The sequence below is a fragment of the Antarcticirhabdus aurantiaca genome (assembly GCF_009765365.1).
GTDB classification, from domain to species: Bacteria; Pseudomonadota; Alphaproteobacteria; order Rhizobiales; family Rhizobiaceae; genus Antarcticirhabdus; species Antarcticirhabdus aurantiaca.
Genome location: NZ_VTOM01000003.1, coordinates 1 through 55,176 on the forward strand (window position 1 = coordinate 1; position 55,176 = coordinate 55,176).

The window sequence follows — 55,176 nt, forward strand, 5'->3', positions numbered from 1 at the left end:
GGAGGTCGGCGAGGATGCCGATGGGGCGCCCGACGGCGGCCTCGACCGAGCGGATGCGGCGGACCAATTCGCGCATCAGGTCGTGGTCGGCATGGCTCATGTTGATGCGGAAGACGTCCGCGCCCGCCTCGTGCAGCTTGCGGATCATCGCCTCGTCGGAGGACGCCGGCCCGAGCGTCGCTAGAATCTTGACCCGTCGATTGCGTTTCATTGCGTGCCCGTGCCCCCGCGCGGCGCATCGGTGAGCTGGACCATCCAGCTCGCCTGCTCGCCCGTGTCGTATTGCCGGAACCCCATCTTCTGGTAGCCCCGCTTGAAGCAGTCCTGGACGCCGACGATCTTGAACTCGTCCTCCGCGATGCAGAGGTCGACGTCCCCGGCCCAGCGGCTGCGCCCCTCCGCGTCCTCCGCGTAGAGGTAGTAGTAGCGCGACTCCAGCTTGCCCTCCTTGATCGACTTACAGGTCGTCGCCGGGATGCGCCACCAGCCTTCCGTGGTCCAGCCGTCGGCGGCGCGATAGCCGATCGCCACGCCGACGAGTGACTGCGTCCCGTTGCAGACGCGGAAGTCGGCCGCGGCGGGTGCGGCGGTCAGCGGCGCTGCGGCGACGAAGCCGCAGATTCCGAGAGCCGCAACGCCGAGCCCGCGCGCGAAGTTGCGAAGGCAATCCATCGATATCGTCTCCTCCGGAGCCAAGCCGCGTCGTGGTTCCTATGCCGGTTGTCCCATAGCAGGCCAAGCTGTCAACGCCATGGCATTCCGGATGCGAATCGATTTGACGGCAAGCCCCGCAAGAGCTTCCGGCGACGGGTCTTGCATGGCCGGCGTCCCTCTTCGATATGGATGCCTCGAATCGAAACGACCGGAGGCAGCCCCATGAGCACCAGCGACGATCAGGAGCGGATCGCCTTCGAGGCAGCGGTCTACCGTCGGCTTCGCGACCATCTGCGCGAGCGCGGCGACGTCCAGAACATCGACCTGATGAACCTCGCCGGCTTCTGCCGGAACTGCCTGTCCAACTGGTACCGCGACGCCGCCGAGGCGTCCGGCCGGCCGATGACGAAGGACGAGGCGCGCGAGATCGTCTACGGCATGCCCTATGCCGAATGGCAGGCGAAGAACCAGCGCGACGCCTCGCCCGACGCGCTGGCCGCCTTCTCGGCGAACAAGCCGCATTCCTAGGCGGACAGCTTCGGGCAAGCCGGAACGGGCCTTTCAGGGCTTCGAGCTTTCACGCGGCGGCAGGCATGCCGCCCGCGCCTTCACCAAACCTGCATCCAGCGTCGAGGTTACCCCCATGTCCCAGGTCGAAGACGTCGCACAGGACCAGCTGCGATCCTTCGTCGAGCGCATCGAGCGCTTGGAGGAGGAAAAGAAGACCATCGGCGACGACATCAAGGACGTCTATGCCGAGGCCAAGGGTAACGGCTTCGACACGAAGGTGCTCCGAAAGGTCATCTCGCTGCGCAAGCAGGACGCCAACGAGCGGGCCGAGCAGGACGCCATCCTGGAACTCTACCTCCAGGCCCTCGGCATGGTCGTGGATCTTCCGAAGAATTGAACGGGCCTTCCGGCGGCCCGGCTCGATCCGGGTTCGCCGCCGGGCCGGCTGCCGGGCAGCGACGAACAGCTTCGTCGCCTTAAGTTGACTTTTCTTATCATGATTCCGTAAGGGTCGGCCGAAAGGCGCCGCCCCGCGGCGCCGCTTCGGCATCGCGCGGCGCCCGGACCGGTCAGGCGGCACGCGCACGAGTTCTTCGGAGACGCGTGTGACCCTGCCTCTCTCGCCCTGCCGGCGTCATCGGGCCGTGCAAGCCCTTCTTCTCGCGACACTGTCAGTGGCGCCCCTCGCGCCCAGCCTCGCTCAGACGCCAGCACAGCCGAGCCCGCCCGCCACGACGGACACGCTGGCAGTGCCCCCGGCGGTCGCTCCTGCAGCGCCGCCCGCGCAGCCGCAGGCGTCCACCGCCCCGCAGCAACCGCCCGCTCCGCCGACGACGCCTCCCAACGCGACGCCTGATGCCGCTCCCGCGCCTTCGGCGACCGCCGCGCCGACTGCGCCGCCGCCGAGTGCGGACGCACCCGCATCGGCGGACGGTCCGGCATCGACCGGCGCTCCGCTCTCGAACGAAGCAACCGCGCCCGCCCCGCTCGACAGCACGGCCGGCAACGCTGCGAACGACGTCGTCGTCGGCCCGGCAGCCGTTCCGGGCGAGGCGCTGCCGCACGACCTGTCCCCCTGGGGCATGTTCATGGCGGCCGACATCGTGGTGAAGGCGGTGATGGGCGGGCTCGCCTTCGCGTCCGTCGTGACCTTCACGATCCTCCTCGCGAAGGGCGTCGAGATCGCCTTCGCCAAGCGACGGGCGCGCCGCGGGATCCGCCGCCTCGTCGAGGCGGAAACGCTGGCCGAGGCGATCGGCGACGGCAAGCGCGCGAACCGCTGGGGCGGCCCGGTCGCGCTTCTCGCCCGCTCGGCGGAGGACGAGCGACGCCGCTCGGCGGGCCTCTCCGCCGACGGCATCAAGGAGCGCGTCGCCATCGCGCTGCAGCGCGTCGAGGCGGGCGCGGGACGCTCCATCACCCGGGGCACCGGCCTTCTCGCGACGATCGGATCCACCGCGCCCTTCGTCGGGCTGTTCGGCACGGTCTGGGGCATCATGAACTCGTTCATCGGCATCAGCCAGGCGAACACCACCAACCTCGCCGTGGTGGCGCCCGGCATCGCCGAAGCGCTGCTCGCGACGGCCATCGGCCTCGTCGCGGCGATCCCCGCCGTCGTCATCTACAACGTCTTCGCGCGCTCGATCTCCGGCTACCGCGCCCTCCTCTCCGACGGCTCGGCCCTCGTGATGCAGCACCTGTCGCGGCAGCTCGACCGCGCACGGACGGAAGTCGTGGCATCGCCGAGGCCGGCCGGCCACGTGGCGCAGCAGGCGGCGGAGTAGACCGATGGGCGTCAACCTCAAGCAGGGCGACGACGACGGGATGGGCGAGGTCTCCGAGATCAACGTCACGCCCTTCATCGACGTGTGCCTCGTTCTCCTCATCATCTTCATGGTCGCCGCGCCGCTCTCGACGGTGGACGTGCCCGTCGACCTGCCCGTTTCCAACGCGATGCCCGAGCCTCGGCCGGAGGAGCCGACCTACCTTACCGTGAAGTCGGACCTGTCCCTGATCCTCGGGGAGGAAGCGGTCGCGCCCGAGGCCTTGGCCGCGGCGCTCGAGGCGAAGACCGGCGGCAACCGCGACGAGCGCATCTTCCTGCGCGCCGACGGCGCCGTCGCCTACGGCTCGCTGATGGACGTCATGAACGACCTCCGCGACGCGGGCTACCTGAAGATCGCGCTGGTCGGGCTGGAGGATACGGGCCAAGGCGGGTCCGTGCCGCGGCCCGTCGCCGGGACGCCGGGATGAGCGCCGTCGTCTGGGTCGAGCGGGCGGAATCGAGCCGCCGGCTGGAAAGCCTTCGCTGGGGGACCTCGCTGGCGGTGGTGCTCGGCGGCTTCGCGGCCGGGGCGGTCGCTTTCGCGCAGAACCCGCCCGAGGCCGCGCCGCAGGGGGCGCCCGAAGCGACGATCGTGATCGACCTCGCGCCGCCGGCCGCCGCGCCCGACAGCGCCGGCGCCGAAGCGCCGCTCGAGGAGGCCGTGGAGCCGACGCCCGAACCCGTCGCCGAGGAAGCGCCTCCGGAGCCGGAGCCCCCGCCCCCCGAGCCTGCGCCCGAGCCGCAGCCTCCGCCGCCTCCGCCCGCGCCGCCTGAACCGGAACCCGAGCCGCCGCCGCCGCCGGAGGTTCCGGACGTTGTGGAGCCGCAACCGGAGCCACCGCTGCCGGAGGTGCCGGAACCCGAGCCCGAGCCGAATCCGCCGCCGGAGCCGGAGACGCAGCCGGAGCCGCTGCCACCCGAACCGACGACCCCGCCTCCGCCGAACGCGGAAGCCGTGATCGACGTGCCGATTCCGACCAGCCGTCCCGAGCCGCCGCCGCGCCGGGAACCGCCACCCCTCCGAGAGCGCCGGGTCGAGGAAGAGCCCCCGCGCCGCGACCGCGCGGCGGAGCGACGCGAGCGACAGGACCGGCAGGAGCGCGCCGAGCGGCAGGAACGAGCCGAGCGGCGCGAGCGTCAGGCCGCGGAGCAGCGCCGCGCGGCCTCGCAAGCGTCCGCCGCCTCCGAGGGGCGCGAGCGCCGGCAGGCCTCGCAGGGCGCCAACGTGTCGCGCGCGGCGCAGACGCGCTGGCAGAGCCAGGTGCAGGCGCGACTGGCGCGGGCGGCACGGGCGCAGCGCGCCGGCGGGCGCGGCGTGGTGCGCGTGTCGTTCCGCATCACCGCAGGCGGCGCCGCCACCTCGGTCCGGCTCGCCGGCTCATCGGGAAACGGCGCGCTCGACCGCGCCGCCGTCAGCCTCGTCGCCGGAACGAGCTTTCCGCCCCCGCCGGGCGGAGAGGCGGTGCAGCTGACCGTTCCGGTCCAGTTCGGCCGCTGAGGATCAGCAGTGGGATAAGAAAAGGCCCGGCGCGTCCACGACGCGCCGGGCCTTGATCATCATTCGTCGCCGGCCGGGAGGCTCGGCCTCAAGCGGAAACGGTCAGCGCGCGCCGCGGCGGCGCTTGTGGCCGAGACCCATCTGCTTGGCGAGACGCGAGCGGGCAGCGGCATAGTTCGGTGCCACCATGGGATAATCCGCCGGCAGATCCCACTTCTCGCGGTACTCTTCCGGCGAGAGATTGTAGTGCGTCATCAGATGGCGCTTCAGCGATTTGAACTTCTTGCCGTCCTCGAGGCAGACGATGAAGTCGTCGTGCACCGACTTCTTCACCGGGACGGCCGGCTTCGGCTTTTCAGCGGGCGCGGCCTGCTGAACCGCGTTGCTCCGGCCGAGCGCGCCGTAGACCTCGGAGATCAGCCCGGGGAGGTCGGATACGGGCAGCGAATTGTTGGCGACGTAGGCGGCCACGACTTCCGCGGTGAGCTCCATCAGGATCTCGTTGTTGTCGATGCTCTCAGCCTGGTCCATTCTGGATCCTTTCTTTCCGCTCGCCGTCTGCGAATGATGCGCGCCACCGGCGGCAGGGAGACCGCGGCGACACGTCGACGGAACTGGGGTTCTTCTTATACCTGGTGAGCCGACAATAGGCCTGCAAGCTCACGATCCCTCGATATTTCCGGAAATGTACTTCCTGTCAACATCCGATGGACGATCTCAAGATTTTCTTTGCCGCTGGAGGTCACTTCTCCGGGTAGTATCGCCGCAACTTCGCCGCATGTGTCAGTCTAGCGGATCGTGTCTTCTGCCCGCCGTTCGCACGTTGAACGGGACCATCTCGATGCGGATCATCGGGCTCTCATGGCAGTTCATACGCTCCTATTCGAGGCGTCCGCAGTCATAATAAGTTCGACAGACGAATTATCTGTCAGCGCCCGTCGAAGCTGCCTGTATCTCTCATGTAAAGCCCGCGCTTTGGCGTTGAGCGGCAGGTCGTTTGCTCCTCGCGGCCGAGCGCTGCCCCCGCGCATGCTAAGGTCGACGATACTATGCGGATGAAGAAAGGCCCGGGCGTTCATCTCGAACGCCCGGGCCTCCAACTGGGATCGATGCTGGATTGGATGCGGGATGCCGCCTCAGTCGAGCGCGGAAGCGCTGAACCGGCTGGAGCGGCCCGAACCGGCGGTCTCGTTCGAGAAGCCGGCGGCCGCGGGCGCGGCGTCCGGGCGCTGGGAGATCAGGCGGCCCATCTTGGCGATGAGCGCCGTCGAGGCCGCGTCGTCCGGGCTGGCGAAAGCCGAGGCGACGTCGATGCGCGAGGCGATCGCGTCCTGCGAGGAGCCCGGCGTCGGAATGGCGGCGCGCACAACGCGGCCGGTCTTGCCGCCCGTTGCCGTGGCAGGCACGGCCTTGGCGTGCGCGGCGGCCGGAGCGGGCGCGGACTGACCGCGAACCGGCGCCGGCACCGCGGCAGCGGCCGGCAGCGCCGTGCGGGCAGCCGTCTCGGCGCGCGCCGTCGGCCGGATCTCCGGACGCGGGGTGGGTGTCAGCGTGGCGACGCGCACCTCGGCAGCGGAGGCAGGGGCGACGGCGGCCGGCGCCGCGGCCGGAGCCGAGGCCTGCGCGGGCGCCGGAGCCGGTACGGCGGCGCGGGCGAGAACGTCCTCGATGCTCGCGCCGGGCGCCGGAGCCTCGGCGACAGCGACGGACGGGCGGCCCTTCAGCACCTCTTCGAAGATCGGGCGATCCTTCGGCGTCGGCACGGCGTAGGCGAGCTGAGCCGCGGCGGCCGGATCCGCGGCCGCGCGAGCCGCCTGGTCCTCGAGTGCCGCGACCATCGTGCTGGTGATCGGCTCGCCGGCTTCGGGCCGGACCGGCGCGAAGGTCGGCACGGGAATGTTCTGGAGCGCGGCAACGGCCGTCGACGCCTCGGCGGGCGCCGGCGCGGCGGCGGCGGGCGCGCTGGTGTCGAAGTCGCTCGCCATGCCGACGGCGACGCCACCCGGCAGGGCCGGCCGGTTCGATGGCGTGACGGCGGCGACGGCCGTTCCGCCCCGCGGCGCGGCGGGCTCGGCAGCGGCGGGCGCGGTCCGGCCGCGGGCGGCCGGCGCGGCGCGAACCGCCGGTGCGACGTCCGCATCCGCCATGTCCTCGGCCTCGTCGGAGCCGCCGCCGAAGATCGTGGCGAGCAGGGAGCGACCGCCGGAGCGGGTTTCCTGCGCGTTGGCGACGAGGCTCGCCTGGCCGGCGCGGCGCGCCTTGTAGGAGGCCAGCGCCTGCTGGTAGCCCGGCAGCGGCTTGCCGTCGGACGGCACGTGGATCGTGTTGCCGTTCGGGAAGACGGCCGCGAGCTCCTTGCGGCTCATGCGCGGCCAGTGGCGCGCATTGCCGACGTCGAAGTGGACGAAGGGCGAGCCCGAGCGGGGGTAATAGCCGACGCCGCCGACCTGCATCTTCAGGCCGATGTCGCGCAGCTTGCGGAGCGGCACGTCGGGCAGGAACCAGTCGAGCGCCTTGCCGCGGGTGTGCTGGCTTTCCTTGGCGACGCCCGACGAGCGCGAGCGCAGCATGTTGTTCGTGGCCGGCGCGCGGAAGCCGCAGATCACGTTGATGTAGTCGCGCGAGCCGGACTGGCGGTAGGCTTCCCAGACGAGGTCGAGGAGCTGCGGGTCCATCTTGGTCGGCTGGTTGCGCCGCCAGTCGCGCAGGAAGACGTTGATGCGCTGCAGCCCGTCCGGGATGTACCGGCCGTTGCGCTTGTAGGCGATCTCGGCCCGCTCGCGAGTGTGCAGATTGTAGAACTTCAGCGTCCGCGTTTCGGCGGCCGCGACGGACAGCGTCGCGCCCGTCAGCAAGAGGCCGATCGCCGTCGTGGCGCTTACGCGACGAAGCCAACGGATGGCGCGGTCGGTCGATCCGGACATGCGGAGCTATCCCCCTCCAGGCGAGGTTGCGGCAGGCGTCCCCAAGATTGCTGCCCGCCGCCTCAAGCCTTCTCTGATCCAGGCAGAGTCAACAGAACTGCGGCACGAAGATGACGACGCCAATGGTACGCATCATATGCCAAGAAAAGCCTTAAGCAGTTGTTAAGCTAAACGAATCGCGAAGACTGCCCGAAGACCTGCCAGACACGCCGAAGAACCCGGTCGCCGCACAGCCTCCCCCTTCCGTTTCCCACAGGGAACTCGAAGACGGAGCCGACGCGGCGACGCGGTTCGGCGAGCCCGAAGGCCTCGGCGCTGAACTCAGGTCTCGATGCCATACTCGCGAAGTTTGCGATACAGCGTCGAGCGTCCGATCCCCAAACGCCGGGCGATCTCGCTCATCCGCCCGCCATATTGCTCGACGGCCATGCGGATCAAGTCGGCTTCAACATCTTCGAGGCGGCGAATCTCCCCGGCGGCGTTGCGCCAGCCTGCGGTCGGGCGCTCGCCCTCGCCGGCCTCTTCCGCGGCCCGGACCACCGGCCGGGCCGCGGCAGCGCCGCGATCCGCCGCCTCGGGCACCTCGCCGTTCGGAATCAAGGCATCGGCGATCTGGGGAAAGTCGTCCGGCGTCAACGCTTCACCGTCCGCCAGCACCACGGCGCGCCGCACGGCGTTTTCCAGCTGGCGGATGTTGCCGGGCCAGGGATAGGCCCGCAGCAGCGCCAGCGCGTCGCTCGTGAAGCGCCTCGCCGGAGAGCCGGGCTCGCTCCGGCGGAAGCGGCCGAGGAAGCTCCGGGCGAGGTCGTCGATCTCCGCGGTTCGCTGGCGCAGCGGCGGCACGCGCACCGACAGGACGTTCAGCCGGTAATAGAGGTCCTCGCGAAAGCGCCCCTCGCGAACGGCGGCGGCGAGATCGCGATTGGTGGCGGATACGAGGCGCACGTTGGTTCGCACCGGCGCCCGCCCCCCGACCGGATCGACCTCGCCGTCCTGGAGGACGCGGAGAAGCTTGACCTGGACGTCCAGCGGCACCTCGCCGATCTCGTCGAGAAACAGGGTCCCGCCATCCGCTTCGAGGAACTTGCCGGGATGTCGGTCGCCGGCATCGGTGAAGGCGCCCTTGGCGTGGCCGAACAGGATGCTCTCCACGAGCTGGCCGGGCAGCGCCGCGCAGTTGACCGCGACGAAGGGGGCCCGCGCCCGTTTCGAGGCCGCGTGGACGGCGCGTGCAAGCCATTCCTTGCCGACGCCCGTCTCGCCCTCGACGAGAAGCGGAATCGCCGAATCGGCCGCCTTGAGCGCCTGCGCCAGGACGGGGCGCAGCGCTTCGCTCGCGCCGTAGGTTCCTGCCGCTGGCGGCTCGGCAGCGGAAACGCGGCGGCTCTCCTCGCGTTCGGCCTCGCTCGCCTGCGCCACCCGGATCGCTCCGGTCAGGGCCTTCTGCAGCTTCTCCGGGCTTGCCGGCTTCACCACGAAGTCGAAGGCGCCCGCGCGCATCGCCTCGACCACCGCGTCAATCGAGCCTCGCGCCGTCTGGACCACGATCGGCCGCGCGAAGCCTGCGCGCCGCAGCTCGGTCATGACCTCGATGCCGTTCTTGTCGGGCATGGCGAGGTCGAGCACCACGGCGTCGACCTCCCGCCCCGCGCGGCCCGTCAGCGCTTCGATCGCCGCCTGACCGCCATCGCAATTGAGCGTGCGAAATCCCATCTTCGACACTTGGGCATCCAAGAGCCGACGCTGTATAGGATCGTCGTCGACGATCATCACGAGCTGGGTCATTTCGAGTCTCCCGTCCCGACTTGCTACGGGACTGGCTCAATATGGCACCGACGGTTGAAGCCCGACTGAAGAAGAACAGATAACGCCCGGCCTATCCGGCCGTCCGAATTTGAATCGAATTTGTCGCCGTGGCATCATCGAAGAGTAGTCCATGATCAACCAGAACGCCTCGCCCTCGGCGGCCGCCGCTTCGAAGTTCGGCGCCGTCGATGAGCTTCCGACCTGGAACCTCGACGATCTTTATCCTTCGATGGACAGCCCCCGGATCGAGGAGGACCTCGCCGCAGCCGCCGCGGAGGCCGAGGCGTTCCAGTCGCGCTGGCGCGGCGCCCTGGCGCAGGCCGCCTCGCCGGACGCGCCGGCCGGCCTGCGCCTTGCCGAAGCGGTGCAGGCCTACGAGGCGATCGACGAGCGGCTCGGGCGCCTCGTATCCTTCGCCGGCCTCATTTACGCCAGCGACACAGCCGATCCGATCCGGGCGAAGTTCTTCGGCGACATCCAGTCCCGCGTCACGGACATCGCTTCGCGCCTCATCTTCTTTACGCTGGAGCTGAACCGAATCGACGACGCGGCGATGGATGCGGCACTCGCCGCCGACCCGGCGCTGGCGCATTACGGGCCGTGGCTCGTCGACCTGCGCAAGGACAAGCCCTATCAGCTCGAAGACCGGGTCGAGGAGCTGTTCCACGAGAAGTCGGTGACCGGGCACGGGGCCTGGAACCGCCTCTTCGACGAGACGATGACCTCGCTGCGCTTCCGCGTCGACACCGACGAGCTGACGCTCGAGGAAACGCTGAACCTCCTTCAGGACCCCGACCGGACCCGCCGCCGCACCGCCGCCGAGGCGCTCGCCAAGGTCTTCGCCGAGAACCTGCGCATCTTCACCCTGGTCACCAACACCCTGGCCAAGGACAAGGAGATTTCCGACCGCTGGCGCGGCTTCGCGGACGTCGCGGATTCGCGCCACCTCGCCAACCGCGTCGAGCGCGAGGTCGTCGACGCGCTCGCCCAGGCGGTGTCCGAGGCCTATCCGAAGCTGTCCCACCGCTACTACGCGATGAAGGCGCGCTGGCTCGGGCTCGACGTTCTCGACCATTGGGACCGCAACGCGCCCCTGCCCCAGGCCGACAACCGCGACATCCCCTGGGCGGAGGCGCGCCAGACCGTGCTGTCGGCCTATTCCGGCTTCGCGCCGGAGATGAGCGAGATCGCGGCTCGCTTCTTCGACAAGCGCTGGATCGACGCGGGCGTTCGCCCCGGCAAGTCGCCGGGCGCCTTCGCGCACCCGACCGTGCCGAGCGTTCACCCCTACGTGCTCCTCAACTACATGGGCAAGCCGAGGGACGTCATGACGCTCGCCCACGAGCTCGGGCACGGCGTCCACCAGGTGCTCGCCGCCCATCAGGGCGCGCTGATGGCCTCGACGCCGCTGACGCTCGCCGAGACGGCCTCCGTGTTCGGCGAGATGCTGACCTTCCGCTCGCTGCTCGACGCGGCGGCGACGCCCGCCCAGCGCCGTTCGCTTCTCGCCTCAAAGGTCGAGGACATGCTGAACACGGTGGTGCGCCAGATCGCCTTCTACCAGTTCGAGCGCGAGATCCACACGGAGCGGCGCAACGGCGAGCTGACGGCGAACCGCATCGGCGAGATCTGGATGGACGTGCAGGCCAAGGCTCTCGGTCCGGCGATCCGGCTCGGGCCGGGCTACGAGACCTTCTGGACCTACATTCCGCACTTCATCCACTCGCCCTTCTACGTTTACGCCTACGCCTTCGGCGACTGCCTGGTGAACTCGCTCTACGCCGTCTACCAGAACGGCGATCCGGGCTTTCAGGCCAAGTACTTCGAGATGCTGAAAGCCGGCGGCACCAAGCACCATTCCGAGCTTCTGGCCCCCTTCGGCCTCGACGCCTCCGACCCCGCCTTCTGGCAGAAGGGTCTGTCCGTCATCGCCGGCTTCATCGACGAGCTGGAGGCGATGGAGGGTTGAGGGAGCGCCATCCGGCGCGGGGCTGCCCCGCGCCGCCGCCCCTTTCAAATGACAGCGAAACCGTCTAGCCCGCTGCGCAGACGGCCCGACCGCGGGCGACGAGACAAGGAAGAGAACCGATGGCAAAAGAAGCGAAGCATCCGGTCCACGCCAAGATCACCGGTCCGATCGTGATGATCGGCTTCGGCTCGATCGGCAAGGGCACGCTGCCGCTGATCGAACGCCATTTCCAGTACGACAAGTCGCGCTTCACGGTGATCGACCCGAACCCGCGCGACAAGGCGCTGCTCGACGAGCGCGGCATCAAGTTCGTGCAGGAAGCCGTGACGCGCAAGAACTACGTCGACCTCCTGAAGCCGCTCCTCACGGAAGGCGAAGGCCAGGGCTTCTGCGTCAACCTCTCGGTCGACACCGGCTCGCTCGACCTCATGAAGCTCTGCCGCGAGCTCGGCGTCCTCTACATCGACACCGTCGTCGAGCCCTGGCTCGGCTTCTACTTCGACGAGTCGCTGTCCAACGCCGACCGCACGAACTACGCGCTACGCGAGACCGTGCGCAAGGAGAAGCGCAAGAACCCCGGCGGCACGACGGCCGTGTCCTGCTGCGGCGCCAATCCCGGCATGGTGTCCTGGTTCGTCAAGCAGGCGCTCGTCAACGTCGCCCGCGACACGGGCCTGGAGTTCGAGGAGCCGACCCAGGACGACCGCGAGGGCTGGGCGAAGCTCATGAAGAAGGTCGGCGTCAAGGGCATCCACATCGCCGAGCGCGATACCCAGCGCGCCAAGAACCCCAAGCCCCTCAACGTGTTCTGGAACACCTGGTCTGTCGAGGGCTTCCTGTCGGAGGGCATGCAGCCGGCCGAGCTCGGCTGGGGCACGCACGAGACCTGGCGCCCGAAGAACGCCAAGGACCACGAGAAGGGCCATCAGGCCGCCATCTACCTGGAGCAGCCCGGCGCCAACACGCGCGTCCGCACCTGGTGCCCGACGCCGGGCCCGCAATACGGCTTCCTGGTGACGCACAACGAGTCGATCTCGATCGCCGACTACTTCACCCATCGCAACAAGCATGACGAGGTCACCTTCCGGCCGACCTGCCACTACGCCTACCATCCCTGCAACGACGCCGTCCTGTCGCTGCACGAGCTATTCGGCGCGGCGGGCAAGTTCCAGCCGGAGCACCACGTTCTCGACGAGAACGAGCTCATCGACGGCATCGACGAGCTCGGCGTCCTCCTCTACGGCCACGACAAGAACGCCTACTGGTACGGCTCGCAGCTCTCGCTCGAGGAGACGCGCCGCATCGCGCCCTACCAGAACGCCACGGGCCTCCAGGTGACCTCGGCCGTTCTCGCCGGCATGGTCTGGGCGCTGGAGAACCCGGAAGCCGGCATCGTCGAGGCCGACGAGATGGACTACAAGCGCTGCCTCGAAGTGCAGTCGCCCTATCTCGGCCCGGTCAAGGGCTACTACACCGACTGGACGCCGCTCACCGACCGTCCCGGCCTCTTCCCGGAGGACCTCGACGAGAAGGATCCCTGGCAGTTCCGCAACATCCTGGTGCGTTGACAGGAAAAGCTCGACGAACCGGTCACTTGTTGGGGGCGGTGCCGCGCGGCACCGCCCTTTTTCGTTCGCCGGCGTAAGGACGCACGCTTCGCGACAGCTTCGCCTCGCAATGTTCGATCCGTGTTCCATATCAAGTGCATGGACAAGATTTCCGGATCGGCCCTTGAGCTGATGGCCGTAACTGCGACGAGACACCTTCGAGACCGCCCTGACGGAGGGAGAACGGAGGCGAGGATGATGTTCGAAACGGTCAGCGACGCAGACCGGATGAGAGAGGTGGTGTCCGAAGTGATGGACGCCGTGATGTCGGGAAAGGGCACGGCCATCGCCGCGCACCTCGCCCCCGGCGCGCTCTTCACCAACCGGAGCAACGCCGGAGCGTTCGACGCGCCCTGGTTCGACCGGCTGGAGGGCGAGTATCGCCTTGCCGGGCCGGAGGAGGTGAAGTCCTTCATGGCCGAGCTCATGCAGAAGGCGACCTACCTGTCCTACGAGCAGCGCGGCATCCTCGTCGAGGACGGCGAGGCCGCGAGCCGCTGCGACTGGACCCGGCTCTACGAGAAGGACGGAACGGTGGTGACCGGCACGACCATGTACTGGTTCGCCTTCACCAGCGACTTCCGCATCCGCTCGATCGAGTCGATCGGCTCGATCCACTCGGTCATTCCGTCCCGGCGGGGTGCCGAAACCTCGGCCTGATCGTTTCTCGCCTCCGCTCGATTGATGCCGCGCGGCGCCTCTGCTCTACTTTCCCTCAAGTTCTAACGTTCCCGTGATTCCGGAGAGTTCACCGATGCGCCGCGTTCTGGCCAGCCTGCTGCTTCCCGTCCTCTTCGCCGGTCTCTCCGGCTGCCAGACGGCGCCCCAGGAGGAGGTGGCGGTGGTTCAGCCGAGGCCGCAAGGGATCGACGGCCGCTGGACCTCGATCGGCGGGCCGGTTCCCTACACCGCCACGTTCCAGGGCGGACGCTTCACCACCACGGAGAACGCGACCAGCGCGCTTCTGGCCGAGGGAAGCTATACGAGCCTGGGTCCCGGCCAAGTGACGATCACCTATACGTCGCGCCGGACGAACCAGCGCGTGGCCGCCAACTGCAACCAGACGGGACCCAACACCCTGGCCTGCGCGACCTCGGCGAACAGCCGCTTCGAGCTGTCGCGGGCCTGAGGCCGATTGCCGGCGTGCCGGCCGGCACGCCGTCGTCTATATGTCGGTCGATCCCGACCGTTTTGCGCGGGTCCGCGGCGCCGAGGCGCTCCGGGCCCGCAACCTTGACCGGATGAAGACATGAACGCCCACACCCGCACGGTCGCCGAGCGCGCGATCGGCCCCCTGCCCGCCGGCCATCCGCCCGTGGCCCGCCCGAAGGTCGGCGTGCTCCTCGTCAATCTCGGCACGCCGGACGGCACGGACTACTGGTCGATGCGCCGGTACCTGCGCGAGTTCCTGTCGGACAAGCGCGTCATCGAGTGGCCGCGCGCCGTCTGGTATCCGATCCTCCACGGCATCGTTCTGTCCAAGCGCCCGCAGAAGTCGGGCGCGGCCTATGCCGAGATCTGGAACACCGAGCGCAACGAATCGCCGCTGCGCACCTTCACCCGCGCGCAGGGCGAGAAGCTCGCCGCCCGCCTCGCCGGCCAAGCCGAGATCGCCGTCGACTGGGCGATGCGCTACGGCAATCCGTCGATCGCCAGCCGAATGGACGCGCTCCAGGCGCAGGGCTGCGACCGGATTCTCGTCTACCCGCTTTATCCGCAGTACTCGGCCTCGACCACGGCGACCGTGAACGACAAGGCCTTCGAGCACCTGATGGGCAAGCGCTGGATGCCGGCGTTGCGCACGGTCCCGGCCTATCACGACGAGCCCGTCTACATCGACGCTCTCGCCCGCTCGATCGAGACGCACCTGGCGACCCTCGACTTCGAGCCCGAGCGCGTCATCGCTTCGTATCACGGCATTCCGCAGAGCTATTTCCGCAAGGGCGACCCCTACCACTGCCACTGCCAGAAGACCTCGCGCCTCCTCGAGGAGCGGCTCGGCTGGCCGAAGGGCCGCTTCATGACGACCTTCCAGTCCCGCTTCGGACCGGAAGAATGGCTGCAGCCCTATACCGACAAGACGGTGGAGGCGCTGGCCAAGGAGGGCGTGAAGCGCATCGCCGTCCTTAATCCCGGCTTCGTCTCGGACTGCCTGGAAACCCTGGAGGAGATCGCGGGCGAAGCCGGCGAGATCTTCCTGCACAATGGCGGCGAGAAGTTCAGCCACATCCCCTGCCTCAACGACTCCGAGCCGGGAATGGACGTGATCGAGCACATGGTGCGGCGCGAGCTGCGCGGCTGGGTCGACTGAGGTCCTGGGCGCCGGCGTGCACGCCGTCGCAAGCTTCCCGCCACCTCGCGTGTTTACCTCTCGGCAACGCAGGCGCGACGGCGCGGTGACGAGGCGGAAACCGCATGGCAGGGGCGAACATCGACGGGACGGGCTGGCGCCGCCGACTTGGCGCCTGCCTTCTCGCTGCGGGCATCGCGCCGGCGGCACTGGCGCAGGAGCCCCCACCGGGTCCGGTCCAGCAGGCCCCCTCTTCCCTCGCCAACGACCTTCGACCGGCCGACGGCGACTTCCAGCTGCCGCGGGCGCGCAACGCGCCGCGATTGACCCAGAGCAATGGCAGCCTGCAGGACGAAGTCGACCCGATGGACGCGCTCGAAGCGGAAGCGCGTCGAACGGGCGAGGCCGACGACGAGAGCGAAGGCGGCGCTGGGGCCGCGCCTCCGACGCGCCCGACACCGAGCTTCGACCTCTTCGCCGAACCGGAGCGTCCGGCCTCGGCCCTCGATCGGCCGAGCGCGCAGGCCGCGCCCGTCAATCCCGAACCGTTCGGCGCCGCGCCGGCCGATGCCCGAGCAGCGGTCGGTCCGGGAGACGCCACCGATCTCGCCGGGGCGCTTCGGCGCGGGGCGATCGGGCCGGGCGACACCGCAACCGCCACGACCGCCCGCGCCGCTGCGGTACGGCCGAGCGTGCGCGTCGACGACGCGCGTCCAGACCTGTTCGGCGGCACGCCGCCGCGCCCGACATCCCTGCGCAACCCATTGCCCGCGACCGACCCGGACGATCCCTTCGCGGCGATCGGCATCCGGGCCGGCTCGTTCGTGCTGTATCCGACGCTTCTCCAGACGCTCGGCGCCTCGACCAACCTCGAGGCCGAGCCGGACGGGCGATCGGGCATCTTCAGCGAGACGACCCTCTCGGCACGTCTCCTGTCGGACTGGTCGCGCCACGAGGCCGAAGCCAATGCGAGCGCCACCTATCGCCGCAACTTCCAGGGCGAGCTGCGCGACGATCCCCGCGTCGAGGCGGACGCGCGCCTGCGCTTCGATCTCGGCGCTCGGATGGGCGCGACGATCCGCGGCGCATTCAGCTACCGCCGGGACGACGCGGCGGACGCCGACGATCCCGGCGCGTCCGGCGAGCGCCCGGACGCGTTCGACGGCACGCTGGCCGCCGAGCTCGAGCGCAGCTTCGGCCGCATCCTCCTGCGGGGCACGGGCTCGCTGTCGCGGAGCGTCGAGGAGAGCGCCGTGGCAGGCATTCCCGACGAGCGCTACACGACCGCGACCGCGGCGCTGCGCGCGGGCTACGAACTCTCGCCGGCGCTCCAGCCCTTCGCCGAGGCGAGCCTCGGCCGGCGCCTCTTCGACTCCTCGCCCGTTCTCGGCGGCGACGGCCCCGACGCGACCATCTCCGCGCTTCGGACCGGAACGACCTTCCGCCTCAGCGAGAAGCTCTTCGGCGAGGCGGCGGTCGGCTACGCCTGGAGCGACCCCGACGAGGGTTTCCGCGCGACCCGCTCGCCGACCTTCGACGCGCTCCTCACGTGGTCGCCCCGGCGCGGCACGGACGTGACGCTGACGGCCGCGACGCGCTTCGAGCCGGGCTCAGACGGCCTCTCGTCGGAAACGGTCTACGACGCCGCGCTGGGCGTTTCCCACCGGCTGCGGGCGCGCATCGATCTCGACGGACGCCTGGCCGGGCGCGTCACCGATTCGTCGATCACCGGCGGCGACGAGACGCTTCTCTCGTTCGAGGCCGGCGTGACCTACTGGCTGAGCCGAGCAGCCGCCCTGACGACGCTCTACCGCCACGAGGACCTGTTCAGCGACCGGGCCAGGGCGGACTGGCGCGCCGACACGATCCAGCTCGGCATTCGCCTGCAGCGCTGAAGCGCGTGGCAACGAAAAGCCCCGCAGCGCCGGTCGGGCGCCGCGGGGCTTGCTCGGCTCGCGATCACGAGGATCAGCCGGCGAGACGCGCCGGCTCGATCGTGTTCATCAGGTCGTGCAGGTCGTCGTAGACCTTGCCGCGGATGTCGTGGCGCCAGAGCGCGAAGGCGACGTTGGCCTGAATGAAGCCTTCCTTCGAGCCGCAGTCGAAGGTGCGGCCGTGGAAGGGATAGGCGTAGAAGTCCTGCCGGCCGGCGAGCTTCAGCATGCCGTCGGTCAGCTGGATCTCGTTGCCCGCGCCGCGCTCCTGGGTTTCCAGGATCGAGAAGATCTCCGGCTGGAGGATGTAGCGGCCCGAGATGAAGAAGTTGGAGGGTGCCTCGGCGGGCTTCGGCTTCTCCACCATGCCCTGGACGCGGAAGCCGGTGCCGACGCCCTCGCCCTTGCCGACGATGCCGTACTTGTGGGTCTGGCTCGGATCGCACTCCTCGACGGAGATCACGTTGCCGCCGGTCTGCTCGTAGAGCTTGACCATCTCGGCGAGGCAGCCCTTTTCCGACTGCATGATCATGTCGGGCAGCAGCAGCGCGAAGGGCTCGTCGCCGACGATGTCGCGCGCGCACCAGACGGCGTGGCCGAGGCCGAGCGGCGCCTGCTGGCGGGTGAAGGAGGTCGTGCCCGCCCTCGGCTGCAGCGACTCGAGAAGCCCGAGTTCAGCCGACTTGCCGCGCTCGGTCAGCGTGTCGACCAGTTCGACCTGGATGTCGAAATAATCCTCGATCACGCCCTTGTTGCGGCCCGTGACGAAGATCAGGTGCTCGATGCCCGCCTCTCGCGCCTCGTCGACCACGTACTGGATCACCGGACGGTCGACGACGGTCAGCATCTCCTTCGGAATCGCTTTCGTGGCCGGCAGAAACCGCGTCCCGAGACCGGCGACCGGAAACACCGCCTTGCGTACCTTCTTCATCAATCACCCCCTTGCGGAAGGCGCGCGGATGTCGCGTGCCTTCGCCTACAATCGCGCTGAATATGACTTTGCCGTGATCGCCCGCACCGGGCTGCGCCGCCTTTTTGCCTCGAAAATCGGAAAAAAGGCAAAGGTTCAGTCGCTTGGCGCGGGCGGAAACGCGGCATGACCTTAATCGGGGTGGTAAACGAAGTCTTCACGACCGCCTCGTTAAGGTTCCGCCCGACCTGCCAAATCTTCGCATGGAGTGTTCGAATGCCGTTCCGAACCAGGATGCTCGCCGCGGCGCTCAGCCTTTCGCTCGTGTCGGGCGTCGTCATGCCGGCGGCCGCCGCCGATCCCGGTTTCGTGCAGTGGATCAACAACTTCGAAAGCGTCGCGGCGAAGAACGGCATCAGCCGGCAGATCTACCGCGCCGCCTTCGCCGGCATCGACGAACCCGATCCCGAGGTGATCCGCAAGGCCCGCTTCCAGCCCGAGTTCCAAGACAAGGTGTGGGACTACATCGACAACCGCGTTAACGAGGACAGCGTTGCGGAAGGCCAGATGATGCGCCAGAAGTGGGCGCCCTGGCTCGACCGCATCGAGAAGCGCTTCGGCGTGCCGCGCGACGTTCTCCTCGCCATCTGGTCGATGGAAACGAACTACGGCGCTGCGCTCACCCGCGACGGCGTGATGATGAGCCTGCCGCGCTCGCTCGCCACCCTCGCCTATGCCGACAAGAAGCGCGCCAAGTTCGCCCGCGAGCAGCTTCTCGCCGCCCTGAAGATCGCCCAGCAGGGCCACGTCGCGCCGCAGAACCTCACCAGCTCCTGGGCCGGAGCGATGGGCCACACCCAGTTCATCCCGACGAGCTACCTCGCCTACGCCACCGACATGGACGGCGACGGCCACGACAATATCTGGGGCTCGGTTCCGGACGCCCTCGCCACCGCCGCCAACCTCCTCAAGCGCAACGGTTGGCAGCCCGGCCGCAGCTGGGGCTACGAGGTCGAGGTTCCCGCGAAATATCGCGGCGGCAAGCTGGAGCGCGAGGCCATGACGGTCGGCCGCTGGGCCGAGCTCGGCTTCCGCCGCGCCAACGGCCGCCCCTTCCCGTCGGGCGGCGAGCGCGCCAATCTGATCCGGCCCGCCGGCGACAACGGGCCGGCCTTCCTGATGACGAAGAACTTCTTCGTTCTCAAGAACTACAACAATGCCGACAAGTACGCCCTCGGAGTCGGCTTGCTCGCCGATCGCATCGGCGGCTATCAAGGGCTCGTCAACGACTGGCCCCGCGGCTATATTCCGTTGTCCAGCGCCGAGCGGCAGGAGCTGCAGCAGCGTCTGGCCGGTCACGGGCTCTACGACGGCAAGATCGACGGAAAGATCGGGTCGGGCTCGAAGACCGCGATCATGGCCCTCCAGGCGCGGTTCGGCATGCCACAGGACGGCAACGCTTCGAAGGCCCTCCTCGACGCCCTGCGGAGGAACTGAAGACGAAAGGAACGGCATGAGCGACACGCGACGGATCCGCGCCCGCCTCGGACTCCTCAAGGGCTCGCTCGCCCTGCCCTTGTCCGTCCTGATGGCCTTCACGGCCGTTCTGCCGCCGGGCGGCGCCGCCGCGCAGGAGCGGCCGCGCACGGTCATGGAGATGCTGTTCGGCAATTCCTCGCGCCAGGCCGCCCCGCCGCAGCGCGTGGAGCGCCGCCAACGCGGCACCGCGGCGCAGCAGCAGCGCCGCGGCACCCGCAACCGCGAGGCCGCCCGCGAGCGGCGCTCCAACGGCCGCCAGCAGCAGACGTCCCGCCGCGGCGGCCGGTCGGCGCCCCGTGCCGCCGCAGCCGCAGCGGCGGCGGCAACCGCTGCCCCCGCGGCGCCGGCCGTCGTCGAGAAGGCGCCGGACGCGCGCAAGGTGCTCGTGGTCGGCGACTTTCTCGCCGCTTCCCTCGCCAAGGGCCTGACGCGATCCTTCGCGACGGACGCGAGCGTCGTCATCGAGGAGCGCTCCAACGGCTCCTCGGGCCTCGTGCGGACCGACCACTACGACTGGCTCGGCGAACTGAAGCCGATGCTGGAGTCGACCGATCCGGCCGCGCTCGTCGTCATGCTCGGTGCCAACGACCGCCAGCCGATCTCGCTCGGCTCCGCCTCCTACGCCCTTCGCACGGACGAATGGTCGACGGCCTACGACCAGCGCGTGGCGACCCTGGCCGGCGCGGCCAAGCAGGCGGGCATTCCGGTCATCTGGGTGGGCATGCCCTCCTTCAAGTTCGACCGGATGAGCGAGGACATGGTCTTCCTCAACGACATCTACCGGAAGAACAGCGCCACGGTTTCCGGCGAGTTCGTCGACGTCTGGGACGGTTTCGTCGACGCGAACGGCGCCTTCACCTATTCGGGTCCCGACGTCGCGGGCCAGCCGGCGCAGCTGCGCAATTCCGACGGCATCACCATGACGCCGGCGGGAGAAGACAAGCTCGCCTTCTTCGCGCGCCGGCCGCTGGAGAAGATCCTCGGCAAGTCGCTCGTCGCGTCCGCCTCGCCGGACGGGATGCAAGGCCCGGGCATGCCGGGCGACATGGTTCCGCCGGCCGCGCCCATCGATCTCGGTGCTCCCGTCCCGGAGGGTCCCGACGACCTGCTCGGGGCAACGCCTCCGGCCGCGACCCGCACCGCCTCTGCCGAGACCGGACCGCAGACGCCTGGCACGCCGCCGCCCGAATCGCCGCGGGATCTCCTCGTCGTTGCCGGCACCCCCACGCCCGGCGCCGAAGGGCGCGCCGACAACTTTCAATGGGACGAGAAGGGCCCCGCCGTGGCCCCGCCGGGCAGCTCCGGACCGGCTCCGATCACGGCCAGCGGCTCGCTCGATCTCGCGCCGCTCCGCTCCACCGCCGGTCCGACGCCGCCGCCCGAAATGCCGTCCCTGGAGGACGCGATCATCAACGAGTGGCAGCGCGAAAGCGAAGCCGCGCGCCAGCCGGGCTCTCCGACACCGGGGCAGTAATAGGGCAGATCTCTCAAGCGCATACAACAAAAAGCTCGCCTGAGACCTCAGGCGAGCTTTTTCGTTCAAGCTGCTGCTCGGCCTGCCGTTACCGAGGCAGGGTGGTCGAGCCCGTGAGGTCGATGTCGATGGCGCGGGCGGCCTGCCGCCCCTCTCGGATCGCCCAGACCACGAGCGACTGGCCGCGGCGCACGTCGCCGGCAGCGTAGAGCTTGTCCATCGAGGTGCGATAGGCCTTGTCGTCCGCCTGGACCGACACGTTCCCGCGGCGGTCGGCGACGGTCTTGAGCCCTTCGCCGGCCTCCCGCAGGAGACCGTCCTCGAACGGACCGGCGAAGCCGATGGCGATGAAGGCGAGATCCGCCTTGATCACGAACTCGGTGCCGGGGATCGGCTTGCGCTTCTCGTCCACCTCGGCGCACTTCACGCCTGTGAGGTGTCCGTCCTCGCCGATGAAGGCGAGCGTCGCCACCTGGAACTCGCGCACCGCGCCTTCGGCCTGCGACGAGGATGTCCGCATCTTGGTTGCCCAGTAGGGCCAGACCTCGAGCTTGTTCTCCATGGCCGGCGGCTGCGGGCGGATATCCAGCTGGGTGACCTTCACGGCGCCCTGACGGAAGGCCGTGCCGACGCAGTCGGAGGCCGTGTCGCCGCCACCGACCACGACGACGTGCTTGCCGCCGGCCCAGATCTCCTCGGACTTCCAGCCCTTCGGCATGACCGCCTCGCCGCCGACGCGGCGGTTCTGCTGTACGAGGTAGGGCATCGCGTCGAAGATGCCCTGGAGCCCTTCGCGCGGGATGCCCGCTTCGCGCGGCTTCTCGGCCCCGCCGCAATACAGCACCGCGTCGTACTCAGCCGTCAGCTCGGCCAGCGGCTTGTCCGCGCCGATCTCGACGCCGCAATGGAAGGTGACGCCCTCGCCCTGCATCTGCTCGACGCGCTTGTCGATCCAGTGCTTCTCCATCTTGAAGTCCGGAATGCCGTAGCGCAGCAAACCGCCCGGGCGGCTCTCGCGCTCGTAGACATGGACGTCGTGACCCGCGCGCCCGAGCTGCTGGGCGGCGGCCATGCCCGCCGGGCCCGAGCCGATCACGGCCACGCGCTTGCCGGTCTTGTGCTTGGGCGTCTGCGGCACGATGAGGCCGAGCTTATAGGCCTTGTCGGCGATGGCCTGCTCGATCGTCTTGATCGTGACCGGCACGTCCTCGAGGTTCAGCGTGCAGGCTTCCTCGCACGGGGCGGGGCAGATGCGGCCGGTGAATTCGGGAAAGTTGTTGGTGGAGTGGAGGTTGCGGATCGCGCCTTCCCAGTCCCCGCCATAGACGAGGTCGTTCCAATCCGGGATCTGGTTGTGGACGGGACAGCCCGTCGGCCCATGGCAATAGGGCACGCCGCAATCCATGCAGCGCGCCGCCTGCTTGCCGACCTCCTCGTCGGACATGGGCAGGGTGAACTCGCGGAAATGCCGGATGCGGTCCGAGGCCGGCTGGTATTTCTGCGTCTGCCGGTCGATTTCGAGGAAACCCGTGACCTTGCCCATTCGACCCTCCATGCCCGCGAGTTCGCGGCCATTGCCGCGCGTCCGCGTTCGCAAGAACAAGCCCGACGCGGGCATCGCGCCGGGCTCACACCCTCTACACCATGCGTTCCCAGATTCGAACGCGTCTAAACGATCGTTCCGCGGCAGCCTCCCGACTGGCAGGCGGCGCCTCGATCCTGCCGCCCGCAAGCGGCAAAATACGACAGCGTTACTGCCCTATTTCGGCGGTCACCGCAAGCCGCACGGCACCTCAGCCGTAGGGCGTCGCGCGGAATGCTTCGAGATCCTGCACCCGCGCCCACCAGTCGGACACGCCGGCGACCCCGAGGAGCTCGTCCTTGTCGGGCGTCATGGCGACGTAGGCGAGGATCGGCGCGAGGAAGAAGTCGGCGACGCTCGGCGCCTCGCCGGCGATCCAGGGCGAATCGTTCTTGATGCGCATGATCGTCTCGAGAACCGTGCGGCCGGTCTCCACGCCTTTCGCCCGTCCTTCCTCGTTCTTGCCGCCGACGAAGTCGGGAAAGAGGTGGTAGGCCGCGACGCCGCCGATCAGTGCGCCGTAGCCGTAGGAGTCGAGGATGCAGACGGCCATGTCCATCCGCGCCCGGTCCTTCGGGTCGGAGGGGATCACGGACGGTCCAGACAGGACCGTATCGAGATACTGCGCAATCGCCGCCGTCTCGATGATCCGGAAATCGCCGTGGTCCAGCACCGGCACCTTGCCGAAGGGGTGGCGCTGGCGATGCTCCGCCGACTGCGGCTCGCCCTTCATGACGTTCAGCGGCACCTGCTCGTAGTCGGTGACGCCCTTCTCGTGCAGCACCATGCGCACGGTGCGCACGTAGGTCGAGTTGTTGAAGCCCCAGAGCTTGATGTCGGCCATGACCCTCACCTCCCAAGAAAGAGGGGCCGCGGCTGGTGCCGCGGCCCCGTGGAGGATCGAGATAGGCGCGCTCGCCTCGTCGGCGAACTACTCGGCCGCGACGCCCATGCGCATGCGCTCCATCTCCTGGAGCGCCCGGCGGTACTCCACCGGCATGACCTTCACGAACTTCGGCCGGTAGGTTTCCCAGGACTCCAGCATCCGCTTGGCGAGCTCCGAGCCGCTGTAGTGGGCGTGGCTCGTGATCAGCTTGTAGAGCCGCTCGTCGTCGTGCCCCGTCATGTTCGAGGACACGTCGACGCGGCCCTTGTGCTGAAGGTCGCCGCCGTGATGGTGCAGCTTCTCCAGGAGGTCGTCCTCCTCCGGCACCGGCTCGAGATCGACCATCGCCATGTTGCAGCGCTCGGCGAAGTCGCCGTCCGCGTCGTAGACGTAGGCGATGCCGCCCGACATGCCGGCCGCGAAGTTGCGCCCGGTCTTGCCGAGGATGACCACGACGCCGCCGGTCATGTACTCGCACCCATGGTCGCCGACGCCCTCCACCACCGCGATGGCGCCGGAGTTGCGCACCGCGAAGCGCTCGCCCGCGACGCCGCGGAAGTAGGCCTCGCCGGAGATCGCGCCGTAGAGCACGGTGTTGCCGACGATGATCGACTCCTCCGGCACGACGCGCGTGCCCGGCCGCGGCCGCACGATGATGCGCCCGCCCGACAGGCCCTTGCCGACATAGTCGTTGCCGTCGCCGACGAGGTCGAAGGTGATGCCCCGCGCGAGGAAGGCCGCGAAGCTCTGGCCGGCCGTGCCGGTGAGCGTCACGTGGATCGTGTCGTCGCGCAGGCCCTTGTGGCCGAAGCGCTTGGCGACCTCGCCCGAGAGCATCGCGCCGGCCGAGCGGTCGACGTTGGAGATCGTCGTCTCGACACGCACGTGCTGGGGCGCTTCGAGCGCGGTCTGCGCCTCGGCGATCAGCTTGCGGTCGAGCACGTCGTCGATCGGATGCTTCTGCCGCTCGGTCCAGAGCGTCGCCTCGCGGGGAGCCTCGGGCTTCCAGAACATCTTCGAGAAGTCGAGACCCTTGGCCTTCCAGTGGTCGACGAGCCCGTCCTTGTCGAGCCGCTCGGTCTGGCCGATCAGCTCCGACAGGTTGCGCACGCCCATCGCCGCCATCAGCTCGCGCACCTCCTCCGCCACGTAGAAGAAGAAGTTGATGACGTGCTCGGGCGTGCCCTTGAAGCGCTTGCGCAGGACCGGGTCCTGCGTGGCGACGCCGACGGGGCAGGTGTTGAGGTGGCACTTCCGCATCATGATGCAGCCGGCCGCGATCAGCGGCGCGGTCGAGAAGCCGAACTCGTCGGCCCCGAGCAGCGCACCGACGATCACGTCGCGGCCCGTCTTGAGGCCGCCGTCGACCTGAAGGCAGATGCGCGAGCGCAGGCCGTTGAGGACCAGCGTCTGCTGCGTCTCGGCAAGGCCCATCTCCCACGGCGAGCCCGCGTGCTTGATCGACGTCAGCGGCGAGGCGCCGGTGCCCCCGTCATAGCCGGACACGATGATGTGGTCCGCGCGCGCCTTGGCGACGCCCGCCGCGACCGTGCCGACGCCGACTTCCGAGACGAGCTTCACCGAGATGTCGCTCGCCGGGTTGACGTTCTTCAGGTCGTAGATGAGCTGCGCCAGGTCCTCGATCGAGTAGATGTCGTGGTGCGGCGGCGGCGAGATCAGGCCGACGCCGGGCGTCGAGTGCCGGGTCTTGGCGATGGTCGCGTCGACCTTGTGGCCGGGCAACTGGCCGCCCTCGCCGGGCTTGGCGCCCTGCGCGACCTTGATCTGCAGCATGTCGGCGTTGACGAGGTACTCGGTGGTCACGCCGAACCGACCGCTGGCGATCTGCTTGATCGCCGAGCGCTCGGGGTTCGGGGACCCGTCCTCCAGGGGCTGGAAGCGGTCGGACTCCTCGCCGCCCTCGCCGGTGTTCGACTTGCCGCCGATCCGGTTCATCGCGACGGCGAGCGTCGCGTGAGCCTCGCGCGAGATCGAGCCGAAGGACATGGCGCCGGTGCAGAAGCGCCGGACGATGTCCTTGGCCGATTCGACCTCCTCGATCGGAACCGGGGTCAGCCCCACCTCTTCGGCCATCCGGATGCGGAAGAGCCCGCGGATGGTCGATTCGGAGACGGCCGAGCGGTTCACCATGTCGGCGTAGTCGCGGTACTTCTCCCAGGACTCGGTGCGCACCGCGTGCTGGAGCGTCGCGACGGCGTCCGGCGACCAGAGATGCGCCTCGCCGCGCATGCGGTAGGCGTATTCGCCGCCCACCTCAAGCGAGCGGGCGAGCACCGGATCGTCGGAGAAGGCGAGCGCGTGCCGCTCGGCGGTCTCGCGCGCGACCTCCTCCAGACCGACGCCCTCGATGGTGGTCGCCGTGCCGAAGAAGAAGCGCTCGACGAAGTCGGACTTCAGGCCGATCGCGTCGAAGATCTGGGCGCCGCAATAGGACTGATAGGTCGAGATGCCCATCTTGGACATGACCTTCAGGATGCCCTTCCCGATCGACTTGATGTAGCGGTAGACGACCTCGTCGGCCGAGACCTCCGGCGGGAACTCCTTCCTCGCATGCATGTCGAGCAGCGTGTCGAAGGCGAGATAGGGGTTGATCGCCTCGGCGCCGTAGCCGGCCAGGCACGCGAAGTGGTGCACCTCGCGCGGCTCACCCGATTCCACGACGAGGCCCGCCGCGGTGCGCAGGCCCTTGCGGATCAGGTGGTGGTGCACGGCGGCGCAGGCGAGCAGCGCCGGGATCGGGATGCGATCGGGCCCCAGCTGCCGGTCCGACAGGATGATGATGTTGTAGCCGCCGACGACCGCGGCCTCGGCCCGCTCGCACAAACGCTCGATCGCGCCGGCCATGCCGTCGGCGCCCTGCACGGCAGGATAGGTCGTGTCGATCGTCTTCGTGTCGAACCGGTCCTCGGTGTGGCCGATGGTGCGGATCTTCTCCAGGTCGCCGTTGGTCAGGATCGGCTGGCGGACCTCCAGGCGCTTGCGGCGCGAGGTGCCCTCCAGGTCGAAGATGTTCGGCCGCGGCCCGATGAAGGAGACGAGGCTCATCACCAGCTCCTCGCGGATCGGATCGATCGGCGGGTTGGTGACCTGGGCGAAGTTCTGCTTGAAGTAGGTGTAGAGGAGCTTCGACTTCGACGACATGGCCGAGATCGGCGTGTCGGTGCCCATCGAGCCGATCGCCTCCTGGCCGGTCGTAGCCATCGGCGCCATGAGGATCTTGGTGTCCTCCTGGCTGTAGCCGAAGGCCTGCTGGCGGTCGAGCAGGGTCACGTCGCCGCGCGAGGCGCGCGGGGCAACGGGCTTCAGGTCCTCCAGGATGATCTGGGTCGAGCGCAGCCAGTCCTTGTAGGGGTTGGCCCCGGCCATCTCCTGCTTGATCTCCTCGTCGGAGACGATGCGGCCCTTCTCCAGGTCGATCAGCAGCATGCGGCCGGGCTGGAGCCGCCACTTGCGCACGATGCGCTCCTCGGGAATCTCCAGCGTGCCCGCTTCGGAGGCGAGGATGACGAGGTGGTCGTCGGTCACGACGTAGCGCGCCGGCCGCAAGCCGTTGCGGTCGAGCGTCGCGCCGATCTGCCGGCCGTCGGTGAAGCACACGGCTGCCGGCCCGTCCCAGGGCTCCATCAGGGCCGCATGGTACTCGTAGAAGGCCTTGGTCGCCTCGCCCATCTGCTTGTTGCCGGCCCAGGCTTCCGGGATCAGCATCATCATGGCGTGCGCCAGCGGGTAGCCGCCCTGGACGAGGAATTCCAAGGCGTTGTCGAAGCAGGCCGTGTCCGACTGGCCCTCGTAGGAGATCGGCCAGAGCTTGGAGATGTCGTTGCCGAAGAGCTCGGAATCGACCGAGGCCTGCCGCGCCGCCATCCAGTTGACGTTGCCGCGCAGCGTGTTGATCTCGCCGTTATGCGCGACCATCCGGTAGGGATGGGCGAGCCGCCAGGACGGGAAGGTGTTGGTGGAGAAGCGCTGGTGGACGAGGGCGAGCGCCGATTCGAAGCGCGGGTCCTTCAGGTCGGCGTAATAGGCGCCGAGCTGGTAGGCCAGGAACATGCCCTTGTAGACGACGGTGCGCGAGGAGAGCGACACGACGTAGAAGTCGGCCTCGACGGACTGCGCCTCGGCGTAGACGCGATTGGAGACCACCTTGCGCAGGATGTAGAGCTTGCGCTCGAAGTCCTCGTCCGAGGTGACCGAGGCCGGCCGGCCGACGAAGACCTGCCGGTGCGCGGGCTCGGTCGCGGCGATGGCGGGGGCCTTCGACAGCGAATCGTTGACGACCGGCACCTCGCGCCAGCCGAGCACCGGGCAGCCCTCTTCGGCGGCTGCCTGCTCGAAGATCGCCTTGAAGTGCAGGCGCCGCTCCTCGTCGCGCGGCATGAAGACGTGGCCGACGCCGTACTGCCCGGCCTCGGGCAGCTCGACGCCCTGGCCGGCCAGCTCCGCCTGGAAGAAGGCGTGCGGGATCTGCACGAGCATGCCCGCGCCGTCGCCCATCAGGGGATCGGCGCCGACGGCGCCGCGATGCGTCAGGTTCTCCAGGATCTGGAGCCCCTTCTCGATGATCGAGTGCGACTTCTCGTTCTTCATGTGCGCGATGAAGCCGACGCCGCAGGCATCGTGCTCGTTGCGCGGATCGTAGAGGCCGACGCGTCCGGGATTGGTGGTCGGAGCCACGGCCGCTTTGCCCTCGGCGCGAATGGCCTGGGTCTGGGTCGGCATGGATGGCGTGATCGTCGTCATCGCTCGTGTCTCCCGTGTTCGGGGCAAAATGCCCCTGTCCCGTCGGGCGCGCATGTTAAGGCCTCTGCCTCCCCGAGGCGAGCGTCCGAACCGTCGCGCGCAAAGGCCAGCATCCCGCTCCCCTGCGCCGGGACCACCCGGCGAGCAAGTAAGACAGCAATGCTGACCTAATTTCGCCCTTATGTCAGTTGAAGCGGCCGCGCGCAAGGGGACGTGCCGAGCCGACACCGGTCGCGAGCCGACGAGGCAAGTGGCGCCGGGCTCGGCGGGCACCCCCGCTTGAACAAAACGGCGTCGGGGCTTACGCCCTTTCCCCATGATCTTCGCATCCGACAACTGGTCCGGCGCCCATCCCGCCGTCAACGAGTCCCTCGCCCGCCACTCCGGCGGTTTTGCCGCCGCCTACGGCGCGAGCGAGATCGACAAGGCGATCGAGAAGCGCTTCAACGACGTCTTCGAGCGGGAGGTGGCCGTCTTCTTCGTCGGCACCGGCACCGCCGCCAACTCGCTCGCCTTCGCCGCCGTCAACCGGCCCGGAGGCGTCGTCATGTGCCACCGGGAAGCCCACGTCATCGAGGACGAGTGCGGCGCGCCCGAGTTCTTCACCCACGGCGCCCGCATGGCGCCGGTCGACGGCCCGGACGGCCTGATCGATCCGGAGAATCTCCGCCGCGAGCTGAAGCGCTTCCGGCCCGGCTTCGTCCATGCCGGCCAGCCCATGGCCGTGTCGATCAGTCAGGCGAGCGAGGCGGGAACGCTTTATTCCTTCGAGACGATCGAGGCGATCGCCGCCATCGCGCACGAGCAGAAGCTCGCGCTCCACATGGACGGCGCCCGCTTCGCTAACGCGCTCGTCGCCACGAACGCCTCGCCCGCCGAGATGACCTGGAAGCGAGGCGTCGACATCCTGTCCTTCGGCGCGACGAAGAACGGCTGCTGGTGCGCCGAGGCCGTCGTCTTCTTCGATCCGGAAAAGGCGCTGCAGTTCCCCTATATCCGCAAGCGCGGCGCCCAGCTCTTCTCCAAGACGCGCTTCATCGCCGCCCAGCTCGCCGCCTATCTCGACGGCGACCTCTGGCTCGACCTCGCCCGGCACTCCAACGCCATGGCGGACCGCCTGCGCGCCGGCCTGGATTCGAGCCGCCACGCCCGCCAAGCCTGGGCGACGCGCTCCAACGAGATCTTCGCCGTCCTCGACGACGCGGTCGCGCAGCGCCTCCTGGCGGACGGCGCCGTGTTCTACGACTGGAACGCGCCGCACGGGCATCACGACCTCGTCGGCGCGAACGAGCGGCTCGTGCGCCTCGTCACCAGCTGGTCGACGGAAGCGGCGGAGGTGGACCGCTTCTGCGCCGCCCTCGCCTGATGTCGGTCCTCGTCCGAGGGAACGGGCGAGCCGACCTGCGGGTTGTTCCTCCATCGCTGCAATGGAGGACCCCCATGGCGACCGATGCATTCGAACAGGGCAAGCTGGCCTTCGCGCACAACATCCCGATGTCGGCCTGCGAGTATCCGGTCAGCTCGAGTCTTCGCTCCGACTGGATGTCGGGCTGGACGCAGGCGCGCAACGCATCGCCGAGCACCGGCCATCCCGGCATGATGGGCGACGGCACCGAGGAGCAGAACCTCAACCAGCGCGGCAATCCGGAGGCCCGCATCTCCGAAGACGAGGTCGATGCCGCCTTCGGCCAGCGCAAGCATTGACCGTCCAACCTCGACCCGCGACATGACAGCGGCCGGCATCGCCCCGAGCGATGCCGGCCGCTGTCCGCTTTTTACCTGCCCAAACGAAAAGCGGCGCCCCGAGGGGCGCCGCTCCGTTGTTCAGGCTGCAGTCGGGGCGGACGATCCGCCGTCAGGCGGCGTTGGCCTCAATCTGCTTGGCGTTCTCGTTGCCCGCCGACACGATGTCGATCTTGCGGGGCTTCATCGCCTCGGGAATGACCCGGACGAGGTCGACGTGGAGAAGGCCGTTCTTCAGGCTCGCGCCCTTGACCTCGACATACTCGGCCAACTGGAAGCGGCGCTCGAAGGCGCGCCCCGCGATGCCGCGATAGAGGAAGTCGTTCTGCTCCTTCTCCTCGGCCTTCTCGCCCTTCACGGTCAGCACGTTCTCGCGCGACTCGATGGAGAGCTCGTTCTGGCCGAAGCCCGCGACCGCCATGGTGATGCGGTAGGCGTTCTCGCCCGTGCGCTCGATGTTGTAGGGCGGATAGGTCTGGCCGTTGTCCGGCTGCGACAGCCCATCCAGCATCGAGAAGAGCCGGTCGAAGCCGACGGTCGAGCGATAGAGCGGGGCAAAGTCGGTGCTACGCATGGATTGTTCTCCGTTAGAAGCAACAGGTTCGCGTGTGGCTCGGATCGCATCCCGAAGCGGCGATGCTGCCGGCCAGCGGCCCCTTTCGGCGACCGCATCCAGAATTTGGTGCGCGAATCCGACGCTCGCAAGAGGCATCGATCACGCTTTCGTGAGGTCCTTCATCGGCCTCGTTCGAGCCCCGGTTCGGGAGCGGCCCCGCACAGATGAACCGCAGATGAACGCACCCTTCCGCCGGCGTTCAGACGGCCGGCCCTATGGTCACATCAGAATTCATTGGTAACCGGCTCGCGGAACCAGAGACCTCAAGGACGGGTGGTTCCGCATCCTCTTCGAGCCGACGTCTCGTCCCGGCCATTGCCGGGCGCGGGAACGGCCGTGGCGTCCCGTCCCTTCCGCTGCGGCCGCTCGGGCCGGGAGTTCCTTCGTGGACTCCCGGCCTCATTTTCCATGATCGGTCCGCGTCCTTCCTTTTCGCGATTTTCCTTTTCCCGCTGGGCGCCTATGACAAGGCGGACCGCTGACCGCCTCGGAATTGCCGATGAAGACGCCCGCCACCGTTTCGAGCCGGCTCCATCCGACGCCCGGCAATCCCCTGCCCGAGGGCATCGAGAGCGGCGTCCTCGAAACGCGCGACGGCAAGATGCTTCGCTACGCCGTCTGCCCGCCGCGCGGCGGGCGGCTGCGGGGCACGGTTCTCCTGGCGCAAGGGCGCAACGAGGCGATCGAGAAGTATTTCGAGACGATCGACGACCTTTGCGCCCTCGGCTTCGCGGTGGTCACCTTCGACTGGCGCGGTCAGGGCGGCTCGCAACGGCTCCTTGGCAACCCCGCCAAGGGGCATGCCGTCGCCATCGAGGACTTCGCCGAGGATCTCGTCGGCGTTCTCGACACCGTCGCGCTGAAGCTGTTTCCGCCGCCCGTCGTCATTCTCGCCCATTCAATGGGCGGCCTCGTCGCGCTGGCGGCGTCCAACGTCGTCGCCGACCGCGTCGAACGGCTCGTGCTGACCGCCCCGCTCGTGGGCTTGCCGATGACGCGCCGCGGCCTGCGGCTGCGCAGCGGCGCGGCGCGTCTTTTTCGCCTGCTCGGCCTCGGCTCGGCCTCCGCTCAGCCGGCTCTGCGCAAGGGCCGCGGCTGGACCTTCGCCACAAGCCCCCTCACCAGCGATCCCGGCCGCTTCAAACGCAATCTCGAGATGGCGCAGGCGGCGCCGCACCTGTTCGTCGGCGCGCCGACGATTGCTTGGTTCGACACCATGGCCCGCACCATGGCGGAGTTCGAGGACTCGGACGTCATCGCCGACCTGTCGATCCCGACACTCTTCCTGATCGCCGGCTCGGACCGCGTGGTTTCGTCGGACGCGAGCGAGCGTCTCGCTTGGCGGATGCGCTGCGGACACGCGGTCGTCATTCCCTTCGCGCGCCACGAACTGCTGCAGGAGGCGGACCGCTACCGCGCGCCGGTGATCGCCGCCATCGACCGCTTCCTGACCGGCCTGCCGCCCGTGGTCGACCGCGAAGCCATCGCGGCCGAGGTCGAGGCGGCGCTTGCCGACGTCGCGGCGGAGTGATCAGGCGCCGACGATCCGCAGCACCGCCTCGTGCAGCCGCGGGTTGGCCGATGCGACGACGTCGCCGCCCGCCTCCGCGCGCCCTCCGGCCGTCGTCGTGACGACGCCGCCGGCCTGCTCGATGATGGGGATCAGCGCCGCGATGTCGTAGGGTTGCAGCCCGCCTTCGACGACGATGTCCGCGAAGCCCGAGGCGAGCATCGCGAAGGCGTAGCAGTCCGTGCCGAAGCGGGTCAGCCGGCAGCGTGCCTCCAGCGCTTCGAAACGCCCGAGCGCCTCGTCCTTGAAGAGCCGCGGGCTGGTCGTGAAGAGCGTCGCCGCCTCGATCGTCTCCGTCGCGCGCGTCTGCAGCGCCGCCGTCTCGCCCCGCCAGGAGCGCTGCGCCTCGCGACCGTCGCCCCAGAACCGCTCGCCCGTGAAAGGCTGCGACATGATGCCGGCGCGGGCGCGGCCATTCTCGTAGTAGCCGATCAGCGTGCCCCAGACCGGCACACCGGAGATGAAGACGCGCGTCCCGTCGATGGGATCGATGACCCACTGCCGCGTCGAATCGCCCGTCGCGCCAAACTCCTCCCCGAGGATGCCGTCGTCCGGCCGCGTCTCGGCCAACACCCGGCGGATCGCCCGCTCGGCCTCGCGGTCGCCCTCGGTCACGGGATCGAAGTCGGCGGGCCGCTTGTTGTCGATGCCCATGGACCGGCGGAACCGCGGCAGCGTTTCCGCGTCGGCCGCGTCGGCCAGGCGGTGCAGCAGCGCCGCCGTCACGTCGATATCGCTCATGCCGCTCGCCCTTCGTCTCGCGCGCCTCGATCCGCTTCGAAGACGAGCTATAGGCGATGGCTCACTCCGCGGCGAGCGGCAGGTCGTCCTCGGCGCAGACGAAGCCGGCGAAGCTCGCCGCGAGCTGCAGGAGGTGGTCGCGCAGCCGGGCGAAGCCGGAATGGGGCTCGAAGCGCCGCTCGTGGGCGTAAAGCTCGCGGCTGATCTCGATCTGGATGGCGTGAACGCCCTCCGAGGGCCGCCCGTACCGCTCGGTGATGAAGCCGCCGGCATAGGGGCGGTTGCGCGTCACGTCGTAGCCGAGCGAGGCGAGGCGCTCCACGCAGAACGACACGAAGCGCGGCGCCGCGCTCGTTCCGAAGCGATCGCCGATCACCATGTCCGGCCGCCGCCCGCCGGGCATCGCCCGGACGCTGGAGGGCATGGAATGGCAGTCGATCAGGATCGCCATCCCGAACCGTCGCCGCGTATCCTGCACGAGGCGCTGGAGCGCTTCGTGGAAGGGCAGGTACACCGTTTCGATCCGCTGGAGGGCGTCGGCCGGCGCCAGCTTCCCGTGATAAATCTCCTCCCGCTCGGCGACGATGCGCGGGATGGTGCCCAGCCCCCCGGCGACGCGGGCGGATCCCGAATTGACGTAGGTCGGAAGGGAGCCGTCGAACATGGTGGGATCGAGCTCGTAGGGCTCGCGGTTCACGTCGATGTAGGCGCGCGGCAGGTTCAGCGAGATCAACGGCGCGCCGAGCTCGACGACGAAGTCGAACAAGCGGTCGACGAACAGGTCCTCGGAGCGGCGGATCGCCTCGGCATCGAGCCGGGAGGCGTCGAGGAACGCCTGGGGATAATGGCGGCCGCTGTGCGGCGAGCAGAACACGAAGGGAATGGACTGGAGCTTGGGAGCGGCGATCTCGAACGGCTGGATCCCGCCGTCCGGTCTTGGCGAAAACGGTCGTGTCTCGGTCAAGGCGCGCCTTTCGGGAAAGCTTCCACCTCTATATCGTGTCTCATCGAAAAATGCCGATCGTTCCTTTTAGAAAATGTTGCCCCCTTCTGGTAGGGTGCAACACTCGTAACGTAGCCTCCGCCGAGTTCGTTGCCTCGGCGTTTCCGGATGATCCGAATGTCCAAGATCCTTCTCGCCGAAGATGACAACGACATGCGCCGCTTCCTCGCCAAGGCCTTGGAAAAGGCCGGCTACGAGGTGGTCGCGTTCGACAACGGCGGAAGCGCCTACGAGCGGCTCCGCGAGGAGCCCTTCTCCCTTCTCCTGACCGACATCGTCATGCCGGAGATGGACGGGATCGAGCTGGCGCGACGCGCCACGGAACTCGATCCGGACCTGAAGGTCATGTTCATCACGGGCTTCGCCGCCGTCGCCCTGAACCCCGACTCCAAGGCTCCGCGCGACGCCAAGATCCTGTCGAAGCCCTTCCACCTGCGCGAGCTGGTGGACGAGGTCGGCAAGATGCTCGAAGACGCCGCCTGAGGCGCTCTGCAGCCCTCCACTACGCCGAAGCGCCCTCCGGGTTTTGAGCCCGCCAGGAGGGCGCTCGTCGCCTCCTTCCCCTCGGAAGCGCTACCCGAACGGCGGCTCCGAACCCTTGATTCCACCTCTCCGCGCTTCGCGGAAATGTCCGGCAAAAAGGCTAAAATCCAGGCTTGACGGTGGCGCGGCCACATGGTCTAAGCCCCCTCGTCGGTTGGGCGCGTAGCTCAGCGGGAGAGCACTACGTTGACATCGTAGGGGTCACAGGTTCAATCCCTGTCGCGCCCACCAGCTGACATCTCATTGTATTCTCTGAGAAAACAGGCCCGAAAGGCGTCCCCGACTCCGGGCCCGAGAATCGGTTCTCCGACAGTTATCCCGACAGTAACGATCGGTTCGGTCACGCGTCCTGCGTCCGACGTCGAGCCGCCGGCGGCTTGGGCCGGCGCCCCGCCCGCCCGCTGGTGAACGCGTCCCCGATCGATTCCTGGTAGTCCGGGTGGTGATGCCCGTAGACCGAGATCAGCGTGTCCGTCCGCATGCCGAGGAAGCCGGCGACGGCGTGCGGATCCTCGGCGCCCTGCAGGAGCCATGTCGCGGCCGTGTGGCGAAGGGAGTGACGGACGATCTCCTCGCCTTCCTCCCCGAGGACGTCGTCGACGAGACGGCGGAAACCCTTCTTCGGGTCGCCCGGCCTACCCTTGTGGTACTCGCACAGGAACGTCGTCGCGGCCGCCGGATCGCCGCCGCCCTCCTGCCACCGGCGCAGGTGCGCCAGGAGCCGGCCGGGAATCCGGATCGAGGGCGCCCGCTTGGTCCGGGACGCCGTCTCGCCGGGCGCCTCCCGGTAGAAGACCCCACCGTCGACGTCGATCCACGGATGGCCCTCCCGTCGCTCGAACGAGGCTCTCCAGATTCGTCCGGAGCGCGTCCCGGTGTAGAGGCCGAACAGGATGAAGCGGGCGATGTGGCGCATCGGTCGGCGCCTCGTCGCGACCTTCTCGCCCTTCCGGGGCCCGCGGTGGATCGTCTGGATCTCGCGCTTGCGATAGGCGTGCCAGACGAGCCGTGCGACCGCGTCCCGCTCGAGGAATTCGGTCCGCGCCCCGGGCTTCTGCGGCAGCGTGACCTTCACGGCGTCGCGGCAGAGCTTGTCGGCGACGGCGAGGTTCACGGCCGAGCGCAGGTCCTCCAGCTCGCGCCGGGCCCCGCCCGTGCTCGGCGCCCGCCAGTCGACGTAGGCCTTGCACGTCGCCGAATCGATGGCGTCGAGGGTCATCTCGCCCCAGAACTTCATGAGGTTGTCGAAGCGCAGCGCGACCAGCTCGGCGCCGGCCAGCTCGTCCCCGCGGGCGGTGACGTAGTGCCGGACGACGTCGGCGATGAGGACCTCGTCGGCCCGCTTGTTCTTCGCCAGCGGCTTCTCGGCGTGGGCGGCGCTCAGGTAGCGTTCGAGCGCCTGCGCAGCGCCTCGATGGTCGTCAGCGCCGCAGCCCGTGCCGATCTTCTTCTTTCCGTCCCGGATGACCCATCCGCCGTGAGTGATCGCGCCGGCGGCGTTGCGGCGCTCGGGTTCGAGCCAGAGTCGGGGCGGGAGGCGTCTGCGCGGCATTCTTTTCTCCATCTCTCGATCCCTGCCCTGGTGACGAAGAATTTCCGTCCGAGGCGGGTCGCGTGCAGTCGGCCGGCATCCATCGCCGTCCGCATGATCTTGGGGGTGACGTGTCCGCCGAGTTCCGGCAGCCACATGGCCTGGTCGAGCGTGAGGAGCTGGTCCGGTCCGACCTCGTCGAAGTCCGGGATACCCAGGTCCACCTGCGCGACGACGAGCTGGTACATCTCCTCTCCGTCGTTCGAATCATCGCACGTAGAGGTTCGCAGGTCGGACTCCCGATCCGCAAGCGAGGGCTTAACTGATGGTTAACGGGGCGGCATCATCCTCCCCGGATCGATTCGGCGAGGGAAGCCAAGCATGCGTGAACGTCGAGAGAACTCCAGGCCGATAGCGGAGATCGAGGCCCTCGTCGTCCGGGTCGTCGGCGCCGCCCTGCCCGACCGCCTCGTGAGCTGGTTGGGCGTCTCGAAACGCAACGCGGAACGCTGGCTCTCGGGCGACAGCACGTACCCGCCCGCCGTCCTCGAGAAGCTCGACACGCTCGCCCCGCTCTGCGACGAGCTGGAGGACGACCTCCGCGCCCTCGTCGACGACTATAAGAAAGCCGGCGTCCCCGAGAACCTGCTCCGGATGCGGATCCGCGAGTTCTCGAAGACGCTGTCGGAAGAGCCGCCGCCGCGCCCCGCCCGGGCGGAATCGCCCGACCGGTAGAATTATCCAGAGGATTTCGAGATTTTCCAAAGGATTTCGGTTTACCTTCCTCTCATCAGCCCACGGGCCGGCGACACATGCCGGCCACCGGGCAGAGCGAGGGAAGCCGCCATGTCCGAGAAGGCACGTCCGCTCCGCGTCGTCGGGCGCCGGGAGATCCGGGAATCCGACAACGACGCCGACATCATGGAGCACCTCTGCTACGACGAGCAGGGGAACCTCATGATCGAGGAGACCGTGGAGGTCTCCGCCGACGACGCCGCCGTCATCGTGCAACAAGTCGCGCAGCGCCGGGAATCCGCGCTCCGGCTCGTCGACGCGCTGTCGCCATCGGCCTTCGCGGTCTACCTGGCTTTCCAAGCGGCCCTGGAAGCGCCGGCCGAAGCCGAGGCCGTCCGGCGCCGCCTGGACGGCGATCCGGACCACCTTCTCGTCGCCGTGCGCCTCCCTTCGTTCGACTGGTACACCGCCGCCGAGAAGGCCTTCGCTGCCGTCGTCGCGCTCCTCGTCGTCGACCGTCTCGAGATCAAGTTCGCGACCACGATCGTGATGACGGAGTGGAACCGCGAGGCGAACGGATACCGCCTGCCGGCGCGGACGCTCCTGTCCGCAGCCAAGCGCGTGCACACCATCGCTACCTTCGCCGGCGACGACCAGCTCCCACCCGACCTTCGGCCTTTCTGCGACATCGTTCTCGACCTCAGCAGCATCGGCGTCGCCTGTTTCGAGAAGGCCATCTCGCGAGAATTCGACTGGCCGGCGGAGCACGTCGGCTGGTCGCCGACGATCGATCTCGATCTTCTCGCGCCGGAGCTGCTCGACGCCGTCGTCGACCGCGCTCCCGATATCACGTCTGTCGTTCCTTTCCTCGGCCGGCTGCTGAATGCGCGGGCGGTTGCGAGGGCGCAGTCGAAGGCGAGAGCGGCCGAGGAGGAGCGGAAGAAGGCGGCTAAGTCCGCGCCGGCGACGGAGGTCCTGCGCCCGACCTCTCCCAAGCTCGAGGACCTGCACGGCTACGGCGCCGCGGCGGAATGGGGGCGCTCGCTCGTCGACGACCTTCGCCTGTACGCCGCCGGCAAGCTCGGCTGGATCGACGTCGACGGAGGTTGCCTGCTTCACGGCGCTCCCGGCACCGGCAAGACGTTGATGGCAGGCGCGCTCGCCGCCTCCGCAGGCCTGCCGTTCATCGCCGCCAGCTTCGCGCAATGGACGGCGACCGGGCGCAGCTACCAGGGCGACACGATCAGCGCCATGCGGAAGACCTTCGCGCTCGCGAACGAGCACGCGCCATGCATCCTGTTCATCGACGAGATAGACTCGATACCGGCACGCGGCAGTTCCCAGCAGCACGACGACTACTGGGTGCCGATCGTCAACGCGCTCCTCGAGTGCCTTGACGGCTCCAGCCGTCGAGAAGGCGTGGTCGTCCTGGCCGCCTGCAACAACCCGGCCGCGCTCGATCCCGCTCTCGTGCGCTCTGGCCGCCTCGATCGCCGCTTCGAGATCGGCCTTCCTGACGAGGACGCGCTCCTGCGCATCTTCGGTCACCACCTGCCGGGCGCCGACCTCGAAGACCTGGCGCCGGCGGCGACCGTGTTGGCGGGCTCGACGAGCGGAGCCGACGTCGCCCGCATCGCACGGGAGGCGCGTCGTGTCGCCCGACGCGCCGGCCGAGAGGTGACGGCGCAGGACCTGCTCGCGATCGCGATGCCGCCGGATCCGCTCTCGCCACGCGACCGTCGCCTGGTCGCCGTCCACGAGGCCGGTCACGCCGTCGCGTGCCTCGCACAAGGGCGGATTCCGGACTCGCTCTCCGTCGTTGCCGGCCAAGTGAATCACGGCGGCGTCCTCGTCGCGCACGGCCTCGGCATGGGGCGCCTTGCGGAGGTCGAGGCCGAAGTCGTCGTGCGCCTCGCCGGCCGGGCGGCCGAGGAGGTCATCCTGGGCGAGCCGTCCGCCGGAGCCGAGAACGACCTGAAGTTCGCGACGGCGCTCGTCGTCCAAGCCTTCGGCAACAGCGGCCTGGGCGGGCGCCTTCTTCACGGGGAGCGTGTCGACGGACATCTCGTCGAGGCACGCCTGCGCGAGCTGTACGGTCGCGCCCTGCGCCTGATCGGCGAGCGGCGGCAGGCGGTGGAGGCGTTGGCGGATCTCGCGATGGAGCGCCGCGTCCTGGGGAAGAAGGCGCTCGAGGCATTCGCGGCCGAGCACGGATCGGGAGGGCGGTGAAATGGTCATCGCCCTGCCGGCCGCCGTCCGCGCCCGCCTCGCCGCGATCGAAGCCGACGAGGGCGTTCCCGTCGCCGAGCTGATCCACCAAGCGGTCGACGTGTGGTCCCGCCTCGATGCCGACGGCCGGAAGATTCTCGGCATCGCCGCGCTGCAGCTCGTCGTCGAGCGGATGCGGAGGCCGTCGTGATCATCGAGGTCGACCTGCCCGATCGAGTCGTCCGGCTGATCGACGAGGCGGCGGCGCGATGGGGCCTGACACGCGATCAGGCGTTCGCTGCCCTCGTCGTCGCCGGCGAGTGTGAGCTGACGGCGGCCTACGTCCGCCGCTGTCTCGACCATGCCTACGGAGAGCTGTCATGAACGTCGAGATTGTCGACGAGCGCGTCCGCCGCCGGCTGGCCCGCCTTGAAGCCGACGAGAACGTGGACACGGAAGCCCTCGTCCGCGAGGCGGCCGACCTCTGGTCCCGCGTTGACGACGACGGACGCCAGTGCCTGCGCGAACTCGTCACCAGGTGGCAGCTGGACCATCTGCGGGGGCCGCGATGACCGTCGAGACCATCATCGTCCAGGTGCCCAAGTGGGTCGTCGTCGCTCTCCATCACGCCGCCGGCGCCGCCCCCGTCCAGGCCGCCCTCGGCTTCGGCCTGCGCGTCGCGCTCAACGTGGCGCCTGGAGTCCGCCGGGTGCTCGCCGACCAGCTCCTTGAGCCCGGCGTCAGCGAGCGCGTCGACCTCGCCGTCCATCTCTCCGGCGCCGCCGCTTGGCCGGCCGACGACATGCCGATCGCCGAGGTCGTCGAGCTGGCGGCCATGCTGTCGGCGATCGTCGCGGTCGACCCCGCCGTCGAGATCGACATCGCGCTCCTGCTCCATGTCGAGGACGCATGACGACGTTCTTCACGGCCGACACGCACTTCGGCCACGCCCGCATCGTCGACTTGTCTCGCCGGCCGTTCGAGGGCGTCGTCGAGATGCGCGAGGCCCTCATCCGCAACTGGAACGCCGTCGTTCGCGAGAGCGACGACGTCTGGCATCTCGGCGACTTCGCGTACCGTGCGACCGCAGGCGAGGCCGAGCGCGTCTTCGAGCGGCTGAACGGCCGCAAGCATCTCGTCGTCGGCAACCACGACGGCGAGGCGACCTGCGCCCTGCCTTGGGCGTCCGTCCAGCCGGCAGCGGAGATCGCTGTCGACGGCCAGCGGCTGTTCCTGGCGCATTATCCAATGCTGGAGTGGCCGGGATACTGGCGGCAGGCCGTCCACCTCTTCGGCCATGTCCACGGCAACCGCGCCGGCGTCGGCCGCTCTTGTGACGTCGGCGTCGACGCCTGGGGCTACCGGCCGGTCCGCTTGTCCGAGGTCCTCAGGCGGATCGGGGACGCGGTCAATGAGTGAGGACGGCGAGACCCGGGCGGAAGCGGCGGCGCGGCTCCTGCGCGTTCTCGACGAGCGGTCGCGGCGCCGGCGCACGGTGAAGCCGCCGCCACTACTCACCGATCAGCTTGCATTTGATCTTCCGGATGCACCTGACGTTCACCGCTCCGTGCAACAAGGAAGGCGTACCCGAGGTCGGCACGAGCCGTAGGCGGGACGAGCGCGAGGAAGGCCCCCCATGCGGATCCACATCATCAGCGACCTGCACGACGATTACAGCCGTGCAAGCCTCGGCAATTACTCGATCCCCCGTGACATCGGACGGGACGCGGACGCGATCCTGATCGCTGGCGACATCGCCGGCCGACTGAGCCGGATGGGCCGGACGTGGCTTGAGCACCAGCGCCAGGCCACGGGGCTTCCGATCATCCTCTGCGCTGGCAACCACGATTATTGGAGAGGCTCCCTCGACGCCGAGATCGGCCGCTTCCGCGACCGCCTCCAGACGGATGGAATCCACATCCTAGACGGCGAGAGCCTGATCATGGGCGGATGCCGCTTCATCGGCGGCACGCTCTGGACGGACTACAGCATCTCCGGCGATACGGCGGCCGCGATGGAAGCGGCAACCGCATCGATGAAGGATTTCCGATTCATCCGCGCCGACGCGTACCGCCGACGCCTGCGACCCCATGCGCTGCTCGACGAGCACCTGCGCCACCGCGCCGCCATCGAAGCCGCACTGGCGACGCCGTTTGACGGTCCGACGATCGTCCTCACGCACCATGCGCCGTCGCCGATGTCGCTGCGGGACCCCTCGTATATCGAGGACCTGGACGCGTCCTACGCATCCGACCTCGAGCCGATCATCTACCGCTACCGACCGCAGCTCTGGATTCATGGTCACACGCACGAGCGGAAGGATTACTGGATCGGCGGCACACGAATCCTGTGCAATCCGAGAGGATACCAGCACGCGGCGCATGCCCGCCGGCAGGACGAGAGCGAGCAGACTGGGTTCGATCCGCGGCTGATCGTCGACCTCGCAGACGATCGCCCCTTCGCGAGTTGGGCGAACATCGAGGAGGCGATCGAGAGGCCGGATGATTTCCAGTGGCCGTTCGGAAGGCAGCCGCAGCTGACGCCGCCCGACGACGCCGGCGCCGCGATGATGCGTGCCCGGGCCGAGCGGGCGGACCCGGCGGCGATCGCCCGGATCCTAGGCGAGAGCCTCGATGGGCAGGAGGACGACACGTGACCGAAGACACCGACATCGACCGCTGGCTGGACGGCGAGTTCGGCTGGCCTGCCCTCGCCGACCGCCTGGGCCTGACGCTCGCCGAAGCGGCCCGGATCCGCCGCGCCGCACGGACCGCCGCCATCGAGTCGCTCACCGGCGTCCGCCTGGCGCGGCGGGCAGCGTCCGGCGAAGCGCTGGCGCAGCAGCTGCTCGCGGAGCGGACCGATCCGGATGCGGCGCCGGCGGCCGTCGACGAGGCGCTGGCGGAGCGGATCCGGCGGATGCGCGGGGGCGGGTCGTGACCGAGCGGGACGAGGAGCGCCGACGTAGGAGCGTGGCGGCCTGGATCGAGTTGGCCTTCGACGAGACACCGGGCGACCTGCCCGCCGCCGTCGTCGAGATGTGGGCGTCCGGCGGCACGAGCACAAAGGTCGCAAGCTGGGTGCTCGGCACCGACCTCGCCGGCCTCCTGCGCATCGCCGGCGAGCACGGAATTCTGATCCTTCGCGATCTGTCGATGAGGGTCGTTCCCGAAACCCTACCGGAATCCGTCATCGAACGGCTCCAGGCGCTGGCCGACGAGAACCCGGAGGACGACGAGTGAGCATCCGCGACGACCTCGACGACCTCATCGACGGGCGCGTCACATGGCCGGCTTTCGTCGCCGGCAGGAATCTCGACGCCGACGAGGCCGCCCTCGTCCGCAGCTATCTGCGCCGAGGCGGCATCCGCGGACTTGAACATGTGGCCGACGCTCGAGCGACCAGGCGTGTGACCGACCCTGGATGATCCACCACCGACTCTGAATCCAAAGCTCGAAACTGGAGACCGTCATGCGAGCCGTTCTCGCCACCCTGTCGCTCGTCCTCGCCCTCCCCGCCGCGGCGGCCGCCGACGACCCGTATACCGGTCGCTGGTCCGGCGCGTGCGGCGACCTGGCGTGCGAGCTGACGATCGAGCCCGCCGGTGCCGGCCGATGGTCCGTCGAATGGACGGCGACCGACCCGACGGATTTCGACCTCCTGCCGCTGTGCTCGATCTCGACGACCGCGGCGATCGGCACCGTCGTGCTAGGGCCCGTCGGCGAGGTCGATGGGATCGCGGTCGGGCGGGTGAAGGGGAAGCCGTTCGGGATCTTTCCGCTGGAGCCCGGCCGGATCAGCTGGTCGTCGACGTGGGAAGCGTGCCCGGGCATCGCGCCCAAGGGGTACTACGGCGAGTTGGGCGACTGAACGGAAAAGGCCCGCTCGATCCGTCGCCGGAGAGCGGGCCTTCCACCTCAAGGCGCCTCGAGGCTCCCCGTCCACCGGTGAGATGGTGCCGGCGGACGGGGTCGGCAAGCGTCAGAAGAGAGTGAGCTGCCGGACGGACGGCGACATGGTCGCGTCGACTGCGGCCGGATCCAGCCACAAACTTTCCACCCGTCGGCTTCAGCTGTTGTCGACGGCCACCCGATCGAGTCTCGTCCACCCCGCCAACGCCCTCTCGTAGACCGGGTGTGGATCGGCACCCAGCTTCTACGCCGATCGGCGCGGCAACCTGTTGAGCGGACTGACATCAAGAGGGCCCGCTCGCAACGCCTATCAACAATCTGAAGAAGCGGGGCGTCTCCGTCATCTTCATCAGCCATGCCCTGGAGGAGGCGCTGGCGCTCTCCGACAGGATCTCGATCCTCCGCGATGGCGAGATGATCGCAAGCGACGACGTGAAGGCGTTCAATCGGGAGACGATCGTACGAGCCATGGTCGGTCGGGCGTTGTCTGGAGAACTCTATCATGAGCACGGCGAAGATCGGGTACGGCGCCCCGGCAGGAAAGTTCTGTCGGTGCAGAACCTGTCCATGTCCAAGATCGTCAAGAACAACTCGTTCTCCGTCTACGCCGGACAGATCACCGGGCTTTTCGGTCTCATCGGTTCCGGCCGCACCGAGGCGGCGAAGGTGATCTCCGGCATCTACAAGCGCGACTTCTTCCACGGCGGCGAGGTACGGCTGAACAACAAGCCCGTACGCTACCGGACCCCGCGCTCCGCGGTCATGGACGGCATCGTGTACGTCACGGAGGACCGGAAGATCGAGGGCTTCTTCGAAAGCATGTCGATCGCAGAGAACATCCATCGCGGCGCGCAGGCGGCCAATGTCAGCTCGAGTTTCATTCTCCGCTACGGCGAAGTGAAACGAATGGCGGACGAATGGACCAAACGACTGAACATCAAGGCCATCAACTCGAATGCCAGGGTCATCGAGTTGTCCGGCGGCAATCAGCAGAAGGTCGTGATCGCCCGGTCTCTGGTCCAGAAGCCCAAGCTCATAATCGTCGACGAGCCGACCCGGGGTGTCGACGTCGGCGCGATTGCCGAGATCCATCAGCTCCTGAACCGGCTGGCCGACGACGGCATCGCGGTCGTCGTGATCTCCTCCTATCTTCCCGAGATCATGAACATCTCGGACCGGATCCTCGTCTCGCGCGCGGGCCGCATTGTCGAAGAATTCACCCCGAACGAAGCAACCGAGGAGCGCATCATGTATGCGGCCGTCCATTGACAGAACGTGACTTCGACATTGCGCCTCCCCTCCCCGGAGCTCGCATCTGCGTCGTCGGCGCCGGTTTCATGGGCTGTGTGATAGCCACGCTGTACTCGCGGCACGGCTACGACGTCGTCGTGAACGACGTGCAGACGGAAATGCTGCAGCAGTTCGGTACGCGAGCCATGCCGATCGCATCCGCGATCACAGGGGATGAGGCTCACGCCAAGAACGTCGTAGATAGGATCCGTTTCGAAGGCGATCTGGAGCGAGCGGTCGAGGGCGCGATCCTCGTCCACGAGGTGGTCCAGGAAGTGCTGAGCGTAAAACAGGCTCTCTTCCATCGGCTTGACCGACTCTGTCGAGAGAACGTCGTCATCGCCACCAACACGTCCTCCTTTCTGTTGTCGCAGATCGCGACCGACGTCACGCACAAACGGCGCGTTCTCGGAATCCACTATGTGACGCCTGCACACATCGTTCGCGTGGTGGAGCTGATCCATGCCGAGTTCACGCCGCCCGAGGTGGTGGAATGGGGCGGCACCTTCGTCTCGTCGCTAGACCATGTCGACGTCGCGATCGCCGAACGGCCGGGCTTTCTCGTGAACCGCATCCAATTCGCCATGCTGTCGGAGATCTACCGTCTGATGGACGAAGGTCTCGCTTCGCGCGAGGGTATCGATGCCGCAGTTCGTTTGAGCCTCGGGCCGAGGCTTGCGCTCTGGGGTCCTTTGCTGACGGAGGATCTCGTCGTTTCCAAACGAACCGCGCTGGCGGTGACGGACTCGCTTTACGACCAGACCGGAGACGAGAATTTCAAGGCCCGCAAGGCGCTCCGCCAACTTGTGGACCAAGGCCATCTGGGGGCGTTGACAGGCAAGGGCTGGTACGAATTCGGACGCGGTCACGAGGAGGTCGTGACGGAACGGGACCGGCAGCTGGCTGAACTTCTCACATGGCTGCGCGACTACGACGCCGTCGGCAGGATCGGCGTCCGGTCACCCGCGCCATCGTCGCCGAACCGGGCGTGCGACCAGGTGGAGGGATACCTTGGCCCGCGGTCGGAGTTCCGACGCGGCATCGCCATCAAGCGATGCCGCAGACGATAAGGCAAAAACTTGCAATTCGAGCGGTTGACCGGGCGGATCGGGGGAGCTCGACGACGAAGCGCATCTCGTGTGGGATGACGGCCGCTCGCACCGAGCGGCTCACCAACGGTAGAGGCGAGCGAGCCCGGCTCTGGCAACGGCAGGGCCGCACAGCAGGCCGTCAGATCGATCTGGACGGCGAAAGGCCAAGACCGCCCCGATGGGCCGCGTGGCCACGACTGCAGGCCGTGACGCGGCAGGTTCCCGATCCGACATCTGGCCGTGCTCTACCGTTCGCCCGGGTGGCGCTCGCTGCGCGACGACGGGACCGGAGCGACAGAATGGACCAAGGAGCAGCCTCGATGGTGCTCGGAACCCGACCGAACTGCCGTGATGGGGTCGTCTCGGAAACGGCCGGGCTTGCCGGCATGTGCAAAGCCGTGCCCCCAGAGCACGCCTCCTGCCGGCGGAGCCGGTTCGCCGGTGACGGCTGTGACGGCTTGTGGTTCACGGTTGCCTTCGCAGAGGCGGCGTTGGCACGAGCCTGCAGCGAGGATCCTCGAGGGCGCGATCCGGTGTCGCGCCCGGTGGGGCAGCGCCTCGATCAGCGGCAGCGTGGTTCGGGGTGGCGGTCGCAACGGCAGTGCGCCGGGTGCGGCCGGCGCATGACGCTGAGCGCTTGGCGCGCCGACGGGGGCGGCCGCGTGGATCGCAGTCGGACGCGCACGAAGGGTCCGTGACCGCTGCGATCGAGGAGCGCAAGGACATAACGCTCGATGAGATGTGGAGCGCCTGGCGAGCGAGCGCGAGGTGCATCGCCCTACACGAGCGCATCCTCCAAGTAGATGGTGTCGTAGTACTTCAAGGAATCGTTCAGCAGTTTGACCGGTCGCCCGTATTCGCTGCGGAGCGCGACGACGTTCGCGATGCCTTGCCGGTCGAGACGACCATCCCGGAAGAAGCCACCTTCGGCGTCGAGGAGGATGTCGTAGGATTTTCCGGCCAACGCGTCGCCCGCTCCCGGCACGTTTCGCCGAAAGATTTCCAGCGCCCGGGTCTTGTTTCCCGGATCGAAGAGCCAGTCGAGAGCCGCACGGTAGCTGCGAATGAAGGCGAGGATCTTTTCGCGGTTGTCGTGCGCCCATCGGCGCCGGGTAGCCGCTACGACACCCTGGTAAGCGCCAAGCGCCCGCGAGGCGTCGGCCAGCTGATTGCAGCCTTCATCGGTCGCCATGGCCTCGAAGGGAGTTACGAGAAGGGTGGCATCGAAATCCCGCCGCAACAACGAATCGTATCGGCTTTTGACGCCCCCGGCCTGCACGAAGCGGATCTCCGTCTGTTTGATCCCCGCCATGTCGAGGAGCTTCCGCAGTACGAAGGCATAGCCCGTCGTGAGCGCGTCGACCCCCAGTCGGCGGCCAGCAAGCTGCTCGATGGTGGCGATGTCCGGAACCGACACCAGCCGAAGGAATCCGCTGTCGCTTCCCATGAAGGCGACGAGGTCTGGTTCGAACCTCGTCTCTACGGCACCTTGGCCCTCCAAATAGGCGACCACATTGTCCATCGCGGTGAAGGCGATGTCGAATCGCCCGTCGACGAGTCCCGCCATTTGGAACTTCGAATCCGGAGTCGGCGTGATGTTCACGGCAACGCGGTTGTCGGCGAAAAAACCTCCCTCGTCAGCGACAAAGAGCGGCCAGTTGAAGCCGCCCGGAAAGACGACGATCTGCAGCGGATCTTCTTCGTCATCGCAACCAAGCGACATAGGTTTCTCCTTGTGCTCGTGGAACCGATGCTAGCCCATACATCCTGCCGGACCGTCTTCCGGGATGTTCTGGACGATCGAACTTGCGAGAACCGCTTCAGCTGCTTTCAGCGGGGAACTTGGAACGGAAGGACCCGAAATGCGGATCGTCTTGGCGGCAGCTTCGATCCCGTTGCGGTCGCTCTCCCGATCGCGAAGATGTTCCTGCCGCGGCAAGCCGATCACCGCGCCTTCGTCCTCGACGCGTTCACCGGAGACGCCGAGGAAGCCGACATGCTTGATACCCGCGTATCCACTCTTCTCCGGAAACCAGAACGTCCAGCTTGGAACGAACCTGCATCGAACTAGAAGCAAGATGAGAGCAGACCGTACGGCCGGCGCGATGCGTCCCGGGCGGGATCCTAATTCCGGAGCAGGCGCACCGCCGATCAACGCGAGGCACGAATGGTCCGGCGCACGATGAAAGCACGCCGAGTGGATACACTCTTCATCTCGGCACAACTCATGTTCGGCGAACCCGACGTGCTGACGGTCGTCGTGCATGTCCCGCTCGGCGTCGACGGCGTCGATCGACGTCTCCCCATGGGCGAGGCGGAAGCGCGCGTAGACAGAAGCGCGGGCGAATGCGACGCTCTCCAGGATGATGGGTCCGATGCCGATCCCGTCACCGCCGATCGACGACAGCACTTCATCAGAAGCATGGTCCCGTCCTCGACAAGCGCGAGCAGAACGACGCCCCTCCGCTCAGATCGAGCGGGACTCGGTCCTTGGTCGCCTCCCGCGGCTACGCGCCGCCGGCGGTAGCCGGAAGTCCGCACATCGCCATGAAGGCGGCGACGTACGCGTGAGCCTCACGCCTCGCGGCAATCTCCGTTTTCGCGTGATCTCGGCCGATGGTAGTCTTTTCCCGACCGGACGGCCGCAAGACGACCACCATCGGCCGCTATGCGTCGAGGACGGCGACAGCGGTAATCTCCACCATGATCTCGGCGGCAGCGAAAGCGGACGTCGTCAACAGCGTGCTCGCTGGAAAGTCCTTGCCGTAGATCTCCTTGCGGATGTCGCTGAAACGCTGCGAATAGCGGCCGTCAGAGATCGCTACCGTCATCCAGACGATGTCGGCGAGACTTCCGCCCGCTCGTTGCATGGTCTTTTCGACGTTCTTGAACGCCTGCCGCGTCTGGGCTTCGAAATCGCCTGCAAGCGATGCTCCGCTATCGTCGACGAACCCGACGTGTCCGGCGAGCCAGACCGTCTTGCCGCCTTCGGTCACCACGGCCGGCGAATAGGCGTATTTCGCTTCCCAGGTCGGCTCGATTATCGTCTTCTTGACGCTCATGTCATCGCTCCTCTTGTTGATCTATCGATGTCGACGCTTGCTAGAGCCGCGACTGCAGGAACCAGAGTAGCCGCGGCGCAAGGAAATGCGTGAAGCTCTGCGGTTCATCTATGGGGTCCCAAATCCAGAAATGCGGCGCCCCTTCGACGACAAGCGGCTGCGCCGGGATTCGAGCCTGCTTGAGGGCGTTGATGAAGGGAATCGACTGCGTCTCGGGATCGACCACGTCATCCTGCGTACCGTAGACGACGAGAAACGCCGTTCCGCGCCGCGACTGTTCGGCGTAGCTGATCGGCGACGCTTCGAAATAGACACGCCGGCTCTCCATAGGAGCAACGCCGAGATAGTTCTGGGAGATCTGGTCGAGAGGTCGAGCAAGCTGGTCGTGGTTCCACTGCGCGGCCATATCGAACACGCCGTAGATGGTGACAACCGCCTTCACTGCCGTGTCGACGCCGCTGTGGGCATCGGCGGGATAGGCGCCGCGGAAAGGCTCCTCCTTGCCGGCAAGCGCGGCCAACGCGGCCAGATGTCCGCCCGACGAGTCGCCGATCAGCGCCAATCGATCGGGATCCACATTCAACTCGTCCGAGTTGCCGCGGATATACTTTATCGCAGCAAGCACGTCCTGGACCAACTCGGGATACGTATCCTTGCCCAGCCTGTACTCGATAGCGAAGACCGTGTACCCGCGCTCCGCAAGGTACGGCCCCCAATGCTTGTAGACGCTGCGATCGCCGACCTGCCACCCACCGCCATGTATCGCCACGATCGCCGGCGAGCGGCTGCTGCCCGCTGGTGAGTAGATCGTTCCCGTGAGCGATATTCCGTCGTGAACCGCGTATTCCACGTTGTCCTGGACCTGGACGCCGGCGGCATGCGCCGACGTCATGCAGACGAGACAAAGGATCAGCGCGCCGAACCAGGATGCCGGATGGCGTTGAAACGACGGAGTCCGGACGAAAAGCTTCATCTCACGTCTCGTTCTGGGTCTTCGGTCGGAATGCAGAACCCAGCCTTGGCGTGGGCAGAGATCAGCCAGTCACGCGTCTGAAGCGATACGGCTTCCCTCCGGCATCGGATCCAATCCCGCATTGCCGAGCTCAGTTTAGTAATGTACGGTACATTACCGAGCTGCTCCGTCAACGAGGATTTTGGAAATTTTGCCACTCGCGCAAACATCGCCCGGTCGTTCCGGAAACTCGAAGTCGGCGAAGCGCCGGGAGGCCTTCCTGGAAGAAGCAGGCGACCTCTTCCTCCGGAACGGATTCGACAATGTGACCATAGACGCGATCATCGCCCGAAGCGGAGGATCGAAGGCAAGCATCTATCGAGAGTTCGGAAGCAAGGAAGCGCTGTTTTCGGAAGCCATCCGTCAGCGCTGCGAAAGAACGTTGCGACCGATCATGCAGCCGGCATCGACGAGCGAGGACCCTGCTGTCACCCTCTCGAGTTTCGGAGTGACGTTCCTGAAGTGCGTGCTTTCCGACGACGGCATCCTCATCCACCGGATCGTGCTGGCGGAAGCGCGACGCTTTCCCGAAGTCGGTCATGTCTTCTATTCTGCCGGCCCCCGATCTGTTTACCGCGCGCTATGGACGATATTTCTTCATCTCGAAGAACAGTCGAGAACGCCGGCAGGAAGCGCGGAAAGGCTTGCCCGGCTTTTCCATGGGATGATCCTCACGGAGCTGCAACTCGGAAGATTGCTTGCCGACGCTCCGATGCCGGACGATGCGTGCTTGCACGGTCATGTCGAGGCTGCCGTCAGGGCGCTGCTCCGCGAGGCGTGATCGTCGAGATGGCGCCGATCGCGGAGCAGCGGCCGTGGGAGCCGAGTCGGTCCCCCGACTGGACGATCGGTGCTCTCGATGTCGGTGCGACGATGCGATGTTCAGTTCGAAACGGTTCAGATCGGCGAGTGGATCGTTCGATGGACGATATCCGGGCTTTTCGGTCGAAGATTGCGGGCTGCGCGCCGACTTCCGACGATCGACGCCTGCCGCCCGAAGTGCCGCGAGACCAACGACATAGCCTCCATGTCCGCCGATGATCGGCATCATGAGCATCGGATCTCGGCGGCGACCGCGCGCAGCTCCTGGAGCAGCACGTCGGCCGGGGCGGACAGCGAGATGCCGGCGCGCAACGTGACGCCGACAGGCCCCATCGTGTCGTCCGTATCGAAGGCGAGACGCGCGAACTCGCCGCTCTGGAGATCCTCCAGCACCACGCCTTCCGAGATGACCCAGATCGCGTCGCTCGTGCGGACGTAGCGGCGCGAGAAGGCCAGCGAGACGGTTTCCACGATCCTCGCCGGGCGCGGCAGGTTGAAGGCCGCGAAGAAGCGATCGACGACCGGCCGGATCACCGAGCCGGGCGGCGGCAGGAGCCATTCGAACGCGCCAAGGGCGCCGGGCGAGAGCGGCGCCCCGGCGAGCGGGTGGTCCGCTCGAACGGCGAAGACGAGCGGCTCGGAGTAGAGGTGCTCGAAGACCAGGCCAGTGGTCGCCTCCGGCTCTCCCATCCGGCCGATGACGATGTCGAGATCGCCCTGGCGCAGCTGCTGGGTGAGGTAGTCGTTCGGGCCGGTGACGACGCGCGGCACCGCGCCAAAGCCGTGTGCCTGGTAGCGCCGGATGGCGCTCGGCAGGAGGCGCGCCGAAACAGTCGGCAGCGCCCCGACGCGCACGGGAAGCGCGTGCTCGGTTGTTGCGCCCTCGACCTCCTCCAGCCCGCGGCGCAGGGCCGACAGGCTCGCCTCCGCGTGGCGCAGGAACATCTCGCCGAAGCGCGATAGAACGGCGCCGCGCCGGGCGCGGTCGAACAGCTCGACGCCGAGGATCCGCTCCAGCTCCCGGATCGCCTTGGACACGGCCGGCTGGGTGATCGACAGGTCCGACGCGGCCCGCCCGACGCTCGCCTGCCGGGCGACGGCGACGAAGGCCCGGAGGTGGCGCAGGCGCACGGCCGACATTCGCATGTCTATAACTCCATGGTTATGAAAGCTGCATCGATCCTCATTTTACATCACCGTTCAAGCGAATTATGCCGAGACGAGGCCGGGAGGACGCCATGGCATTCGTGACAGCGAACGGAATCGCGATTCATCACCGGCTCGCCGGACGCCGCGGCGCGCCGCGCCTCGTCTTCCTGAATTCCCTCGGCTCGGACCTGCGGATCTGGGACGACGTCGTCGCCCGCTTGAGCGACAGCTTCGAGATCCTCCTCGTCGACAAGCGCGGCCACGGCCTCAGCGAGACGACGCCCGGTCCCTATTCTATCCCGCTCCTCGCGGGCGACCTGACGGCCCTTCTCGACGCGCTCGACTGGCGCGCGGCCTCGATCGTCGGCCTATCGATCGGCGGTCTCATCGCTCAGCACGTCGCAATCCACGCCCCCGAGCGGGTCGAAAGGCTGGTCCTGATGGACACGGCCGCGCGGATCGGTACGTCCGACGCGTGGAACGAGCGCATCGCCGCCGTCCGGGCCGGGGGCGTCGCCTCGATCGGCGAGGCGGTCGTCTCGCGCTGGTTTTCCGACGGTTACGCTGGCCGCCACCCCGCCCGCTTCGCCGCATGGCGCGCCATGCTGGAGGCGACGCCGGCGGAAGGTTACGCCGCGGCCTGCGCGGCCGTGCGCGATGCTGACTATCGCGAGGCGGTCGCGCACATCGCCACCCCGACGCTCGCCATCGCCGGCGACGCCGACAAGCCGACTCCGCCCGACCTCGTGCGCGACACCGCCGGGCGCATCCCCGGCGCCCGCTTCGAGCTCGTCGCCGGGGCCGGGCATCTGCCCTGCCTGGAGCGGCCCGCCGAGATCGCGGCGCTGATCGCCTCGCACCTCGGCGCCGAGGTCGAGGCCCCGAACCGCTTCGAGGCCGGCATGGCCGTGCGCCGCGCGGTGCTGGGCGACGCCCATGTCGACCGCGCGTCCGCCGCGGCGACGCCCTTCGACGCGCCGTTCCAGCGCTTCATCACGGAAGGCGCCTGGGGCTCGGTCTGGTCGCGCCCGCACTTCACGCGCCGCGAGCGCTCGATCGTGACGCTCGCGCTCCTCGCCGCCCTCGGGCAGGACGAGGAGCTCGCGATGCACGTGCGCGCGACGAGAAACACCGGCGCGAGCGCCGAGGACGTGGTCGAGGCGCTGATGCACGTCGCCGTCTATGCCGGCGTGCCGGCGGCCAACCACGCGATCAAGATCGCCAAGACGACATTCGCCGAGATGGAGGAAGCGGCACGATGAGCGGCGCCTATTTCCAACGCGACCGGGACTGGCACCCGCCGGCCCTGACGCCGGGCTACAAGACCTCCGTCCTACGCGCGCCCCGGCAGGCGCTCCTGTCCATGCCGACGACGCCCTCGGAGGAGACGGGGCCGGTCTTCGGCCACGACGTCCTCGGCCCTCTCGACAACGACCTCATCCGCAACTTCGCCAAAGACGGCGGCGAGGCGATCGGCCAGCGCATCGTGGTCTACGGCCGCGTGCTCGACGAGAACGCGCGTCCCGTGGCGGGCGCGCTGGTGGAGTTCTGGCAGGCCAATGCGGGCGGGCGCTACCGGCACAAGAAGGAAAGCTACCTCGCCGCCATCGACCCGAACTTCGGCGGCTGCGGTCGGGCGATCACCGACGCGGAAGGGCGCTACGCCTTTCGGACCGTGAAGCCCGGCGCCTACCCCTGGCCGAACGGCGTCAACGACTGGCGCCCGGCGCACATCCACTTCTCCGTCTTCGGCCACGCGTTCGCGCAGCGCCTGATCACCCAGATGTACTTCGAGGGCGACCCGATGATCTGGCAGTGTCCGATCGTCAAGACGATCCCCGATCCCGCCGCCATCGAGCGCCTCGTCGCCGCCCTCGACCGACACGAGACGATCCCGATGGACAGCCTCGCCTACAAGTTCGACATCGTCCTGCGCGGCCGGCGCTCCACGCTGTTCGAGAATCGGATGGAGGGCAACTGATGGTCCAGCGCCTCGACTACCTGAAGGAGAGCCCCTCCCAGACCGCCGGCCCCTACGTCCACATCGGCACCAACCCGAACTGGGTGGAGATCACCGGCGTCTGGAAGGATGACCTCGGCCTCGTCCTCGTCGGGCCCGAGACGGTGGGCGAGCGGATCCTCGTCGAGGGGCGGATCATCGACGGCTCGGGCGCGCTCGTGCGCGACGCGCTGGTCGAGATCTGGCAGGCCGATGCCGCGGGGCTCCACAACTCGCCCACGGAGACGCGCGGGACCGCCGATCCGGCCTTCGCCGGCTGGGCGCGCCAGCCCGTCTCGGATGCGGACGGTCTCTTCCGCTTCGAGACGATCCGGCCGGGCCGCGTGCCGTTTTCCGGCGGCGGCCTCCAGGCGCCGCACGTCACCGTCTGGATCGTCGCGCGCGGCATCAATCTCGGCCTGCACACCCGCCTCTACTTCGGCGACGAGGCGGAAGCCAATTCGGTCGACCCGCTCCTGAACCGCATTCCCGACCCGGTGCGGCGGGCGACGCTCGTCGCCCCGCGCACGGAGCGCGACGGGATGCCCGTCTTCACCTTCGACATTCGCCTTCAGGGCGATGGCGAAACCGTCTTCCTGGACATGTGACTAGGTGCCCATGGACAAGACCATTCCCAGCCTTTCCGAAGCGGTGTCGGGCATCCCGGACGGCGCAGTCGTGATGATCGGCGGCTTCGGCGGCTCTGGCGCGCCGATCGAGCTGATCCACGCGCTGATCGACCGGTACCTTTCGACCGGCAGCCCGAAGAACCTGATGGTCGTCAACAACAATGCCGGCAACGGCCATGTCGGCCTCGCGGCGCTGATCGAACAGGGCATGGTGCGGAAGCTCATCTGCTCCTTTCCCCGCTCGGCCGACCCGCGCGTCTTCACAGAGCGCTATCTCGCCGGCGAGATCGAGCTGGAACTGGTGCCGCAGGGCACCCTCGCCGAGCGCATCCGGGCGGGGGGCGCGGGCATCCCGGCCTTCTACACCCCGACGAGCTACGGCACCGACCTCGCGAAGGACAAGCCGGTCGAGGAGTTCGACGGGCGCCCCTACGTGCGCGAGCTCTGGCTGAAGGCCGATTTCGCGATCATCAAGGCCCACAAGGGCGACCGGCTCGGCAACCTCGTCTTCAACAAGGCTGCCCGCAACTTCAACCCTCTGATGGCGACCGCCGCGGCGGTCACGATCGCGCAGGTCACCGAGATCGTCGAGCCCGGCGCCATCAATCCCGAAGCGGTCGTGACGCCCGGCATCTTCGTGCAGGGACTCGTCGAGGTGCCGAACCCCGCGCAGGAGGAAGACCTCAACCGTACCGGCGCCGCCTACCCGGAGAAGGCCGCATGAGCTCCAAGCTTTCCGCCACCCAGATCGCCTGGCGCGCCGCGCAGGACATCGCCGACGGGGCCTACGTCAACCTCGGCATCGGCTTCCCCGAGATGGTGGCCAAGTTCCAGCCGCCGGGCCGCGAGGCGGTCTTCCACACCGAGAACGGCATCCTCGGCTTCGGTGAGGCGCCGCGGCCGGGCGAAGAGGACTGGGACCTCATCAACGCCGGCAAGAAGGCGGTGACGCTCAAAGCCGGCACGGCCTTCTTCCACCACGCCGACAGCTTCGCCATGGTGCGCGGTGGACACCTCGACGTCGCGATCCTCGGGGCCTACGAGGTGGCCGAGAGCGGGGATCTGGCCAACTGGTCGACGGGGCCGAAGGGCGTGCCGGCCGTCGGCGGGGCGATGGACCTCGTCCACGGCGCGAAGCGCGTCGCGGTCATCACCGACCACGTGACAAAGGACGGCAAGCCGAAGCTCGTGAAGCGCTGCTCGCTGCCGCTGACGGGAGTCGCCTGCGTCACCCGCGTCTACACGAGCCTCGCCGTCATCGACATCGAGAACGGGCGCTTCGTACTACGCGAGAAGCTGCCGTCTCTGTCGGTCGATGACCTGCAAGCCCAGACGGGCGCTGAACTCCTCGT

Annotated in this window: 56 protein-coding genes, 1 tRNA gene and 1 pseudogene (1 of these 58 only partly in view); 40 read left to right on the top strand and 18 right to left on the bottom strand. The window is 68.2% G+C overall.

Translation table 11 applies throughout. From position 1 onward, the window contains the following. A partial coding sequence (locus FZN60_RS03820; RefSeq protein ID WP_246726579.1) for a pyruvate kinase occupies positions 1 to 211 on the bottom strand: 211 nt, incomplete at its 3' end. Next, positions 208 to 672: a DUF1036 domain-containing protein gene (locus FZN60_RS03825; protein WP_158871296.1), complete on the bottom strand. Its 465-nt coding sequence runs from the start codon at positions 670 to 672 to the stop codon at positions 208 to 210. The genes FZN60_RS03820 and FZN60_RS03825, both read right to left, overlap by 4 nt. Positions 673 to 876: 204 nt before the next feature. On the opposite strand from FZN60_RS03825, the gene FZN60_RS03830 reads away from it, so the two are divergent. The 5 genes from FZN60_RS03830 to FZN60_RS03850 all read left to right on the top strand — a co-directional run bounded on the left by FZN60_RS03830 (position 877) and on the right by FZN60_RS03850 (position 4,487). After that, positions 877 to 1,182 carry a DUF1244 domain-containing protein gene (locus tag FZN60_RS03830; RefSeq protein ID WP_158871299.1) on the top strand — a complete coding sequence of 102 codons (306 nt, stop codon included), beginning with the start codon at positions 877 to 879 and terminating at the stop codon, positions 1,180 to 1,182. Positions 1,183 to 1,297: 115 nt separating this feature from the next. Further along, a complete protein-coding gene (locus FZN60_RS03835) occupies positions 1,298 to 1,561 on the top strand; it encodes a DUF2312 domain-containing protein (RefSeq protein WP_158871301.1) in 264 nt (87 codons plus the stop codon). Between the two features lie 208 nt (positions 1,562 to 1,769). Continuing rightward, positions 1,770 to 2,948, top strand: a complete 1,179-nt coding sequence (gene exbB, locus FZN60_RS03840) for a tonB-system energizer ExbB (protein WP_246726580.1) — start codon at positions 1,770 to 1,772, stop codon at positions 2,946 to 2,948. Between the two features lie 4 nt (positions 2,949 to 2,952). Continuing rightward, positions 2,953 to 3,417 carry a TonB system transport protein ExbD gene (gene exbD, locus FZN60_RS03845; protein WP_158871303.1) on the top strand — a complete coding sequence of 155 codons (465 nt, stop codon included), beginning with the start codon at positions 2,953 to 2,955 and terminating at the stop codon, positions 3,415 to 3,417. Next, complete coding sequence (locus tag FZN60_RS03850) at positions 3,414 to 4,487, top strand: energy transducer TonB family protein (protein ID WP_158871305.1); 1,074 nt, start codon at positions 3,414 to 3,416, stop codon at positions 4,485 to 4,487. The genes exbD and FZN60_RS03850 overlap by 4 nt, the downstream gene beginning before the upstream one ends. Positions 4,488 to 4,589: 102 nt before the next feature. Here FZN60_RS03850 and FZN60_RS03855 read toward each other — a convergent pair whose 3' ends face one another. The 3 genes from FZN60_RS03855 to FZN60_RS03865 all read right to left on the bottom strand — a co-directional run bounded on the left by FZN60_RS03855 (position 4,590) and on the right by FZN60_RS03865 (position 9,196). Beyond that, a complete protein-coding gene (locus FZN60_RS03855) occupies positions 4,590 to 5,018 on the bottom strand; it encodes a Ros/MucR family transcriptional regulator (protein ID WP_158871307.1) in 429 nt (142 codons plus the stop codon). A 605-nt stretch (positions 5,019 to 5,623) separates the two neighbouring features. Then, positions 5,624 to 7,411 (bottom strand): peptidoglycan L,D-endopeptidase MepK, encoded by a 1,788-nt coding sequence (locus tag FZN60_RS28570; RefSeq protein WP_199266480.1) that lies wholly within the window; start codon positions 7,409 to 7,411, stop codon positions 5,624 to 5,626. A 321-nt stretch (positions 7,412 to 7,732) separates the two neighbouring features. Further along, complete coding sequence (locus tag FZN60_RS03865; protein WP_158871309.1) at positions 7,733 to 9,196, bottom strand: sigma-54-dependent transcriptional regulator; 1,464 nt, start codon at positions 9,194 to 9,196, stop codon at positions 7,733 to 7,735. A gap of 151 nt (positions 9,197 to 9,347) precedes the next feature. Here FZN60_RS03865 and FZN60_RS03870 point away from each other — a divergent pair, with 151 nt between their 5' ends. From FZN60_RS03870 to FZN60_RS03895, 6 genes are all read left to right on the top strand, one after another. Next, positions 9,348 to 11,186 (top strand): M3 family oligoendopeptidase, encoded by a 1,839-nt coding sequence (locus FZN60_RS03870; protein WP_158871311.1) that lies wholly within the window; start codon positions 9,348 to 9,350, stop codon positions 11,184 to 11,186. A gap of 119 nt (positions 11,187 to 11,305) precedes the next feature. Then, positions 11,306 to 12,754 carry a homospermidine synthase gene (locus FZN60_RS03875; protein WP_158871313.1) on the top strand — a complete coding sequence of 483 codons (1,449 nt, stop codon included), beginning with the start codon at positions 11,306 to 11,308 and terminating at the stop codon, positions 12,752 to 12,754. A 234-nt stretch (positions 12,755 to 12,988) separates the two neighbouring features. Further along, positions 12,989 to 13,453 (top strand): nuclear transport factor 2 family protein, encoded by a 465-nt coding sequence (locus FZN60_RS03880; protein ID WP_246726581.1) that lies wholly within the window; start codon positions 12,989 to 12,991, stop codon positions 13,451 to 13,453. Positions 13,454 to 13,547: 94 nt separating this feature from the next. Continuing rightward, entirely contained in the window at positions 13,548 to 13,922 is a 375-nt protein-coding gene (locus FZN60_RS03885) for an Omp10 family outer membrane lipoprotein (RefSeq protein WP_158871315.1), read from the top strand. 120 nt (positions 13,923 to 14,042) lie between these two features. Beyond that, complete coding sequence (hemH, locus tag FZN60_RS03890; RefSeq protein WP_158871316.1) at positions 14,043 to 15,104, top strand: ferrochelatase; 1,062 nt, start codon at positions 14,043 to 14,045, stop codon at positions 15,102 to 15,104. 104 nt (positions 15,105 to 15,208) lie between these two features. Further along, a complete protein-coding gene (locus tag FZN60_RS03895; protein ID WP_158871318.1) occupies positions 15,209 to 16,978 on the top strand; it encodes an outer membrane beta-barrel protein in 1,770 nt (589 codons plus the stop codon). A gap of 73 nt (positions 16,979 to 17,051) precedes the next feature. Here the strand turns inward: FZN60_RS03895 and galU are convergent, their stop codons facing one another. Further along, complete coding sequence (galU, locus tag FZN60_RS03900) at positions 17,052 to 17,948, bottom strand: UTP--glucose-1-phosphate uridylyltransferase GalU (protein ID WP_158871320.1); 897 nt, start codon at positions 17,946 to 17,948, stop codon at positions 17,052 to 17,054. Here galU and FZN60_RS03905 point away from each other — a divergent pair. The 3 genes from FZN60_RS03905 (at position 17,932) to FZN60_RS03915 (ending at position 20,940) form a co-directional block, all read left to right on the top strand. After that, positions 17,932 to 18,117: a hypothetical protein gene (locus FZN60_RS03905; RefSeq protein ID WP_158871322.1), complete on the top strand. Its 186-nt coding sequence runs from the start codon at positions 17,932 to 17,934 to the stop codon at positions 18,115 to 18,117. The genes galU and FZN60_RS03905 overlap by 17 nt on opposite strands. 86 nt (positions 18,118 to 18,203) lie before the next feature. Further along, the gene (locus FZN60_RS03910) at positions 18,204 to 19,424 is read left to right on the top strand and encodes a lytic murein transglycosylase (protein ID WP_158871324.1); all 1,221 of its coding nucleotides are present in this window, start codon (positions 18,204 to 18,206) and stop codon (positions 19,422 to 19,424) included. Between the two features lie 16 nt (positions 19,425 to 19,440). Further along, entirely contained in the window at positions 19,441 to 20,940 is a 1,500-nt protein-coding gene (locus tag FZN60_RS03915; protein WP_158871326.1) for an SGNH/GDSL hydrolase family protein, read from the top strand. A gap of 88 nt (positions 20,941 to 21,028) precedes the next feature. Here FZN60_RS03915 and FZN60_RS03920 read toward each other — a convergent pair whose 3' ends face one another. The 3 genes from FZN60_RS03920 to gltB all read right to left on the bottom strand — a co-directional run bounded on the left by FZN60_RS03920 (position 21,029) and on the right by gltB (position 28,169). Beyond that, positions 21,029 to 22,483: a glutamate synthase subunit beta gene (locus tag FZN60_RS03920; protein ID WP_158871328.1), complete on the bottom strand. Its 1,455-nt coding sequence runs from the start codon at positions 22,481 to 22,483 to the stop codon at positions 21,029 to 21,031. Positions 22,484 to 22,733: 250 nt separating this feature from the next. Then, entirely contained in the window at positions 22,734 to 23,366 is a 633-nt protein-coding gene (locus tag FZN60_RS03925; RefSeq protein WP_158871330.1) for a glutathione S-transferase family protein, read from the bottom strand. 87 nt (positions 23,367 to 23,453) lie between these two features. Then, entirely contained in the window at positions 23,454 to 28,169 is a 4,716-nt protein-coding gene (gene gltB, locus FZN60_RS03930; protein WP_158871332.1) for a glutamate synthase large subunit, read from the bottom strand. A gap of 316 nt (positions 28,170 to 28,485) precedes the next feature. On the opposite strand from gltB, the gene FZN60_RS03935 reads away from it, so the two are divergent. Together FZN60_RS03935 and FZN60_RS03940 are read left to right on the top strand one after the other, a co-directional pair. Continuing rightward, the gene (locus FZN60_RS03935) at positions 28,486 to 29,535 is read left to right on the top strand and encodes a threonine aldolase family protein (protein WP_158871334.1); all 1,050 of its coding nucleotides are present in this window, start codon (positions 28,486 to 28,488) and stop codon (positions 29,533 to 29,535) included. Positions 29,536 to 29,609: 74 nt separating this feature from the next. Then, a complete protein-coding gene (locus FZN60_RS03940; protein WP_158871336.1) occupies positions 29,610 to 29,873 on the top strand; it encodes an Rmf/CrpP family protein in 264 nt (87 codons plus the stop codon). A gap of 151 nt (positions 29,874 to 30,024) precedes the next feature. Here FZN60_RS03940 and FZN60_RS03945 read toward each other — a convergent pair whose 3' ends face one another. Then, entirely contained in the window at positions 30,025 to 30,486 is a 462-nt protein-coding gene (locus FZN60_RS03945) for an Hsp20 family protein (RefSeq protein ID WP_158871338.1), read from the bottom strand. Between the two features lie 541 nt (positions 30,487 to 31,027). Between FZN60_RS03945 and FZN60_RS03950 the strand changes: the two genes are divergently transcribed. Beyond that, a complete protein-coding gene (locus FZN60_RS03950; RefSeq protein ID WP_158871340.1) occupies positions 31,028 to 32,059 on the top strand; it encodes an alpha/beta fold hydrolase in 1,032 nt (343 codons plus the stop codon). Here FZN60_RS03950 and hisN read toward each other — a convergent pair whose 3' ends face one another. Continuing rightward, on the bottom strand, positions 32,060 to 32,830 hold the full coding sequence (hisN, locus tag FZN60_RS03955) for a histidinol-phosphatase (RefSeq protein WP_422570289.1): 771 nt from the start codon (positions 32,828 to 32,830) through the stop codon (positions 32,060 to 32,062). A 70-nt stretch (positions 32,831 to 32,900) separates the two neighbouring features. Next, on the bottom strand, positions 32,901 to 33,803 hold the full coding sequence (locus FZN60_RS03960; protein WP_158871344.1) for an N-formylglutamate amidohydrolase: 903 nt from the start codon (positions 33,801 to 33,803) through the stop codon (positions 32,901 to 32,903). 156 nt (positions 33,804 to 33,959) lie between these two features. Between FZN60_RS03960 and cpdR the strand changes: the two genes are divergently transcribed. After that, the gene (gene cpdR / locus FZN60_RS03965; RefSeq protein ID WP_158871346.1) at positions 33,960 to 34,325 is read left to right on the top strand and encodes a cell cycle two-component system response regulator CpdR; all 366 of its coding nucleotides are present in this window, start codon (positions 33,960 to 33,962) and stop codon (positions 34,323 to 34,325) included. A gap of 216 nt (positions 34,326 to 34,541) precedes the next feature. After that, a tRNA-Val gene (locus FZN60_RS03970) sits at positions 34,542 to 34,616 on the top strand. 109 nt (positions 34,617 to 34,725) lie between these two features. On the opposite strand, the gene FZN60_RS03975 is transcribed toward FZN60_RS03970, so the two are convergent. Next, a complete protein-coding gene (locus FZN60_RS03975; protein WP_158871348.1) occupies positions 34,726 to 35,937 on the bottom strand; it encodes a tyrosine-type recombinase/integrase in 1,212 nt (403 codons plus the stop codon). A 62-nt stretch (positions 35,938 to 35,999) separates the two neighbouring features. Here FZN60_RS03975 and FZN60_RS03980 point away from each other — a divergent pair, with 62 nt between their 5' ends. From FZN60_RS03980 to FZN60_RS04050, 15 genes and pseudogenes are all read left to right on the top strand, one after another. Beyond that, positions 36,000 to 36,242, top strand: a complete 243-nt coding sequence (locus FZN60_RS03980) for a hypothetical protein (RefSeq protein WP_158871350.1) — start codon at positions 36,000 to 36,002, stop codon at positions 36,240 to 36,242. A gap of 55 nt (positions 36,243 to 36,297) precedes the next feature. Then, the gene (locus FZN60_RS03985; RefSeq protein ID WP_158871352.1) at positions 36,298 to 36,651 is read left to right on the top strand and encodes a hypothetical protein; all 354 of its coding nucleotides are present in this window, start codon (positions 36,298 to 36,300) and stop codon (positions 36,649 to 36,651) included. A 111-nt stretch (positions 36,652 to 36,762) separates the two neighbouring features. Beyond that, entirely contained in the window at positions 36,763 to 38,880 is a 2,118-nt protein-coding gene (locus tag FZN60_RS03990) for an AAA family ATPase (RefSeq protein ID WP_158871354.1), read from the top strand. A 1-nt stretch (position 38,881) separates the two neighbouring features. Continuing rightward, positions 38,882 to 39,070, top strand: a complete 189-nt coding sequence (locus FZN60_RS03995) for a hypothetical protein (protein WP_158871356.1) — start codon at positions 38,882 to 38,884, stop codon at positions 39,068 to 39,070. Continuing rightward, positions 39,067 to 39,243 carry a hypothetical protein gene (locus FZN60_RS04000; RefSeq protein ID WP_158871358.1) on the top strand — a complete coding sequence of 59 codons (177 nt, stop codon included), beginning with the start codon at positions 39,067 to 39,069 and terminating at the stop codon, positions 39,241 to 39,243. The genes FZN60_RS03995 and FZN60_RS04000 overlap by 4 nt, the downstream gene beginning before the upstream one ends. Then, a complete protein-coding gene (locus FZN60_RS04005; RefSeq protein ID WP_158871360.1) occupies positions 39,240 to 39,431 on the top strand; it encodes a hypothetical protein in 192 nt (63 codons plus the stop codon). Before FZN60_RS04000 ends, FZN60_RS04005 begins: the two co-directional genes overlap by 4 nt. Further along, entirely contained in the window at positions 39,428 to 39,772 is a 345-nt protein-coding gene (locus FZN60_RS04010; protein WP_158871362.1) for a hypothetical protein, read from the top strand. The genes FZN60_RS04005 and FZN60_RS04010 overlap by 4 nt, the downstream gene beginning before the upstream one ends. Next, a complete protein-coding gene (locus tag FZN60_RS04015; RefSeq protein ID WP_158871364.1) occupies positions 39,769 to 40,278 on the top strand; it encodes a metallophosphoesterase family protein in 510 nt (169 codons plus the stop codon). Before FZN60_RS04010 ends, FZN60_RS04015 begins: the two co-directional genes overlap by 4 nt. Positions 40,279 to 40,495: 217 nt before the next feature. After that, on the top strand, positions 40,496 to 41,515 hold the full coding sequence (locus tag FZN60_RS04020; RefSeq protein WP_158871366.1) for a metallophosphoesterase: 1,020 nt from the start codon (positions 40,496 to 40,498) through the stop codon (positions 41,513 to 41,515). Next, positions 41,512 to 41,799, top strand: coding sequence for a hypothetical protein (locus FZN60_RS04025; protein WP_158871368.1), 288 nt, complete (start codon positions 41,512 to 41,514; stop codon positions 41,797 to 41,799). Before FZN60_RS04020 ends, FZN60_RS04025 begins: the two co-directional genes overlap by 4 nt. Continuing rightward, positions 41,796 to 42,101: a hypothetical protein gene (locus FZN60_RS04030; protein WP_158871370.1), complete on the top strand. Its 306-nt coding sequence runs from the start codon at positions 41,796 to 41,798 to the stop codon at positions 42,099 to 42,101. The genes FZN60_RS04025 and FZN60_RS04030 overlap by 4 nt, the downstream gene beginning before the upstream one ends. Beyond that, entirely contained in the window at positions 42,098 to 42,286 is a 189-nt protein-coding gene (locus tag FZN60_RS04035) for a hypothetical protein (RefSeq protein WP_158871372.1), read from the top strand. Before FZN60_RS04030 ends, FZN60_RS04035 begins: the two co-directional genes overlap by 4 nt. A gap of 44 nt (positions 42,287 to 42,330) precedes the next feature. Next, positions 42,331 to 42,729 carry a hypothetical protein gene (locus FZN60_RS04040; RefSeq protein WP_158871374.1) on the top strand — a complete coding sequence of 133 codons (399 nt, stop codon included), beginning with the start codon at positions 42,331 to 42,333 and terminating at the stop codon, positions 42,727 to 42,729. Between the two features lie 350 nt (positions 42,730 to 43,079). Further along, positions 43,080 to 44,039: pseudogene (locus FZN60_RS04045) on the top strand (ATP-binding cassette domain-containing protein); the annotation flags it as partial. Next, a complete protein-coding gene (locus FZN60_RS04050; RefSeq protein ID WP_158871376.1) occupies positions 44,036 to 45,130 on the top strand; it encodes a 3-hydroxyacyl-CoA dehydrogenase family protein in 1,095 nt (364 codons plus the stop codon). The pseudogene FZN60_RS04045 and the gene FZN60_RS04050, both read left to right, overlap by 4 nt. 799 nt (positions 45,131 to 45,929) lie before the next feature. Here FZN60_RS04050 and FZN60_RS04055 read toward each other — a convergent pair. The 4 genes from FZN60_RS04055 to FZN60_RS04070 all read right to left on the bottom strand — a co-directional run bounded on the left by FZN60_RS04055 (position 45,930) and on the right by FZN60_RS04070 (position 49,186). Then, positions 45,930 to 46,874 (bottom strand): ABC transporter substrate-binding protein, encoded by a 945-nt coding sequence (locus FZN60_RS04055; protein WP_158871378.1) that lies wholly within the window; start codon positions 46,872 to 46,874, stop codon positions 45,930 to 45,932. Positions 46,875 to 46,904: 30 nt separating this feature from the next. After that, positions 46,905 to 47,561: a hypothetical protein gene (locus FZN60_RS04060; RefSeq protein ID WP_158871380.1), complete on the bottom strand. Its 657-nt coding sequence runs from the start codon at positions 47,559 to 47,561 to the stop codon at positions 46,905 to 46,907. Between the two features lie 256 nt (positions 47,562 to 47,817). Beyond that, positions 47,818 to 48,213 carry a RidA family protein gene (locus FZN60_RS04065; RefSeq protein WP_158871382.1) on the bottom strand — a complete coding sequence of 132 codons (396 nt, stop codon included), beginning with the start codon at positions 48,211 to 48,213 and terminating at the stop codon, positions 47,818 to 47,820. Between the two features lie 40 nt (positions 48,214 to 48,253). Continuing rightward, positions 48,254 to 49,186, bottom strand: coding sequence for an alpha/beta hydrolase (locus FZN60_RS04070; RefSeq protein WP_158871385.1), 933 nt, complete (start codon positions 49,184 to 49,186; stop codon positions 48,254 to 48,256). 181 nt (positions 49,187 to 49,367) lie between these two features. Here FZN60_RS04070 and FZN60_RS04075 point away from each other — a divergent pair, with 181 nt between their 5' ends. Then, a complete protein-coding gene (locus FZN60_RS04075) occupies positions 49,368 to 50,006 on the top strand; it encodes a TetR/AcrR family transcriptional regulator (RefSeq protein ID WP_158871387.1) in 639 nt (212 codons plus the stop codon). A gap of 266 nt (positions 50,007 to 50,272) precedes the next feature. On the opposite strand, the gene pcaQ is transcribed toward FZN60_RS04075, so the two are convergent. Continuing rightward, entirely contained in the window at positions 50,273 to 51,193 is a 921-nt protein-coding gene (gene pcaQ / locus FZN60_RS04080; protein ID WP_199266481.1) for a pca operon transcription factor PcaQ, read from the bottom strand. 92 nt (positions 51,194 to 51,285) lie between these two features. On the opposite strand from pcaQ, the gene pcaDC reads away from it, so the two are divergent. The 5 genes in view from pcaDC to FZN60_RS04105 are tightly spaced (at most 10 nt apart) and all read left to right on the top strand, a layout consistent with a single transcriptional unit that may run on beyond the window. After that, the gene (gene pcaDC, locus FZN60_RS04085; RefSeq protein WP_158871389.1) at positions 51,286 to 52,458 is read left to right on the top strand and encodes a bifunctional 3-oxoadipate enol-lactonase/4-carboxymuconolactone decarboxylase PcaDC; all 1,173 of its coding nucleotides are present in this window, start codon (positions 51,286 to 51,288) and stop codon (positions 52,456 to 52,458) included. Next, complete coding sequence (pcaH, locus tag FZN60_RS04090) at positions 52,455 to 53,177, top strand: protocatechuate 3,4-dioxygenase subunit beta (protein ID WP_158871391.1); 723 nt, start codon at positions 52,455 to 52,457, stop codon at positions 53,175 to 53,177. The genes pcaDC and pcaH overlap by 4 nt, the downstream gene beginning before the upstream one ends. Next, positions 53,177 to 53,803, top strand: coding sequence for a protocatechuate 3,4-dioxygenase subunit alpha (pcaG, locus tag FZN60_RS04095; RefSeq protein ID WP_158871393.1), 627 nt, complete (start codon positions 53,177 to 53,179; stop codon positions 53,801 to 53,803). The genes pcaH and pcaG overlap by 1 nt, the downstream gene beginning before the upstream one ends. 10 nt (positions 53,804 to 53,813) lie before the next feature. Continuing rightward, complete coding sequence (locus FZN60_RS04100) at positions 53,814 to 54,548, top strand: 3-oxoacid CoA-transferase subunit A (RefSeq protein ID WP_158871395.1); 735 nt, start codon at positions 53,814 to 53,816, stop codon at positions 54,546 to 54,548. After that, positions 54,545 to 55,176, top strand: partial view of a 3-oxoacid CoA-transferase subunit B gene (locus tag FZN60_RS04105; protein WP_158871397.1) — the 5' portion only. It continues 40 nt past the right edge of the window; 632 of the gene's 672 nt are visible here — the first part of the coding sequence; its start codon is at positions 54,545 to 54,547; its stop codon lies beyond the right edge, outside the window. Before FZN60_RS04100 ends, FZN60_RS04105 begins: the two co-directional genes overlap by 4 nt.

Excerpts from the sequence above, each read along its gene's own strand:
- FZN60_RS04100 (WP_158871395.1), top strand. The coding sequence starts at position 53,814 with ATGGACAAGACCATTCCCAGCCTTTCCGAAGCGGTGTCGGGCATCCCG.
- FZN60_RS03835 (WP_158871301.1), top strand. The coding sequence starts at position 1,298 with ATGTCCCAGGTCGAAGACGTCGCACAGGACCAGCTGCGATCCTTCGTC.
- FZN60_RS03855 (WP_158871307.1), bottom strand. The coding sequence starts at position 5,018 with ATGGACCAGGCTGAGAGCATCGACAACAACGAGATCCTGATGGAGCTC.
- FZN60_RS03995 (WP_158871356.1), top strand. The coding sequence starts at position 38,882 with ATGGTCATCGCCCTGCCGGCCGCCGTCCGCGCCCGCCTCGCCGCGATC.
- FZN60_RS04010 (WP_158871362.1), top strand. The coding sequence starts at position 39,428 with ATGACCGTCGAGACCATCATCGTCCAGGTGCCCAAGTGGGTCGTCGTC.
- pcaDC (WP_158871389.1), top strand. The coding sequence starts at position 51,286 with ATGGCATTCGTGACAGCGAACGGAATCGCGATTCATCACCGGCTCGCC.
- FZN60_RS03865 (WP_158871309.1), bottom strand. The coding sequence starts at position 9,196 with ATGACCCAGCTCGTGATGATCGTCGACGACGATCCTATACAGCGTCGG.
- FZN60_RS03935 (WP_158871334.1), top strand. The coding sequence starts at position 28,486 with ATGATCTTCGCATCCGACAACTGGTCCGGCGCCCATCCCGCCGTCAAC.
- FZN60_RS03910 (WP_158871324.1), top strand. The coding sequence starts at position 18,204 with ATGCCGTTCCGAACCAGGATGCTCGCCGCGGCGCTCAGCCTTTCGCTC.
- FZN60_RS03945 (WP_158871338.1), bottom strand. The coding sequence starts at position 30,486 with ATGCGTAGCACCGACTTTGCCCCGCTCTATCGCTCGACCGTCGGCTTC.
- pcaG (WP_158871393.1), top strand. The coding sequence starts at position 53,177 with ATGGTCCAGCGCCTCGACTACCTGAAGGAGAGCCCCTCCCAGACCGCC.
- FZN60_RS03940 (WP_158871336.1), top strand. The coding sequence starts at position 29,610 with ATGGCGACCGATGCATTCGAACAGGGCAAGCTGGCCTTCGCGCACAAC.
- FZN60_RS03915 (WP_158871326.1), top strand. The coding sequence starts at position 19,441 with ATGAGCGACACGCGACGGATCCGCGCCCGCCTCGGACTCCTCAAGGGC.
- FZN60_RS03925 (WP_158871330.1), bottom strand. The coding sequence starts at position 23,366 with ATGGCCGACATCAAGCTCTGGGGCTTCAACAACTCGACCTACGTGCGC.
- exbD (WP_158871303.1), top strand. The coding sequence starts at position 2,953 with ATGGGCGTCAACCTCAAGCAGGGCGACGACGACGGGATGGGCGAGGTC.
- pcaH (WP_158871391.1), top strand. The coding sequence starts at position 52,455 with ATGAGCGGCGCCTATTTCCAACGCGACCGGGACTGGCACCCGCCGGCC.
- FZN60_RS03985 (WP_158871352.1), top strand. The coding sequence starts at position 36,298 with ATGCGTGAACGTCGAGAGAACTCCAGGCCGATAGCGGAGATCGAGGCC.
- FZN60_RS04015 (WP_158871364.1), top strand. The coding sequence starts at position 39,769 with ATGACGACGTTCTTCACGGCCGACACGCACTTCGGCCACGCCCGCATC.
- FZN60_RS04065 (WP_158871382.1), bottom strand. The coding sequence starts at position 48,213 with ATGAGCGTCAAGAAGACGATAATCGAGCCGACCTGGGAAGCGAAATAC.
- FZN60_RS28570 (WP_199266480.1), bottom strand. The coding sequence starts at position 7,411 with ATGTCCGGATCGACCGACCGCGCCATCCGTTGGCTTCGTCGCGTAAGC.
- FZN60_RS03990 (WP_158871354.1), top strand. The coding sequence starts at position 36,763 with ATGTCCGAGAAGGCACGTCCGCTCCGCGTCGTCGGGCGCCGGGAGATC.
- FZN60_RS04040 (WP_158871374.1), top strand. The coding sequence starts at position 42,331 with ATGCGAGCCGTTCTCGCCACCCTGTCGCTCGTCCTCGCCCTCCCCGCC.
- FZN60_RS04055 (WP_158871378.1), bottom strand. The coding sequence starts at position 46,874 with ATGTCGCTTGGTTGCGATGACGAAGAAGATCCGCTGCAGATCGTCGTC.
- FZN60_RS03885 (WP_158871315.1), top strand. The coding sequence starts at position 13,548 with ATGCGCCGCGTTCTGGCCAGCCTGCTGCTTCCCGTCCTCTTCGCCGGT.
- gltB (WP_158871332.1), bottom strand. The coding sequence starts at position 28,169 with ATGACGACGATCACGCCATCCATGCCGACCCAGACCCAGGCCATTCGC.
- FZN60_RS03880 (WP_246726581.1), top strand. The coding sequence starts at position 12,989 with ATGATGTTCGAAACGGTCAGCGACGCAGACCGGATGAGAGAGGTGGTG.
- hemH (WP_158871316.1), top strand. The coding sequence starts at position 14,043 with ATGAACGCCCACACCCGCACGGTCGCCGAGCGCGCGATCGGCCCCCTG.
- FZN60_RS03920 (WP_158871328.1), bottom strand. The coding sequence starts at position 22,483 with ATGGGCAAGGTCACGGGTTTCCTCGAAATCGACCGGCAGACGCAGAAA.
- pcaQ (WP_199266481.1), bottom strand. The coding sequence starts at position 51,193 with ATGCGAATGTCGGCCGTGCGCCTGCGCCACCTCCGGGCCTTCGTCGCC.
- FZN60_RS03895 (WP_158871318.1), top strand. The coding sequence starts at position 15,209 with ATGGCAGGGGCGAACATCGACGGGACGGGCTGGCGCCGCCGACTTGGC.
- FZN60_RS03870 (WP_158871311.1), top strand. The coding sequence starts at position 9,348 with ATGATCAACCAGAACGCCTCGCCCTCGGCGGCCGCCGCTTCGAAGTTC.
- FZN60_RS04005 (WP_158871360.1), top strand. The coding sequence starts at position 39,240 with ATGAACGTCGAGATTGTCGACGAGCGCGTCCGCCGCCGGCTGGCCCGC.
- FZN60_RS03950 (WP_158871340.1), top strand. The coding sequence starts at position 31,028 with ATGAAGACGCCCGCCACCGTTTCGAGCCGGCTCCATCCGACGCCCGGC.
- galU (WP_158871320.1), bottom strand. The coding sequence starts at position 17,948 with ATGAAGAAGGTACGCAAGGCGGTGTTTCCGGTCGCCGGTCTCGGGACG.
- FZN60_RS03850 (WP_158871305.1), top strand. The coding sequence starts at position 3,414 with ATGAGCGCCGTCGTCTGGGTCGAGCGGGCGGAATCGAGCCGCCGGCTG.
- FZN60_RS03830 (WP_158871299.1), top strand. The coding sequence starts at position 877 with ATGAGCACCAGCGACGATCAGGAGCGGATCGCCTTCGAGGCAGCGGTC.
- FZN60_RS03975 (WP_158871348.1), bottom strand. The coding sequence starts at position 35,937 with ATGCCGCGCAGACGCCTCCCGCCCCGACTCTGGCTCGAACCCGAGCGC.
- FZN60_RS04070 (WP_158871385.1), bottom strand. The coding sequence starts at position 49,186 with ATGAAGCTTTTCGTCCGGACTCCGTCGTTTCAACGCCATCCGGCATCC.
- FZN60_RS04020 (WP_158871366.1), top strand. The coding sequence starts at position 40,496 with ATGCGGATCCACATCATCAGCGACCTGCACGACGATTACAGCCGTGCA.
- cpdR (WP_158871346.1), top strand. The coding sequence starts at position 33,960 with ATGTCCAAGATCCTTCTCGCCGAAGATGACAACGACATGCGCCGCTTC.
- FZN60_RS03875 (WP_158871313.1), top strand. The coding sequence starts at position 11,306 with ATGGCAAAAGAAGCGAAGCATCCGGTCCACGCCAAGATCACCGGTCCG.
- FZN60_RS03825 (WP_158871296.1), bottom strand. The coding sequence starts at position 672 with ATGGATTGCCTTCGCAACTTCGCGCGCGGGCTCGGCGTTGCGGCTCTC.